The organism is Amnibacterium flavum, from assembly GCF_003097495.1.
Taxonomy (GTDB): Bacteria; Actinomycetota; Actinomycetes; order Actinomycetales; family Microbacteriaceae; genus Naasia; species Naasia flava.
Map to the genome: position 1 here is coordinate 1 of NZ_QEOP01000006.1, position 53858 is coordinate 53858.

A 53858-nucleotide genomic window follows, 5' to 3' on the forward strand; every position below is an offset into this window, starting at 1 on the left:
TGAGGCCATGCGCACCGGGCTGCCCCACGTCTGGTCAGCAGGCGACGGGGTCGTGACCCACCACCGCCTGATGGGTGTCACCTACCTCCCGTTGGGTACCACCGCGCACAAACAGGGTCGCGTCGCGGGCGAGAACGCGCTCGGCGGCAACGTGCGCTTCGCCGGCTCCGTGGGCACTCAGGTCGTCAAGGTCTTCGACCTGGTCGCATCCCGCACCGGGCTCCGCGATCACGAAGCCCTCGCCCACGGGTTCTCTCCCGAGACGGTGGCCGCGGTGGCGGATGATCACAAGAGGTACTACCCGGGCGCGCAGCCGATCTCGATTCGCATCACCGGCGACACCGGTGACGGGCGGCTACTCGGTGCTCAGCTGGTCGGCCGACTTGGCACCGAGACCGCGAAACGGGTCGACACCTATGCCACCGCGCTCTATGCAGGGCTGTCGATGGAGCAGGTCAGCGAACTCGACCTGTCCTACACGCCGCCGCTGGGGTCCCCGTGGGATGCGGTGCAGGTGGCCACTCAGCAGTGGACTCGCACTCTGCAGGCAGGAGTTCACGCATGAGCACCCAGACGGTTCTGTTCATCTGCCAGCACAACGCTGGCCGCTCGCAGCTCGGCGCCGCCCTGCTCGAGCACCTCGCCGGCGACCGATACTCCGTCGACTCGGCCGGGCTGTCACCTGCCGATGAGGTGAACCCGGCTGTTGCCGCCACGGTCGCGGAACTCGGCATGGACATCAGCGATCGCACGCCCCGCGCTGTCACGGTCGAGGATCTCGAAGGTGCCGACGTTGTTGTGCTCATGAAACCGGGCCTTGAGCTGCCGGCGGCTCCGAGGGGCAGGGTCCTCGAGTGGTCGTTCCCGAACCCGGAGGCCTGGGACGTCGAGGCCGTCCGCCCCTTGCGGGAAGCGGTCGCTCAGAAGATCAGCGACGCATTCCTGACCTGACCTCAGTTGGAGAGGCTGACGAGGCCCTCGATCTGGCGGCGCCCGATCGTCACGTTCTGCTGAAGCACCGGGGGTGCGCAGCATGCGCCGGCACTGGCGGAGGGGTTGTCGAACAAGCCTGAGCCGCCGCAGACGCCGGTCTCGGGAAGAACGAGTTCGACGCGGCGGGCGGCTTCGTGGTCGCCGGCGAGTTCTGCCACGACGCTGCGAACCTGCTCGTAACCCGTCATGGCCAGGAAGGTTGGTGCCCGACCGTATGACTTCGCCCCGACGATGTAGAGCCCGGGCTCGGGGTGGGCAAGGTCTGCTGCGCCGGTGGCGCGCACGGACCCGCAACTGTGCAGGTTGGGGTCCACCTCCTGCGCAATCCGCACCGGGGCCTGCAAGGTCGGATCGAGTTCGAGGCGGAGTTCGCTGAGGAACGAGAGGTCTGGGCGGAACCCGGTGAGGGCCACCACTTGGTCGGCCGCTGGCAGTTCGCGGCCGTCTTCGGCGATGAGGACAGCACCGGCGGGGGTGGAGCGCACTTCTTGCACCCGGAATCCGGTGAGCAGGTTGACGGCTCCTGCTTCCACCAGCGCGCGGGCGCGAAGCCCGAGGGCGCCGCGCTCGGGCAGTTCATCGGCGGCGCCGCCGCCGAACGCGTTCGCGGCGTCGCCGCGGCGCAGAACCCACGTGATGCGGGTGTCCGGGTGGTAGCGGGCGATCCGTGACAGTTCGATGATGGCCGTGAGCGCAGAGTGCCCGCTGCCGAGGACGATCGTGTGGGCGCCGGCGAACGGCTCCCGGTTGCCGAAGTCCGGAATCCGGTAGGAGACGAATGGGGACGATGTTTCTCCGAGGGCGGGGAGGCCGTCGGCCCCTGCCGGGTTGGGTCGGTTCCAGGTTCCTGACGCGTCGATCACCGCTCGGGCCTCGATTCGGGACTCTGTTCCTTCGGCGTCGACGATGTGCAGCGTGAACGGGGTCGATCCTCGCTGCTCATCGACCAGACGATCACGGCCACGGCGCCCGATGCCGGTCACCGTGGTGCCGTAACGGATTCGACCCGTCAGTGCTTCGGCGAGGGGCGCGAGGTAGGCAGAAACCCATTGACGGCCCCGCGGATACCCTGTCGGCTGGGTCCAGCCGGTGGGTTGCAGGAGACGTGCCGCTGCGGCGTCGACGAGTTCGGGCCATTCCGAGAACAGCCGGACGTGGCTCCAATCGGTCACTGCGGCTCCCGCGGTGGCGCCCTTCTCGAGCACGAGCGGCTCGATTCCGCGCTCGACGAGGTGCGCGGCGGCGGCGAGTCCTTGCGGACCGGCTCCGATGACGACGACAGGCAGCTCTTCCACGTCAACTCCTCATATCGACTACGATCGATACATTGAGGCTGGTCGATACATCGACGTTTGTCAATGCGAGGAGTGATGATGACTGATTCAGGGACTCCCACTCTGCAACTGAGTGCAGCGTGCTGCGCTCCCGCGTCAGCGGAGGCGCTGCAGGCGCCTGCCGCGGAGGAGCTTGCCAAGGTATTTCGTGCGCTCGGAGATCCCAATCGGGTGCGTCTGCTCTCCCTGATCGCAGCCAGCGACAGTGGCGAGATGTGCATCTGCGACCTCACCGATCCGGTCGGACTCAGTCAGCCAACGGTGTCCCACCACATGAAGCAGCTCGCCGAGGCGGGCCTGGTCTCCCGGGAACAGCGCGGCCGATGGGCGTACTTCCGGGTCATCAACGGCACCCTGATGGCTGCCGCGAAGACCCTTCTGCCGGCATGAGCCGCGTCGCCGTCAGGGCGATGACCGCAGAGGACTGGCCCGCTGTCGAGCGCATCTACTCCGACGGCATCGCAACCGGTCACGCGACCTTCGAACCGTCACCGCCCGCCAGCTGGGAGGCGTTCATCGAGTCGAAGCACCCGGAGCTGCGCCTGGTGGCAGTAGTCGACGGCATGATCGCGGGATGGGCGGCCGCCTCGCCGGTATCTGGCCGAGCTGTGTATCGAGGAGTGGTCGAGCATTCCGTCTACGTCTCGCCCGCCGCTCAGGGCCAACGGGTGGGAACCGCTCTCCTTGCCGAACTCATCGCGGTAGCGGAGGAAGTCGGGATTTGGACGATCCAATCGAGCATTTTTCCCGAGAATAAGGGCAGCCTGCGTCTCCACCAGCGTCTGGGGTTCCGGCAAGTGGGCACCCGGGAGCGCATAGCCCGGATGACCTACGGCCCAGTTGCCGGCGAATGGCGGGACACCATCCTCGTCGAGCGCCGAAGAGTATCGGATTGAGAGACTCCGAGCGGGCTAGCTCGTGCGGCTCTCTCGATCGCCGAAAGGCCGCAGAGCTATCCAGAGACCGCATCGCCGGCAGATGAACGACGAACCATCGGCCACCGAATGGAGTTGCCGACGAGCCCGAGGGCGCCCGCAGCACGAGCAAACGAAGGTTGCTTCAGTGCTCATGAGACGCGATGGCTTCGGAGATTTGCTCGACGGTCGGGAGCCCTGCTGTTCCTTCGGGAGTGAAGTAGATGCGACACGCAAGATCGCGCGTCACGCCTCCGTTGGGGAAGAGATCCCGCCCATCCAGAGTGATGGTGGGTGATCCCGCGAACGGAACTAGTGCCGCCTCTTCTGCAGACTCGATGAGTCGGTAAGTGACTTTCGCGTTCGGTGTGCCGTTCAGCGCGAGGGCTTCTTCTATGCGCTGACCCGCGGCGATCCAGTTCGGGCAGTCATCGATGTGCAGGACCTCGATCATCATCTGATGATCATCCTCCGAACAGGCATCACCTGCTCAACGAGAGTTGCAGCTGGGCGTGATGGACAGACCTAAATCGCCGTCGGTACACGATTCCCTTTATTCAGCCTTCTATGTACTGTGGGGTGATGTCCACGGCTACAGCGACCGTCTCTCATACCGCTGCGTTAGCGCGTCTGGGTCATGCTCTGTCCGACTCGACACGTACGGGGGTTCTCCTCGCGCTCCGCGAGGCTCCCGCGTACCCATCCGATCTGGCCGACGCGCTCGGGGTGAGTCGGCAGGTGATGTCGAATCAGCTGGCGTGCCTGCGTGGCTGCGGCCTGGTGGAGGCGGTGCCAGACGGGCGACGAACTTGGTATCGGCTCGCGGACTCACACCTTGCTCCGGCCTTGGACGAGTTACTGCGAGTTGTTCTCTACGTCGAGCCCGGCTGCTGCGCCGGAGAAAGTTGCACCTGCGCATGACCACCACCGCGCCTCTCGCTGACGAGCGCAAGCACACCCTGCAACGCCGCATTCGATGGATTGTCGGCGCGACGATCACCTACAACCTCATCGAGGCGGTCATCGCGATCGCTGCTGGGACTGCCGCTTCCTCTGCCGCACTGATCGGGTTCGGCCTGGACTCGACCATCGAAGTTCTCTCTGCCGCTGCCGTCGCATGGCAGTTCACCCGCCGGGATCCTGAGCGCTGGGAAAAGGGAACGCTTCGGGTCATTGCGGTCGCGTTCTTCGCCCTCGCCGCATACGTCACCGTCACCTCACTCTTCGCGATCATCGGTCAGGTCGAAGTCCGACACTCGACGCTCGGCATCGTCATCACCGCGATCAGCGTCGTCGTGATGCCGTTCCTCTCGCTCGCAGAGCGGCGAGCCGGCCAAGAGCTCGGCTCCGCCACAGCCATCGCGGACTCGAAGCAGACCCTGATCTGCACCTACCTGTCGGCGGCGGTCCTCGTGGGGCTCCTCGCGAACAGCCTCTTCGGATGGTGGTGGGTCGACGCGATCGCCGGCCTCGTCATCGCCGTCTTCGCAATCCGCGAAGGCATCGAGGCGTGGCGCGGCGACTCCTGCGCCACCTCAGTCGGAATGCTTCTCGATGACGAACAGGACGACGATCACCAGCACTGAGCGGAGCCCCGGGCACATCCACTCACTACAGGGTGGAAGGCGCGCTCACTGCTCTAGCTGCTGGCGCAGTAGCTCCGCCCAGTCGGTGAGGCGGCGTTTGATGGCGGCCAGCTCGTCGCTGTCGACGCCATACTCCTTGAGGTCGTCGAGGACGAGTCGGTTCGCGCGTTCGAGTTGACGGGCGAACATGCTGATGTCGAAGCCGGGGTCGCGCTCGGCCGCGGCGGCAACTAACTCGGCGTCGGTGTAGTGCCCCGAAGCACGGATGGCGTCGACGTCGAAGAAGTCGCGGGCTTCGGCCCTGCCATAGAGGGCGGAGATTTTGTTTCCGATCGCGTCCTGGATACTGAGGACGGGTCCGACCTCGAGGGTGACCGGCTCGACCTCACGCCAGTCCATACCCATATCGACGTCGACTTGTTGGCCAGCATCGGTGCGTACCTGCAGACGGGCGAACTGTTCCGTGCGCCGAGCCAGGTCGACGCTGTATCCGGCCACAATGAGGGCGTCGACGACCCGGTCGACCGCTGCACCAAAACTGGGCTCGTTGGTGTTCGAGGTGAACAGGTCTACGTCCTCGCTGAGACGGCTGATAACGCCGTGTTCACGGATTGCACCGCTTCCCGCGAGTGCGAATCCGCTCGCTCCGGCAGCGTCCAAGGCAATCCGGGTGACGGCGCGCTGCAGCTCGAGCGCGTTCACGCGGAGACCGAGGCGCGTAGCTCTGGGAACTGCTCTTCCCAGAGCGAGCGGACCCGGTCGGGCAACGCAAGTTCGCTCCAGTTATTGAGCAGGACGTCTCGATTGAGGATCTGAGTCTGCTCTTGGGCAGTGCCTTCGCGGAGTGCGGCCTGGTAGGTCTTGCGAACCCCAGCCGGCGTATCAAGGTTGACCGTCCGGTCCGGCCCCCAGTAGACGGAATGGGGCAGTTCCAGCACTCCCCTGGCTGGTCCCCGCAAGTCCTCGAGGGTGGCGGGAGTCTCGTATGGCTTGATGTCGCGGAAGAAGACCCGCCGCTCAGGCGGCGCCGACTCTTCCTCATCGAGCTTGGAGAGAGCGCGGGTGACAGACGACGCTCCGACCCCGAGCACACCAGCGATGTGGGCGATGCTGCGTTTGTCGGCTCGCATCCGTTGGGCTTCTGCGATCCGTTCTGGCGTCATGACGGATGGGCGGCCGCCGGTGCGGCCCTGGGAGCGAGCGAAGTCGAGACCGCGGATGGTGTTTTCGCGGATGGTGTCGACGCGCAGCTGCGCGAAGACGGCAACGATCCCGAACAGCGCACGGCCCATTGGGGTCGTGGTGTCGATCATGGGTTCGGTGAGGCTGCGGATGTTCACGCCACGGCGCTCGAGGTCATTGAGCGTTTCGATGATGATGCGCTCGGATCCGCCAAGGCGATCGAGGCGGCGAACCAGGAGGGTGTCGCCATCCCGGAGATACTCGAGGCAGGCAAGCCATTGTGGGCGATCGGCAATTCGGCTGGATTCACCGTGGTCTACGAAGACTCGGTGGGCGCCGGCCGCGCGCAGCTCAGCCTCTTGGGCTTGCGGGTTCTGCTCGCGCTTGGACACCCGCGCGTATCCGACGACATTCACACTTCAACTTTACCGCCGAAAACGGTCGAATGCGGGTTTCGGTGCGTTTGGGTTTCGGTGGAGAGTTTCGGTTGGTTGTGGGCAGCTTCGCTCCGTGTCGTCGGAATCGCTTCCTTCGGTGTCGGGACGTCGCGGGTGCGCGAGACGGCCCGCGTGACTTGGGGTTCGGGTGCATAATGGTGGTGTCTTCGGACCCGGTAGTGGGGCTTGCCGGACCCAACCTCGACAGTTGTCGACAACAGTCCCTATCTCAGCTGGTCGCGCTTCTGCGCGCCTGAGGTAGGGAGTGTCATGACAGCACCAATCGGTTCCGGACCGGTCGTCGTCGGCGTCCTGCCCGGCCTCGCTCCGGGGGTCATCGAGGTTGCGTCGTCTATCGCGCGGCGCTTCGGTACGACGCTGGTGTGCGTCAGCGTGGATGCATCGCTCTTCGATGCCGGTACGCGCTCGGACGGGTCGGTGATGGTGGAACCGATCGACCCTGACACCGCTGACACGACACCGCAGGGCTTGTCGGACAGTGACAAGGCGGCAGTACGTGCTGCCGCAACGACCTACGGCGTCGACGTCACGTTCGTCCCGGGTGTCGGGGATCCGAGCCGGGCACTGTCGCAGGTGGCCGAAGACCGCGACGCGGCGATGCTGGTCGTCGGGGCCAGGACGGGAGCGGGTCGAATCGCGGAGTTCTTCACGGGGTCGGTCGCGGTACGGCTGACCCATCAGCAGCACCGTTCAGTGCTCGTAGTGCCCGTTGATCCGGTCGGGTTCGATGCCCCACTGCCGTGGGACACCCCGTGACCGGCCAGCTTGTTCTGCTCCGCCACGGACAGAGCACTGCGAACGCTGCCGGTACCTTCACCGGCTTGCGAGACGTCGCGCTGACCGAACAGGGCAGCGCCGAAGCGAATCGGGCTGGGTTGCTACTTCTGCATGCCGGCATCCGACCGGACCTCGTGCTCACGTCGACGCTCGAGCGGGCGCTCCACACGGCGGAGCTCGTCACCGACGTCCTCGGACGTGATGCGCCGATCGAGTCGACGTGGCGGTTGAACGAGCGGAACTACGGCGCCCTCACCGGCATGTCCAAGCAGAATGCGCAAGCGGCGTTGGGGGCGGAGCAGTTCTTCGCTGTTCGTCGGACCCGCACGGGACGGCCACCACGCATGTCGATCCGCGCGTGGCTGGCGCTCCGGCGGACGCCGGCGCTTCGTGGACTGCCGTGGGCGGCACTTCGTCGAACCGAAACACTCTCCGACGTCATCCGCCGGGTCCAACCCGTCCTGTCGCACAGCATCACCCCGGCACTCCGCGACGGGCAGACAGTGCTCGTCGTCGCGCACGGCAACTCACTGCGGGCACTGTGTGCCTGCATGGACGGCCTAACTGACGGTGAGCTCGCGGACCTGAACCTCCCCACGGGCGAACCCCTGATCTACCGGTTCGACGGCGACGGTGGGTTCTGTCCGCGGGGTGGGGAGTACCTGCATCCGGCAGCACGAGCAGCAGCGGCAGCGGTCGCTGCGGAAGGTGGAACATGACCTCCCGAACGGACACGCACCTGCCCGATGGGCAGCTCCCGCCCGACCCAGACATCGACGCCAACGACCCGGAACGTATCGACCGGCCAGTGCATCTGCGGTGGCGGTACCTCGGTGTCGTCGCACTCGGCGGCGCCATCGGTACCGCCGCACGCGACGGACTCAGCACCGCGTTCCCCGCTCAGCAGGAGGTGTCCTGGGCGATCTTCTGGATCAACATCGCCGGCGCGCTCCTACTGGGTGTGCTGCTGGAACACCTCGCGCATCGCGGACCTGACGAGGGTCGCCGCCGGACACTGCGCCTGCTTCTGGGAACCGGTGTCCTCGGCGGGTTCACCACCTACAGCACCCTCGCGACCAGCACCGCGGTGTTGTTCCTCGCTGGCCGCGGGTTGGCCGGCACCGGGTACGCGCTCCTGACGGTCCTCGCCGGCGCGATCGCCACCGGTAGCGGCCTCGCGATCGCGGGTTTGGTCCGACCGAACGGGGCCACATCATGAGCGCCCTGGCCTTCCTCAGCGTCGCGGTCGCTGGCGGTGTCGGCGCGGCCGCACGGTTCTTCGTGGATGGTGCGATCAACCGGGGTCGGCAGTTCCGGCTCCCGGTCGGGACGCTGACGATCAACATCACCGGCTCGTTCCTGCTGGGCTTGATCACCGGCGCCGCCGGTCACCTCGGCGCCACCCCCGTCGCGGTGCTCGGAACAGGGCTCATGGGTGGCTACACCACGTTCAGCACCGCCAGCTTCGAGACCGTCCGCCTCGCACGCACTGGCCGCACCACCGCGGCTGCCGTGAACGGGCTCGGGATGCTCGTCGTCTCCGTCGCCGCAGCCGCCGGGGGCGTCACCCTCGGCACCCTCACTTGACCATCCGACTGGGAGACGAACAGCTCATGCACTTCGACATCACGATCGAGATCCCCCGCGGCAGCGGCAACAAGTACGAGGTCGACCACGCCACCGGACGGATCCGCCTGGACCGGGCGGTGTTCACCAGCATGGTGTTCCCGCAGGACTACGGCTCGATCGACGACACTCTCGGCGATGACGGCGACCCCCTCGACGCGCTCGTGCTGCTGCCCCGGCCCACGTTCCCCGGCGTCGTCATCGACGTCCGCCCGGTCGGGATGCTCCGCATGGTCGACGAGAACGGCGGCGATGACAAGATCCTCACCGTCCCCGCCGGAGACGTCCGCTTCGACCACGTCCAGGACATCTCCGACGTCGCCGAGCCGGTCCTGGCGGAGATCGAGCACTTCTTCGCCCACTACAAGGAGATCGAGCACGGCAAGCACGTCACCACCAACGGGTGGGCGAACCGTGTCGACGCCGAAGCCATCATCCGCGCCGCACAGGAACGGTTCACCCCGCACCCCTGACCGGCACCCGCGCACCCGACACCATCCAGTGCGCGCCCTGAACCGCCGTGGGGAGGCAACTGGCGCCCAGTGATCGCCAGGAGGTCGTCCCTCCGCCTCCCCGCGGCCCACACCCGCACGACCAACCCGAAAGGCGACAACCGCCGTGAACGACTACATCAGCAACGTCCACCACACCACCCACCATCAGGGCGAGTACGTGACCCACACCAGCCGCCCCGTCACCATCAGCAGCCTGCACGGCTCCCGGATCCTCGACTCCCGCGGCTACCCGACGATCCAGGTGCGTCTCGAGCTCGAGGACGGCACCGTCGTCACCGGTGACGCCCCCGCAGGCGCATCCACTGGCGCGCATGAGGCTGTCGAGCTTCGCGACGGCGGCAGCAGCTACGGCGGCCGCGACGTGAGCCAGGCACTGCACCTCATCACGACGGACGTCGCACCGATGATCACCGGCCAGTCGTGGACCTCGATCGGGCAGGCCGACGCCGCCCTCGCTGCCCTCGACGGCACCCCGAACCACCGCCGGCTCGGCGCGAACAGTGTCGTCGCGACCTCGATCGCGATGGCACGCGCTCTCGCCGCCGCAGCGGAGCTGCCGCTCTGGCGTTGGATCGCAGACGTCACCGGCAGCACGCCCCGCCTGCCCGTCCCGCACTTCAACGTGCTCAACGGCGGAGCGCACGCAGCGAACGCGCTCGACTTCCAGGAGTTCATGATCGCCCCGGTGAACGCCGAGACCATGACCGACGCGGTTCGGATCGGATCGGACGTCTACCACGCGCTGGCGGCACTGGTCCGGGAACGGTTCGGCAGTCTCGGTCTCGGGGACGAAGGCGGCTTCGCCCCGTCGATCGCCGCGCCCGAGGAGGCCCTCGACCTCCTCGTCGCCGCGATCAGTGCCGCCGGTTACGAGCCCGGCGTGGACACCGTCGCGATCGCACTCGACCCGGCGGCGAACGAGTTCGCGCTCGGTGACGGTAGCTACCGGGTCGTGGACCGCCGGCTCGACCGCGCAGGCATGGTCGACTACTACCGCGACCTCATCAGCCGGTATCCGATCCGGAGCATCGAAGACGGCTTCTCCGAAGATGACCACGGCGGCTGGAAGGCGATGTCGTTCGCGCTCGGCGACATGCTCCAGATCGTCGGCGATGATCTCTACGTCACCGATCCGCAGCGCATCCGCGACGGTGGGAAGGACGGGCTCTCGAACGCGGCGCTCATCAAGCCGAACCAGATCGGCACCGTCTCCCAGACCCTCGACGCGATCGGCGTCGCACGCTCGCTCGGGATGCGGAGCATGGTGTCGCACCGGTCCGGCGAGACCACCGACACGTTCATCGCGGACCTCGTCGTCGGCACCGGAACCGGACAGATCAAGTCCGGCGCACCCGCCCGCGGAGAACGCGTCGCCAAGTACAACCGGCTCACCGAGATCGCGGAGAACAATCCGGAGCTGCCCTACGGGCTGCGCTGACCCCGACCGGTCACCTCGTGGGCGACGCGCAGGAAAGCAGAACCAGCTGGCTGAGGCTCTCCCGACCAGATCGCCCGCAACGGCCGGGCAAGTGGCGGCCCAGCGAGCGGGACCCGCACCAGCGACCCGTCGTTGATGTCGGCGGCGACCGTGCGAAGGCTCATCACCGCCGGTGCAATTCCAGCCTGCGCGTTCGCCCGGATGATGCTCGTGGTCTCCAGCACCGCGGCCGGAACCGACATGCTCAAACCGGCCTCCCTGAGCCATGCGGCGAGGGTCGCGCGAGTTCCGGAACCTTCTTCCCGCAGGAGCAGAGCCGTCGCCGCCAGGACCTCCGCAGTGATCCCGGTCGACCGAGCCCAGGGATGTTCCGGCGCAACGACGACCGCGAGCTCATCGTCCGCGATCACCTGCGCGGACACACCTGCCGCCGTCACCGGGGTCTCCGTGAACCCGAGGTTCGCGCCACCCGACTGCACGAGGTCCGTCACCGCGGCGGAGTTGCCCGCGATCAGGCGCACCCGCACGTCGGGTTCGCGGCGGCGGAATTCGAGCAGCCAGCCCGGCAGCAGCAGCTCCGCGATCGTCTGTGACGCTGCGACGACGAGCGAACCCGTGGGAGTCCGCAGCGCAGCCACTCCTGCTTCGAGGTGGCGAGACGCGTCGAGGACCGGTCCGGCCAGCCCGACGACGAGCCTGCCGGTCTCGGTCAGCACCGACCCCGTGGTCGAGCGGTGCACCAACAAGTGACCGACCATGCGCTCGGCGACCCGGATCCGAGCAGACACTGCCTGTTGCGTGACGCCGAGCGCTCCAGCGGCAGCGGAGAGGGAGCCGGTCTCGGCGACGCGTGCGAGCACGTCGAGTGTGTCGAGGTCGAGGGTTCGGTCCGTGAGTCGCCGTAGTGCCACAATCATTGATTGTGCCCTGCCAAGAGGTTCCGGGTACCGCCAGAGGCAGGATTCGCGCAGGCTTGGCCCATGACAACGCTCCGCACGGACCCTGCACCCGCGAACGGTAGCCAGCTGCCCCAACGGCCGCAGACGGCGTTGTTCCGTGACCTGGAGCGGCCAGGCCTGATCGTGTCGAATCTCACACCGAACTGGTTCGCGTCGATCATGGGCACGGGGATCGTCGCTGTCGCAGCTGCGTCACTGCCGCTGCAGTTCCCCGGGCTGCGCCTCGCGGCGACGGTCGTGTGGGCGATCGCCGCGGTGCTCCTCGTCGCCCTCACGACCGCGACGGTGCTGCACTGGATCCGCTACCGGAGCACTGCAGCCGGGCACCAGCTCAACCCGGTGATCTCGCACTTCTACGGCGCACCACCGATGGCGTTCCTCACCGTCGGCGCCGGGACACTCCTGCTCGGCAAGGACTGGGTCGGCCTGCCCGCCGCCGTCACCATCGACTGGGTCCTGTGGACCATCGGCACCATCGGAGGACTGCTCACGGCAGTGCTCGTGCCGTACCTGGCGTTCACCCGCCACGAGAACAAGCCCGACTCCGCGTTCGGCGGCTGGCTGATGCCGATCGTCCCGCCGATGGTGTCCGCCTCCACCGGTGCGCTCCTGCTGCCGTACGCCCCCGCCGGGCAGGCGCGGGAGACGCTGCTGTGGTCCTGCTACGGCTTCTTCGGCCTCAGCCTCATCACGTCGCTGGTCGTGATCACGCTGATCTGGAACCGTCTCGCGCAGCACAAGGTCGGGGCCGCCGGCATGGTCCCGACTCTGTGGATCGTCCTCGGGCCGGTCGGACAGTCGATCACCGCGGTGAACCTCCTCGCATCGAACGCCCCCACCGTTGTCGATGCGAGTACCGCGCATGCCCTGCTGGTCGTGGCGCTGGTGTACGGGTTCGCGATGCTCGGCTTCGCGCTGCTGTGGACCGTCATCGCCCTCGCGATCACCATCCGCACTGCCCGCGAACACTTGCCGTTCAGCCTGACTTGGTGGTCCTTCACGTTCCCCGTCGGGACCTGCGTCACCGGCCTGAACGGGCTCGCCCTGCACTCAGGCCTGACCGTCGTTGCCGTCCTCGCCGTCATCTACTACGCCGGCCTCGTCGCCGCATGGATCACCGTTGCCCTTCGCACCTTTCACGGATCCGTCATCCGTGGCACCCTGCTGGCACCGCCACAGCCGGCATGAGTACCCCCGAGGAACTCGCTGACGTTCGATCGCTGAACGGTCTCGCGGAGACGTGGCGGACCGCGCCCGACGGCAGCCGACGGTTCGTCCCGAGCTTCGACCCACGATCCGGCGGCAGATTCAGCCGTGTCCTGGTCCTGATGCAGTCGCCTGGCCCCCAGACCATCGCCGCAGCGCACGCAGCGATCTGCAGCGAGGACAACCCGGGCCCGACCGCGGCCGCGTTCCGAGCAGCCCGTATCGAGTCCGGACTCGCACGCGGCGAGTACGTCCGCTGGAACCTTGTCCCATGGGAACTGCCCGACCGCGTGCGACTCGAGGACATCGACGAGGGGCGGCATGCCCTCGCCACACTGCTCGCGGCCCTCCCCGCTCTCACTGCGATCGTCACGTACGGGGCCGTTGCCCTCGACGGCGTCATGCGACACTTCACCCTGGACGAGCACCCCCGACTCCTTCCGGTCATCGCAGCACCACATCCGTCTCCCGCCAACGGCCGCCACCGATCGGAACAACACCTCCGTTCCGTGCAAGCACTCCGGCTCGCCGCGCGAGCGCGGCAGACGTAACAAATACGAACGATTCCGCTACAACTATCCGTACCGGCGCTCAGTCCGGGTGCGAGGCGCCGTGTCTTGTAGCGGAACCCAGTCCCAGAATCTACGTGCCGCCACTACCCCTCCTGGTCGAGTTTCGCTACGTTCTCTTCATGGGTCACCTTCTCGGGTATGCGCGCGTGTCCACCACAGACCAGGACGCGTCGCTGCAGATCGACGCGCTCAACGCCGCTGGCTGCTACCGCGTGTTCGTCGACACCATGTCCGGGTCGCTCCAACACCGGCCCGAGCTCGACAAGCTCCTCGACCAGCTCCGCCCCGGCGACACTCTCGTCGTCTGGCGACTCGACCGGCTCGGCCGGTCCATCCGGCACCTCATCGATCAGCTGCACGCTCTCGCCGAGCGCGGCATCGGGTTCCGGTCCCTGCAGGAGACCATCGACACCACCTCGCCCGGCGGCCGGCTCGTGTTCCACGTCTTCGCCGCGTTGGCGGAGTTCGAACGGGACCTCATCAAGGAACGCACCAACGCCGGCCTCGCCGCCGCTCGAGCCCGCGGCCGCACCGGCGGCCGACCATCTCGGCTCTCCGCGGACCAGGTGCGCACCGCACGCCGGCTCTACGAACAGCAGGACATGACCGTCGCGCAGATCGGCGACGTGCTCGGCGTTAGCCGCACCACCATCTACCGTGCACTCGCGAAGCACGCCGAGCCCGTCGCGGCGCGACGAACCAAGCCTTCCCCAACGATGTAGCTGGCTATGGACGCGAGCGAGCGGTGGGGCATCCTTCGACTGCACGTCGAGGACGCCATCCCGCTCGCCACCCTGGCCCGCACCACGGGCGTCGCTGAGCGCACCCTGCAACGCTGGTTGGCCCGCTACCGAACCGGCGGATACCCGGCTCTCGCCGACGGCACCCGCACCGATCACGGCGCCCGACGGACGGCACCGGAACTGGTGCGCCTGATTGAGGGGCTCGCACTCACCAAGCCACGACCTTCGATCGCCACGATTCACCGCCAGGTCGACAATTACTGCACCAAACGAGGTCTCTCAGCGCCGTCGTACTCCGTTGTGCGGTCGATCGTGAACGGGCTTGATCCCGGGATGGTGACGCTCGCGCTTGAGGGGCCCGCGTCATATCGGGACAAGCACGAACTGCTGCTCCGACGTCGTGCGGATCGCCCCAACGCGATCTGGCAGGCGGACCACACGATGCTCGATCTGCTCATCGTCGGACCCGACGGCAAGCCCGAACGGCCGTGGTTGACGGTGATCCTCGACGACTACTCCCGCGCGGTCTGCGGGTACATGGTGTTCCTCGGCGCCCCATCCGCCGCGAACACCGCGCTCGCGCTCCGGCAAGCGATCTGGCACAAGCCGGAACCGGACTGGCCTGTCTGCGGGATCCCAGACGTGCTCTACACAGACCACGGGTCCGACTTCACCAGCCACCGAATCGGCGACACCGCCGCCGTGCTGCACCTCCGCATCATCCACTCGCAGGTCGCTCGCCCCCAGGGCCGCGGGAAGATCGAGCGGTTCTTCGGCACCATCAACACCGAGCTGCTCCCAACGCTCCCCGGCCACCTCGCACCCGGATCCTCGGCGCCGGCGCCGACGCCGGCGCTGGATCTCGCCGGTGTCGACAGTGCCATCAACACGTTCATCCGCCGCTACAACGCCCGCATCCACCGCGAGCTCCGGAAGAGCCCACTGGAAGCGTGGATCGCAGACGGGTGGCTGCCACGAATGCCGGACTCCCTCGAGCAGCTCGACGGGTTCCTGCTCACCGTCCCGACCACGCGTGTCGTGCAACGAGACGGCATCCACTTCGAAGGGCTCCGCTACACCGCAACCACTCTCGCACCCTTCGTGGGCAGCACCGTCAGCGTCCGGTACGACCCCCGCGACGTCACCGAGATCCGTGTCTTTCACCGCGACGCGTTCCTGTGCACCGCGATCAGTACCGCGCATCAGACCGAGACCATCAGTCTCAAGCAGATCCAGGCCGCCCGGAACGCGCAACGAAGAGCCCTGCGCGGGCAGATCCGCGAACGCATCGCGATCGTCCGCCCCACACCCGATGATCACACCCCACCAGCACCCGCACCGGCACCGGATCAACCGCGACTGATGACCTACGAGGAGGACCGGTCATGACGACCCAGTTCATCATCACGAAGGAACACCGTCGGTTCGCGGAGTTCGCCGACGCCGTCCGGAAGCAGAACACCATCGGCGTCTGCTTCGGCCCCGCTGGCGTCGGCAAGACCCTCTCCGCACGCCGCTACGCCCACTGGGACAGCATCGGCCCGTTCATCGCCAGATGGGCCGCACGCAGCGAAGACGACACGAAGATCTACGCCGCCGCCCACCGAGCCCGCACCGTCTTCTACACGCCCGAGGTCTCCGCCACGATGCGCGCCCTGCAGGACGACCTCCGGCACGACATGCTCCGCACCGAACGCTGCATCGAGGAACACCTCCTGCTCCAGGGTCGCCACTTCGACCACGCACACGGCCCCAACCCGTCCCTGCTCGAGCTGATCATCATCGACGAGTCCGAACGCCTCACCGGCAACGCGATCGAGTGGCTCCGCGACCAGTACGACCGCACCGGCATAGCGATGATCCTCATCGGCATGCCCGGCATCGAGAAGCAGTTCAGCCACTACCCGCAGCTCTACAGCCGCCTCGGTTTCGCCCACCAGTACCGTCCGCTCGGCCACGACGAGCTGCTCTTCGTCCTCGAACGTCAATGGCGCAAGCTCGGCAAGACGCTCGACCCCGACGACTTCACCGACGCGCAAGCCATCGCCGCCGTCGAACGCATCACCCGCGGCAACTTCCGGCTCCTTGAGCGCCTCCTCCCTCAGATCCAACGCGTCCTGAAGATCAACGAGCTCGACGTCATCACCAACGACGTCGTCGAGGCCGCCCGCAGCACCCTCGTCATCGGCACCACCTGACCCGACACCGATCGCAGCGAAAACGACGACACAGAGCGAGGCTGCTCACAGGTTGGTTGAATCGCCGAAGCCCCGTACCAACATGGCCCCCCGCGGAATCTGCACCGAAAACGATCGTTATCGGTGCAGCGCCGCGCATCGGAAACGAGCGCTCTTGGGAACGCCACCAACCGCTCCTTGTTCACGCTAGCGACTCTCCCGCGGAAGGAGCGGAACGCCAGTTCGCCGATCAGCCGGCTGGGTACATCTCTCGAAAGCGGGCGTATGCGGTGGGATCTGCAGCCAGCTCCATAGCGGCTCGCTGGGTGCGTAGCGCCTCGGCTTGAAGGGCCGCGCCGGTGTCGCCGCTTCCGTCGATCAGGGTCTTCAGACGCTGGGTCAAGGGTGCTCCGATCCCTTGTCTGAAGTTGAATCCGAGCAGCTGCAAGATGTTCACCGTTTCGCCGGATAGCAACGGTTTGAACGTCTGAATCTGTTGCTTGAGCTGCGCACCTTCAGCCTTGTTTCCCATGCCGTCTGCGAGTTGCTCGAGCAGCGGCACAACCGTGTCGGTGATGTAGCGAATGTCCCCAGGCGTGAGCTGTTGCGCGACCAGTTCTTGCTGATATGCCTGAGCGATGCGCGTCAGCTCGTTTTTGTCGGCGATGAGATCCGAGACGATTTGTTCAAGGGCGGCAACCTGATCGGTCGCGGACTTTGAGGCGCGCATCGCGCCGATCTTGTCGGTGATAGCGGACGCGGTGTTCCGGGCAGCGCTGGCGGCGAGTTGAATGCCCAGTTCTGCGAGTTGCGGCGTGAGGTCATCCATGTCCTGAGCATGCCACCGCTGACCGCGACTCGCTCGACTGTCGCGGGCGGGCGTCTTCCGGCGAGGGGATATGGCGAATGTCGTACATATGAGGGATCGTGATGGCAATCACCTGGCCAGCACGAGATCGAGGAGCTCATGCCGGACGTGGACGACGAGGACGAGGACTCCTTCGCCGCGCGCTCCGACAAGTGGGCTCGAAAGCTCGCTTGGCTCGCTGACGCCGATCGCGATAAGGCCGAGGAGCGGGTCGACCGGCTCGCGGGCGACCGCGAGCTCGCTGCGGATCTGCGCAGTTCGGGTTTCGCTGGCCGAAACTATGAGGCCTTCGCCAACGAGATCGCGAGGTACGGGTGGGCGGTCATCCGTGGCTGGATCTACAAGGGACAGATCGCAACCGAAGTGAAGCGCAAAGGGTTCGGAGCGCTCGAGCCCGAACCGCGCCGCGGCGCGATGATCGAGGAAGCGGAGAGCCTCGCCGACGAGACTGTAGTCCTGGCGCTGACCGGCTTCCGCGACAAGGTGCTCCTCCCCGGTAAGTGGGATCCTGCCAAAGGCGCTTCGTTGCGCACCTATTTCGTTGGTCAGTGCCTGCTGCAGTTCAGCAATGTCTACAAGACCTGGCGCCGTCAGGAGCTCCGCTCTTACGTCGAGCCATGGCAGTCAGACATCGATCGCGAACTTGATGACTTCGAGGATGGATCGGCGGAGTCGACGCCTGGCCCGGATGAAGGCGCGGCCCTGCGGGAGGAGTTGCGGCGCGCGTTCGGGAAGATCACCGATCCGCGGGCCCGGGCAGCCTTCTACCTCAGCGCCACTCACGGCTACACCCACGATGAGATCGGGCAGAAGCTTGGTATCACGGGGAAGGCGGTCGAGTCGGTCCTGGCCCGCGCTCGACTGCAGGTGAAGGAAGGACGGGAGACAGCATGAGTGATCAGTTCCGCGGCAAGATCGAGCGCTCGTCGTTCGGCACTGCGGGGGCGAAGGCGGCCCGCCGATCCGTGCCGGCCGACAAGGCTCAGTCGTTGGTGTCCCGCTCGCTTGCGGCGAAAAAGAGCACCGATAATCGTTCTCCTCGCCGCGAGGGGAAGTAGCCGGTTATGTACATATACCGAGATGCCGGGACAACAACGGCAACAACTGAAAATGGCCGCCTCGTTCGAGCGAGACGGCCAGCAAGCCCTGAGATGTCAGGTCTCGACCAGAGCACTGACTGTATCTGAGTTGGCAGCCGCAACCTAGCGGCGCTCTACCCTCGGGCCGTTCCGGCAAACCGAACACAGTAGAGGAAATAACTTATGGCAACTGTCAATCGATCCGCGAAGAGCGGCCGCTTTGTCTCGAGCGCTGCGGCTGCACGCTGGCCCGGAAAGACCACCACGGAGCGGGTGGGGTCTGGGACCCGCAACTCAACGACCGTTCATAGGTCCGCGTCAACAGGTCAGTTCGTGACCGAGTCGGCCGCAGGACGCAACCGGGGCGGCACCATCAGTCAGCGCGTGTAGCGCTGACGAGGGCGGGTTCGTAGCGTCCTGATCGCTGCGGACTCGCCCTTGCTGGGTGCTTGGGCGACCCGAAACGCGCGCGCTGTCTTGGGCCGCGCCGGGCTGGGGAGGCGCGAGGCGTGTCCTTCACTCCCCTCTAACTGTGTCGTTCGAGTGATCAAAGCGCAGGCTGCAGAATGCTCCAGGTGCGACCGTAGTCCTCGGTAACCGCGATACCTCGGTCGTCTGCAATGACCAGGCGAGTGGTGCTCGGTTCTACAGTCATCGCTTGTGGGTTTCCTTCGACGGTCCCTTCTTGCACCCATCCGCCCTCACCTGCGGATTGCCGCCATATGACCCCGTCGGTGTCGACGCCGACGAGTCGCCCGTCCTGCGCACCGTCGTTGCTGATGAGGAAGAGCGCGGGTGCGTCAGGAACGAGCTGGAAGGTAGCTCCTCCGTCGCTGCTTCGGGCGAGGCCAGCGTCAGTGGTGGCGTAGACGTTCCCCGAGGAGTTGGGTGGGGCCGCGAGGTCGCGGGCTGTGAGTTCGGCACCTTTCTGCCAGCTGTTGCCGGCGTCGTCGCTTCTGTAGACCGTCGAATCACTTGAGGAGAGGCCGTAGATCGTTTCTGGTTTGTACCGATCGACGGCCAGGGCGTGAAAGTCGACGGCGCCTGCCAGCGAGACAGTGGTCCAGGTCTCTCCTTGGTCGGTGCTACTGATCAGGCCGAGGTGGGGAGCCCCGAAGCTTTGAGGGGTGTTTGGGCCGGGATGGCCGGATGCGTAGGCGGTTCCATTGACGAGGGTGAACCCCATTGCGTCGATGTCGAGGTCGCCGATAGGCCCAGACACCGTGAGCGTGTCGGCGTCGTCGTCGAGTTTGTAGATGCCTTCGTGGGTGGCGACGGCGAGCTGGTCGTCATGGGGATCAAAAGCTAGTCCATGGATGTGCGCGAACGCCTCCTGTGCGGACGCTTCGGGAGTTTCGTCGGTCGAGCAGCCTGTGAGTATCAGGGCGGCGAGAACGAGTGAACTAGCGGCGGCTAAGTGGAAGCGACGGGTCGAGACGTGTTGTGACAGCACCAGAGGTCCTCTCTGTGGAGTTGGCCCTATTGGTGGGCGCGACAAAGGGGGAAGGTGGTGCCGCAGCGTTGCAGTTGCGGCACCACCCTTCTTGGCTTAGAGCGTGGTCAGCAGATCTTGCATGGTGGCGATCTCGGCGGTCTGGTCGTCGATGATCTTCTGGGCTAGAGCGAGGGCGTCCTCGTTCTGTCCGTTATCAAGTTCGGTCTGCGCCATGTCGATAGCGCCTTCGTGGTGCATGGTCATTTGCTCAAGGAACAAGCGCGCAGCGTCGGTACCGGTCGCGGCCTCGAGCGCGGCCATGTCTTCTTCGGACATCATCATTCCGCCGTGATCCATGCCGGACATGTCGCCCTCGGCGCCCCACTCCTCGAGCCACGAGTTCATGGTCTCGATTTCCGGGGTTTGGGCGGCCTTAATGGTCTGGGCCAGTTCGACGACTCGCACGTCGATGCCTTCCTTGGCCAGCAGAACGTCGGACATCTCAATCGCGCCCTGGTGGTGGGCGACCATTTCCATCGCGAAGCTGGTGTCAGCGTCGTTGAAAGTGGCGCCCGCCTCCGAGGTGGCGGTGGGTGCGGAGCTACTGCTGCCGCCGTGGTCCATTCCAGCCATGCCGGCCCCTCCCCCGTTTGCGCATCCGGAGAGGATGAGGGTTGTGGCCAGGCCAGCGGTGGCGAGCAGGATGGTGCGTTTCTTCATCACGATTGTCTTCTTTCGTTACTTCATCAACAGATCAGGGATCGACCGTGCTCTAGAAGCACGGTTGCGAAGGCGTCAACGGGTCGAACCGTTGACTGCTACTGATCAGGTACGGCTGATGGAGAGGACGAGAAGGGACGGCGGTTTGGGAGGGATGAGAACCGCCAGAGCAGGCAGGCCCGCTAACGGGGCGACGCGCCAGGGCGCCGAGGTGTTGCGGAAGCTTCTGACTGCTGCACCCGCGATTAGGGCGCTCCCGACCAGGAGGGCGAGAACGCAGGCCATGGTGAGCATGGAGTGTTCGGGGGCGCAGTCGTTTCCGCAGTCACCGACGTGCTCGTCGCTGCCGGCGGGCATGGTGAGGTGGGCCTCAGCGTGCGCTGTGCCGCCGGCCGGCATCGCCGCGTGTGCAGTGTCGAGGTTGAGGGAGTGCATGGCTAGTAGCCCGAGCAGGAGCGCGACAACGGCGAGAAGCGGGAGAAGGATGGTTCTCGCCGCCGTGGCCTTCGGCCGGAGCGCGGCTCGCGTACTGATCATGCTCATCTGATGCACCTCCTTCCTCGTTGAAGCGTACGTCGGTTCACTGAACGGGTTAGCGTTCCGGGGTCGCCGAGGCGTTAGCTGCAGCCACGCTGGCCTCCGGGGTGAGGTCGAGCCGGCGGAGCAGTTGCGCATTGAGGGCGACGACGATGGTCGACAGGGACATCAGCAGCGCTCCGATCGACATCGGCAACACGAACCCGATGGGTGCGAGCACTCCGGCCGCCAGTGGAACGGAGATCAGGTTGTATCCGGCGGCCCACCACAGGTTCTGCTTCATCTTCCGGTAGCTGGCTTTGGACAGCTGGATCACTGACAGCACTGATCGGGGGTCATCGCTGGCGAGGATCACACCGGCGGAGGCGATCGCGACGTCGGTGCCGGCACCGATAGCGATGCCGACGTTTGCTTGAGCTAGTGCTGGTGCGTCGTTCACTCCGTCTCCGACCATGGCTACGGAACGGCCTTCGTCCTGCAGCTCTTTGACTTTGGCGGCTTTGTCTTCGGGGCGGACGCCGGCGAAGTACCGGTCGATGCGGAGCTCGTGCGCAACCGCAGCCGCTACGGCTTCGGCGTCGCCGGTAATCATGACGACCTGCACACCCAACCGGTGGAGTGCATCGACTGCTTCGCGGGAGACGGGGCGGACCTCGTCAGCTAGCTTCACCGCTCCTGCAACGGCGCCGTCGACGACGACGTGCAGGATGATCGCTCCCTCGGTGCGCCACGGCTCGACCGCTGGCAACTCCTGCAGGTTCTGCTCCTGCAACAGATTGGGTCCCCCTACTTGCACGAGTCGGTCACCGATGAGGGCGCGGACGCCGACGGCCGGGGAGGATGCGAAGTCGGAGGCGCCTTGCAGGGCGAGGCCGCGCTCTTTGGCTGCGGCGACAATTGCTTTGGCTAGCGGATGTTCCGAGTCGGCCTCTGCTGAGGCGGCGAGGGTGAGGAGTTCACTTTCGGTGAAGTCCCCGACCGGTTCCACCGCGGTGACTGCGGGGGTGCCCTTGGTGAGAGTTCCGGTCTTGTCGAACAGGACGGTGTTGACCGTGCGCATGCTCTCCAACGCCAGGCGGTCCTTGATGAGCACCCCGCCGCGGGCGGCGCGCTCGGTCGCGATGGAGACCACGAGCGGGATGGCCAGGCCAAGTGCATGGGGGCAGGCGATGACGAGAACGGTGATGGTGCGCACTACCGCTTCATCGGGGAGACCGAGGAGGGTCCAGATGATCGCGGTGATGACTCCGGCTCCGAGGGCGAACCAGAACAGCCATGCGGCGGCCGTGTCTGCGATGCGCTGCGCCCTCGAGGAGGACGCCTGCGCATCGGTGACCAGCCGTTGGATACCGGCAAGGGCGGTGTCGTCCCCAACAGCTGTGACCTCCAGGCGTATGCCGGAGTCCGTGGCCACGGTGCCGGCGACTACCTGATCGCCGACAGCGCGGCGGACCGGCTTGGATTCGCCGGTGATCATGGCCTCGTCCATGCTCGCCGAGCCGTCCACGATGCGGCCGTCGGCCGGGACGCGGCCGCCAGGACGAACGACCACCCGGTCGCCGACCTGAAGTTCTGACGGGGCGACGGTGACAGTGCTGTCTCCGTCGATTTTCTCTGCCTCATCGGGCAGCAGGGCAGCTAGGGAATCCAACGCTGAGGTCGTCTGCGCGAGAGAGCGCATCTCTATCCAGTGCCCCAGCAGCATGATGACGATCAGGAGCGCCAGCTCCCACCAGAAGTCCAGCTCATGGTCGAGGAGGCCGAGGGTGGCCCCCCACGAGGCGAGGAAGGCGACCGTAATCGCAAGCCCGATCAGGAGCATCATCCCCGGTTTGCGGGTGCGCAGCTCGCTGATCGCTCCGGTGAGGAAGGGCCACCCTCCCCAGAAGTAGAGGACGCTTCCCAGCAGCGGCGAAATCCATCCTGCCCACCCGGCGTCGGGAAGGGTGTAGCCAAGCAGCATGGCAAACATCGGCGAGAACGCAACGACCGGGATGGCCACGACCAGCATGATCCAGAAGAGTCGACGGAACTGGCCAACGTGGTCGCCGTGCCCACCATGGCCCGCGTGGCCCCCCGTAGCACCGTGACCCTGGTGACTCATCTGGCCACTGTGACCGTCGTGCCCTGAGTGCGCGACGGCCCCCGGGGAGTTCTGTTCAGCGCCTTGTAATGTGCCGGCGGCCTCTTCTCGGGTTTCCTGCGCCGCGGAGTGCTCTGAGTGCTTCTCCGCGTGCGTTGCGGGGTGGTTGTGCTCGTGCTGAGACATTGCGTCTCCTTCCGGATTGAAGGTTTATGCCGCCCGTGAGGGTCAGGCCGCTGCGTACTTGTCGGGCTGTGCGTCCCAGAGCGGCCCGCACGCGGCGCAGCAGAACCAGTACCGCTGGCCCTTGTAGTCGCGGAAAAGCCCCTGCGCTTCAGCGCGTTCGACATTGACCAGATTGGTGGGCATCACCGGGCAGGCCACGAGCTGTGCGTCGTCGCTGATCTCCGGCTCGTGATGGTGACCGTGGTGGTGCTGCTCGCCGCCAGCGGCGGTGTCGTGTTCGTGTTCGTGGTGCGACATAGCTTCGGTCCTTCCGAGGTGCGCTTAGACGGTTTCCAGCGTCCGAAGACGTCTGGTGGCCGTGGGATGGTCGCCGAGGTGACTGGTCGATTGGAAGCGGCGTAGCCGAAGGCTGTTGGTGACAACGAAGACGGAGGAGAACGCCATCGCGGCGCCGGCAAGTAGCGGGTTGAGTAGACCGAGCATGGCGACGGGGATCGCTGCGACGTTGTATGCGAAGGCCCAGAAGAGGTTCCCCTTGATGATGCTGAGGGTTTGCCGGGCTAGTCGGATAGCGTCCGCGACTGCGACGAGGTCGCCGCTGACGATGGTGATATCGCTGGCGGCGATCGCTGCGTCTGTTCCGCCTCCCATGGCAAGGCCGAGGTCTGCTGCGGAGAGAGCTGCCGCGTCGTTGACCCCGTCGCCGACCATCGCCACTACTCGTCCCTGGCTTTGCAGTGCGCGGATGGCGTCGAGTTTGTCCTGCGGTGTGACTTCGGCGATGACCTGGTCGATGCCGACGGTCGCGGCGACGGCGTGGGCGGCTCCTTGGTTGTCGCCGGTGAGCAGTACCGGGGTCAGCCCCATCCTCTTGAACAGTGCGATCGCCTCGGCAGAGGTGGTTTTGATGGTGTCAGCGACGGCGACGAGTCCCAACGGTTTGCCGTTCACGGCGACGGCGGTGACGGTAGCACCCTTGCACTCAAGTTCAAGGGCCTCCGCCTGCAACTCCTCCGGAAATGTGATGGCCCACTGTTCGTCGAGCCAGGCGAGTCGACCGGCCGCTATTAACCGCCCATCGACCACTGCTTGCACCCCTCGCCCAGGGTGGGAGGCGAAGTGCTCCAGTGTCGGCATCGGGCCGTTGTAGGCGGCGGTGATAGCCCGCGCGATGGGATGCTCCGAGCCGTGTTCCACGGCTGCGGCCGCTTCGATCAACCTCTCGGCGGTGTGCCCGGGTGCGGGTCGGGTGACGGTGACGGTCATCGCTCCGGTCGTGACGGTGCCGGTCTTGTCCAGCACGATGGTGTCCACCTGGCGGGTCTGCTCGAGCACCTGCGGCCCGCGGATCAGGATCCCGAGTTGGGATCCGCGCCCAGTTCCCACCAGCAAGGCGGTGGGCGTTGCAAGACCCAGCGCGCACGGGCAGGCGATGATCAGGGTGGCGACCGCGGCGGTGAAGGCGAGCTCGGCCGGTGCCCCGGTGGCCAGCCAGCCGATGAACGCCACTATCGCCAACACGATTACGACGGGTACGAAGATTCCCGACACCCGGTCGGCCAGGCGCTGGACCTGCGCCTTACCGGTTTGGGCATCTTCCATCAGTCGGCCGATGCGGGCCAGTTCGGTGTCCGAGCCGACGCGGGCGATCTCGACCACGAGAAGCCCTCCCACGTTGACAGTCGCGCCGACAACGCGATCGCCGATGCTCACTTCGCGGGGAACCGATTCGCCGGTCAGCAGGCTGGTGTCCACCGCTGAGCTGCCCTCGACTACGAGTCCGTCCGACGGGATCTTCTCTCCGGGCCGAACGAGCACGCGGTCGCCGACGATGAGCGAAGCGACCGGGACACGCTGCTCAGTGCCGCTGGCCAGACGGGTGGCGTCCTTCGCGCCGAGTTCGAGAAGTGCTCGCAGTGCGGCAGAGGAGGACTTCTTCGCCCGTGCCTCCGCGTAGCGCCCCGCGAGGATGAACACTGTGACGGCTGCGGCCACTTCCAGGTATATTTCGCCCGCGCCGGCGCCTGGGGTACCCAGCAGAGAGAACGACATGTGCATCCCGGTCGCGCCCGCCATACCGAAGAAAAGGGCGTACAGCGACCAGCCGAATGCGGCGAGTACTCCAACGCTGATGAGCGTGTCCATGGTCGCGGCGCCGTGACGGGCATTGACCGCGGCGGCCCGGTGGAATGGCCAGGCCCCCCATACCGCGACCGGCGCGGCAAGGGTCAGAGCGAGCCATTGCCAGTTCGGGAACTGCAGCGCCGGGATCATTGAGAGGACCGCCACCGGAACGGCCAGGATGGTACTGATGATCAACCGCTGCCGGAGGGTGGCCAGCTCATCGACGGGAGCGGTTTCGCGCTCCCCTGTTTCCGTCTGCGGCGGGGTTGGTAGCGCCGCGGTATAGCCAGCGGCCTCCACTGCGGCGATTAGCGCCTGGGGATCGAGGTCGGTCTCGGCGCGCACTCGTGCCTTCTCGGTGGCATAGTTCACGCTCGCTTCCACCCCAGGAAGCTTGTTCAGCTTGCGTTCGATGCGATTCGCGCAGGACGCGCAGGTCATCCCACCGATGTCGAGCTCGACATCGGTGACGGTCATGATCTGTTACCGACCACGCTGTAGCCGGCCTCCTCGATCGCGGCCCGTATCGCGGCCGGGTCGATGGGGGTGGTGCTGGCCACAGTCACTTTCGAGGCACCTCCGGCATTGAGGTCGACGGTCACGTTTTCGACACCGTTGAGCGCTGTCACCTCTTCGGTCACGCTCATCACACAGTGCGAGCAGGTCATTCCCTCGACAAGGACGTCGGTGCTGATGGTCGACGCTTCGGTCGGGGCCTGAGACGCGGAGGTGTGGTGGCCGCAGTGGCAGCCTGAGTTGGCGTCGGTGAGTCCCAAGTCGTGGTGGCTCATGGTGTGACCTTTCTTGTGGTGTCGATGATTAAGAACGGACCAGGCGGGCAATTGCTGCGCTTGCTTCGCGCACCTTCTCTTCTGCGACGGCTCCGCCTTGCTGGGTGGCCTCGGCGACGCAGTGGCTGAGGTGGTCATCCAGGAGTGCCAGCGCAACGGTTTCCAGCGCCTTCGTGACGGCCGAGACCTGAGTGAGGATGTCGATGCAGTAGACGTCCTTTTCGACCATCCCTTGGATTCCCCGCACCTGGCCCTCTGCTCGGCGTAGCCGCTTGAGCATCTCGTCTTTGTGGTCGACGTACCCGTTCACATGAACTCCTTATACCCATACCCCGCAGGGGTATAAACGTACGTCTAGCGCGCGTATTCCGCAAGAGGAGCCAGTTGGGCTAGAGAGTGACGCCGCGCCCGGACATGAAGGGTTGCGGGTCGATGCGGGCACCGTCGACGCGGGTTTCGAAGTGGAGGTGGCAGCCGCTGGATGCGCCCGTGCTACCGACCAGGGCGACGGGTTGGCCTGCCTCGACACGGTCGCCTCGGTTGACGAGGAGTTCGCTGTTGTGGGCGTATCCGGTCTGGACTCCGCTGCCGTGGTCGATGAGAACCCAGTTACCGTAGGTGCCGAGCCATCCGGCGTAGTCGACGGTGCCTGCCGAGGCGGCATAGACGGTCACGCCGCAGCCGGCGGCTATGTCGGTTCCGTAGTGGAAGGCGCCAACGCCGGCGGCGGGTCGGACAGGGCGGGGTCCGAAGACATCGCTGATCCATCCGGAGACGGGCAGGGACCAGCCTTGGTCATTGAGCTGTCCCCGATCGCTCGGCGAGGGAGCGGCCACCGCTCGTGCTGCCTCTTCGGCTTGTCGCCCCTTCTCATAGTCGGCCTCGGTGGCCTGGCGGTTTTCGTTCAGAACCGCAAGCTGGGCGTCGAGTTGAGCGCGGTTGTTCTGTTGCTCCTGCCGACTCGCCTCGAGAGCTTCGTTCGCGGCGATCGCCTCATCAAGCGCCGCATTGGTCTTCTCAGCCATTTTCTTCAGCTCGTTTTGCGCCACTACCGCTTGGGCGGTCAGCGCTCCGGCCGCTCTCGCTTTGGTCGAGGCCGTTGTCTGGAGGGCGTCCATTTTGCCCGCCAGATCAGTCAACGATCCGAGCCGAGAGAGGAACATATCGGCGTCCCCGGGGTCGAGGATCAGTCCCAGGCTGGGATCTGTACCGCCGGACCGGGTGAGCGATGCCGCGACTCGGCCAGCTTGCTGTTTCGCTCCGCTGGCCTCAGCGGTTGCCTTGTCGGCTTCTGCCTGCAGCCTGCCGGCGTCAAAGGTGGCTTCGTCGAGTGCGCCCTGTGCCTTCTCGTATGCGGCGGCGCGGCGCTCCTGGAGCCGCTGCCCTTCCTCAACCAGCCGGTCGAGGTCTGCGATGAGAGCGGCGATCTGGGCGATCTGCGCTTGTTTGGCGGCTTCGTCCTGTCGAGCCTGTTCCACCTCGCTCCAGCTCGGATACTCAACCGCGGCTGCTTGACTGGTCGGCTGCACAATCGGCGCCATGAGAACCAGGGCGAGGACCGCTCCCCCCGCGATGAGGGCTCGATGGCGTTGATTTCCGCTGCGGGATGAGCCTCCCATCATCATTGCGCGCCGACTCGTTCGGTGAGCCATGCGTAGGGGTCGACCGCGGTGCCTTCGATATGGATCTCGAGATGCAGGTGGGGTCCGGTGCTCTGACCCGTGCTTCCGACGTTGCCCACCTGCTGGCCCACCTCGACTTGCTGGCCGGGCTCGAGCAGCAGAGACCCTTCCGCCATGTGCGCGTACACGCTAGTGATGGTTTGCCCATCGATCACGTGCTCGATAGAGGCATAGACCCCCAAACCACCATCGTCGTAAGAGGAGACATCCCGCACCACTCCGGCGGCTATTGCCTGGATGGGGGTGTTGCGACCGGGGTTCATGTCGATGCCGTCGTGGAAGCTCGAACAGCCGGAGCAGGGCGGAACACGGGGGCCGAAGTCGGTGCTGATAGGCACTCCCATCAGGAACGGCCATTGGATTGGTGACGAGGAGTCGTTGATGAAGGTCGCCGCTGTTTGGGCGTAGGCACCCGGAACCCGCTCCTGAACTTTCTCGACGGTGTATGAATCGCGGATGATGGCCTGCTCCTCGAAAGAGCCAGCGAGGAGCTGCTGCGCCCCGGCAACTGAGACCGTCTGAGGTCCCTCCGTTGACACGGCCGTGTAGGCCATGGCCGGTAGTGCGTAGGTGAGTATCAGTGCGCCGGTGGCTACTAGCACAGCCGGGCCCTTGAGGCGCTTGAGAACTGAGACTGGACGCTGGTTCTGAGCGCCAGGCCGGGATGCGAGCGGCGGGGTACGACGTTTAGTGGCGGCACGAAGGGATCGGCGACTGACCGTCCCCGCTGAGCTCGATGAAAGAGGTGCTACGGATTTCACAGAAGGGGTGCATTTCTCGTGAAGCGCCCGCGACAGAGCAGGCGCAATGAACTGGGGACAAGCAGTCGTCACCGGGAGGCGACAATCAACGCTTGTTCTCAGATACGAGCGATGCAGAGAGTGAGAAGGGAGGGTCCGGCAGGTAGCGGGATGGGGGGCGCTTTCGACGCCAAGAACAGCACTGCGCGATGGATGCGAGAGATGACTGTGGTTGGGCGACGGAGCGCGGCCCGAACGACGAGAACTAGTGCGAGGGCACACCCCAGAGCCGCTAATGCGCAGGCGGCAAGGCAGTCGGCGCAGTCGGCGCTGAGCACGGTTTCGGCGGCGCTTGTCTCAGCCGCGTGACCATGGGCTTCAACGGCGACGCTCGCTTCGGCGCCGTGGTCGTGGTGGCCGCCTGTGGAGTGAACGGCTAGTGCTGCAGCCAGCAAGCCCATTGCTGCCAACCCGACTAGCAGGGTCGCCCATATGGTTCCGAGATGTTCCCGGAACCTGGGGGTTGAGACCGCTTTCATGGGGCCTCGTTCAACGAGTGAGGTTGCCATGCGCGGCAAAGTCTATGACACGGGTGGGCCGCGTGTTGAGGTGGCTCTCGCGAGGGGTGGTTCTGCTATTGGCTGTAGATCTCGCGGCGGTGGGCGGCTCGGACGACGGAAACGGTGAGTTCCGAGTCGAGTACGTCGTAGATGACTCGGTAGTCACCGATCCGGATACGCCATGCGGTCTGCTCGCCGACGAGCTTCTTCGCCCCGTGCGGGCGAGGATCCTCAGCGAGATCTTCTATCGCATCGAGGATTCGGTCGCGGTGCGGTCGGGGAAGCTTCTTCATCTGGCGCGCGGCCGCGGAGTTGAACTGAACCTGGTGGGTCACGAACCGAGGTCGGCACGCAGCTCTGTGAGCGAAACGCGGGAGCCGTCGTCGGCTGCTGTGGCCTCACGGTAGGCGGCGACATCCTGTGCCATTTCGAATTCCTCGAGGGCTTCGAGATCTGCAACGCTGATCACGACGGCGGCGAGCTTCCCATTGCGGGTGACTCCGATTCGTTCCCCCGCGTACATTGCGCGGCCGAGTACATCGGAGAGCTGATCGCGCAGTTCGCGAGTGCTGATGGCACTACTCATCGAATCCATACGTACACTATATCATCTATGTCAATTGTGTACATAGTTGCTGCGGGTGTTCTGCCGATTGGTACGACAGCAAGGTTGCACCCTCGGGCAAGAGGGAGGGTACGGCGTCGCGCGCCGCTTCACGAACTGGGGTTTCCGCGGCTATGCGATCGGCGCCGTTGGGAGAGTAGGCGGCGGCGACAGTCGCTGGGGCGTCCTCTTCGGCGCACTCGTGGCGCGGACGTAGCGATTGTGGACATCTTCGGCTGCGGCGAACAATCGACGGTAGTAGCCGAGATGCCTTCGATCTTCGAGTCGCTCCGCGTAGCTCACGGCCCGATAGCCGACTTCCTCGCCGCGGCGCAGAATCGTGAGAATCGCGTAGGGGTCACCGTTAGGGGTTTTCAGCCACCACTCCCCCGGTTTTGGCTCGAACGCGGTGAGGATGGGGTGCCAGCCGCGCTGCGCGTCAGGCATCGCGGGAAGGTTTACGTTCGACGGCGCCGGCCCATACCCAGACCCGGTGTGTCAAGCCGTTGCGTTCGGTGAACTCGACGAGGCAGGCGCGGTCGGTGTAGGCGATCACGCGGCCCTCGACCTGCACCGACTCTTCGGTGCGGAACGGTATCCAGGCGATGACGGCATTGGGGTCGGCGTCCCGAATCTCGTTTCCGATCTCGGTTGAGCTGAGGGATATCGGCTTTGGTCGGAGGACCGATTCAGCGATGGCGGCATAGGTGATGTCGCTCCCGTATCGCTTGTTGACTCCCACCTGTTCGAATATATGTTCGAATGTCGGCGGGCGCGAGTTGAGGTTTGAACCGCCGCGCCCGACTGGTGGGGCGCTATCAGTCGGAGCGGCCGCCGGAGGCGTCTTCCGAGCTGGCTCGGTTGTTGACGTCGTGTGCGGCTCGGAGGGCTCCGTCGGCTCCGTGGGCGTGGAGCTGCGCGACGACGAGGTGGTCGTGGGCTCCTTCTGGCACGCTGTCCGCGTCGACATTGTCGGTGTGCCAGGCGACGAGCTGCGAGTAGGTGGCGGCGAGGGATCGTTGCGCGGCGGCGAGTTCTGCGAGCACTTTGCCGGTGTCGGTGGGACGCGGAACATCGCGGATCGAGTGCGCGAGGGTGTGCGCGGCCTCTGCGAGCTGCTCGGCTAGTTGAAGCTGCCGGGCTTCCTGATTCGTCGACATGACCTCACACGGGTCGATCTGCGTCGAGGCGCGCGTTGCGGGTAACGGTGACGGTGGCGCGGGAGAGGTCGGCGGCGATCGTGTCGGCGTCGATGCTGCGACCGGACTTCCGGTTGCCTTCTTCTCCCCAGCTGACGGTGTGCTCACGTCCAACGACGACCACCGCGTCTCCCTTGCGCAGGGATGCGAGCACGTTCTGGCCGAGTTCGAACTTCGCTTCAACGAAGTGGGTGGTGGGGGTGTCGTGGCTGTGCCATTTGCCGCCCCGGTACTCCCCAGTGTTCTCGATGACTCGGAGTTTGACGATCTGGATGTTGCCGGCCTGGACGGCTTCGGGGTCGGCGGCGAGGTTCCCGGTGATGGTGCGAGTGGACATGATGGATCTCCTTTGATGAGTGCTGCTGTGTTGCGGGGCGGGGGTTTCTGCTGTGATGCCCCACGATTCGAGCGCCTGCGCCGGGGTCACCGGTGGCGGTGGCTGGAGTTGCTGCCGGAACCGCTCGACGTCGGCGGCGCTGGCCAGAGCTGCGGTCAGGGGCCGGCGGGTGTCGTTGAACGCGGCCGCGTAGTAGCGGTCCGCTTCGTCTTCGAGCCGCTCGATCTCGGCCTGCCGTGACGCGGCGCCATCGAGGAACCCTGCTTGATAGAGCGGGTGATCCTGGGGCCTGTCGATGCTCATTCGGTCGCCTTCAATGCTCGCGCGAGGCGGGCGATCTGGTCGGGGCGGAATCCGGACCAGTGGTCTTGCTCACTCACCACAACGATGGGTGCCTGCATGTAGCCGAGGTCTTGCACGTACTCAAGCGCTGCATCGTTCACGCTGACGTCGACCACGGTGTACTCGATGCCTTCCTTGTCGAGGGCTCGATAAGTAGCGGTGCACTGCACGCACGAGGGCTTGCTATAGACGACCACGCTCATTGCTCTCTCCCTTCACCAACCGTTTTTCTTTGCCTGCCGGCACAAGAGGGAACTACGACGAGCAGAGGGTGAGGGAGCAACGGTCGTGGAATACCGGACCGCGCGAAGCGTCGGGAGGATATGCCGCGAAAGCCGTTGGCCCGGCCCGCAGCCGTCGTATCCTCGACAGCCGGACAGGACAAAGAAGCGTGCAGCGTGCTGGCTCACGCTAGGGCGCGCCGGACTCTCCCTGCTCCAGGTCATAACCCTCTATAGCGCGCCAGAGCGCCGCAGATCTACTGCACTCCTGCTGCGGCGTTCGCCTCGCGAACATGGGGCCGCCCTGACCGTTTCGAGGCGGCTTGTGGATGAATGGCGCGCGGGATGGGCGGCAGGGTCAGAATGCCGGTATGGGTGAGTTGATTCCGTTACGAGGTCCCGATAACTCGGGTGACTTCGCTGGGGACGAGTACTGGATGTCTTTCACGCTCGACAGTGAGGGAGCGCGCCGCTCCCCTATCGATGTCCCTCTGTCGCATGAGCCCGGAATCTCCTCAGTTGGGGGCGCTCTGTTCTCCGCGACGACGGAATCTGTCTAGACGTATTTATTTCTTGGCGAGGCGGTCTCGGAGCGCTTCGTCAATGAGGTCGACGAGTGTCCCGCCGGTGGTGGCGAGGTAGTCATCGACCTGGTCTCGCAGTTCGATGTCGATCTTGGTGGCTAGAGACTCCATGCGTCGCTTGCTTCGGGGGCGCCCGGGTCCTCGCCTGATGGGGGCGGGGCCTTCGCCGGTGGCGGCGGTCTCGGTCGTCTCTTTCGGGGCGGTGACGCGCTGGCGGCTAGGAGCCGCCTCTTGCACTGCAGCTTCCACCGGGGCAGCTTCTACCGGGGTCGCCGCTGGTGTCGGTGGGGCTATGGGTTCGGCTGGAGTGGCTGATTGTTTGGTGAATGCTTCGACCACGTCCATCGTGGGTGCTTTCTTGAGTGTGCGGCGTTCGATCGTTGCCATCAGCGGCCTCCGTTGATTCGGCGTGCGTGTTCGACAAAGCGCTCGGTGAGGATCATTGCCCCTCGTGTTCCGAGCTTCGCGAGGGGGATGCCGGCGCTCTGGGCGTCTTGCATTGCGGTGCGCAGCGGCAGGTAGGGCTCGTGCACTGCGTCGCCGAACGCTTCTTTGAGTTGTTCGATCTGGAATGCGTGTTCTTGGGTCACGGGGCTGCTCACCTTGTTGACGACGATCCCGCCGAAGCGCAGGTCGGGGTTCAGGTAGGGGGCGGCCTGTATTTTCTGCACGGTCTCGAGGAACTCCGAGACGCCGCGTACGGAGTAGGCGGCGGGTTCTGCGACCACGAGTACCTCGTTTGCGGCCATCAGGCCGTTGAGGGTGAGGCGGCCGAGGGCTGGCGGCAGGTCGATGAGGATGTGGTCGAACTGCTCGAGCTCGGTAGCGCCTTGGATGGCCGCGCGCAGCCGCATCTCAGCGGCGACGAGGTTTTCGGTGTCTATTCGGGCGAGATCTCCGGTCCCGGGGACCACGCTCACTCCTGCCCATTCGGTTCCGACGACGGCTTGGCCGAGGCTGCCTGCTTCGCCGGCGTAGAGGACGTCGAAGATGTTGAACTCCCCCGTTGCTCCGAGGGTGTCGGTGATGTCGGCTTGGGGGTCGAGGTCGATGATCAGCACCTTCTTGCTGAGCAGTGTTAGAGCGTTTGCGAGACCGAGGGTGACGGATGTCTTGCCGACGCCGCCTTTGCGGTTGCCGATCGCGGTAACTGAAGGAGCCATAGACCAACTGTGCATGCCGTCAGGGGCTTCTTGGTGTATTGACAGACGTGTGTCTACCTAGCTAGACGCCTAGCAATACCTCTTTCTGTCTATATTTCTATCTAGCTTTATTTAGTGCCGCCGTTCGGATGATGCGCAAGTCAGTGTCCGTTTCTGTTCCGGCGGGCGAGCGCGAGGGGGCTTGCCCCCTCGCGGCCGGACCCTGCCTGGGCGGGTCCGGCCCTCCGAGTTAGGCGGCGCTGGCTTCGACGTCGGCGGTGATCGCGTCCGCGAGGGTGTGCGCGGTTTTCAGAACGCGGGCGGCGGTGCTGCGGATGGTGTCGGCTTCTCCGTGGCTCCATCCGGCGACGTATCCGATGCTGTAGCTGGTGGTGTCGAGTCCGAGGATTCCGGCCACGACATAGGCGACGCTTTCGGCTTCTGTCTCTCTGATGCCTCGGTGTGCGATGTATTCGGCGTGGTCCTCCGCGGCATGCAGGATGACGTGTGCGGCCTCGTGCAGCCCGGTCTTTGCGGCCTGGGCGGGGGAGAGGGCTGCGTCGATAACGACTCGGCGGGTGCCGTCGGTGGTCGTGTAGCCGTTGGCTGATCCCGAGATGTGTTCTCGGGTCACGGTCCAGCCCTGCCCGGTTAGGTAGTCGGTGACTGCTTCGAGGATGCCCGCGGGGTCTTCGCAGTGGAGCTGCTGCGCGAGCTGGGTCGGGTCTCCGGCCTCGGGGTCGGTGGGGTCGGTTTGGGACTGGTCGAACACCGACAGGATGGGGAAGTAACGCACCACGCGCTCACCCGTTCCGAGCACGTCCACGGCCTCGTTCTGATCGTCCTCGTCAGTAACTTTCCGTTCGCGGTAGCCGAAAATCTTGATGGACTTTTCACCCTTGCGCACCTGCCGCCCCAGCTCCAACCACTTGCGGAATCCGGCGACGCGGGTCGCGGTCGGGTTCTGGCTCAGGATCAATAACACGTTGTTAAGGCTGTAGGCGTGGAATGCCTGCGCGAACTGCAGAAACCTTGTCCACTGTTCTGACTGGCGCAGCTGCTCGACCTGCTCACCGATGGATGCTTGCAACGCTTCGGCCTGGTCACGGCGTTCCTCGATGCTCTTCTGAGTGGCGACCTTGCGGACCATGATGACCCTCTCCTTCTCTCATCCCTCCACGTTTTTTTGCCTGGAAGGCACGTAGTGCCGAGCAGGGTCGGAGGTGGGAGCGCAACCCAGAGGGCGGAGGAGGAGAGGTTGTCGGCGCGATGTGAGGGAGCGCAGCGACCGCGTGCCGAGAAGCTCGGTGGAGCCGGCCGCGCAGCGGCTTGCGTGGACGCCGGAGGCCCGTACGCTGCCGAAGGCTTCCAGGCAAAAATGCGCCCAGCTCAGTACCGCGCCGGCCGAAGGTCGGCATCCGCTCATCGCCCTCCCTCGTGGACCATGACGCTCGGGCGCCTCGCTTGCAGATCCCTGTCCGGGTGGATGAGATCGACTAATGTCGATAACATCGGTGAATGCCGATTGATCAAGTCCACGGCGCTTCTGCCGCCGTCTCCCTCTTCCACTCCTTGGCCGACCCGAAGCGTCTCCAGATCGTGCGGCGCCTTCAGCAGGGCGAGGCTCGGGTTAGCGACCTGGTGGCCGAGCTCGGTGTGGCGCAGTCGACAGCTTCTGAGCACATGAGCTGTCTGCGTGAGTGCGGCCTGGTGGTGGGGCGCGCAGAGGGCCGGCAGGTGTTCTACTCCCTAGCCCGTCCGGAACTAATCGATCTTCTCGAGTCCGCCGAGGCGCTGCTGGAGGCAACAGGGTTCCAGGTCGATCTGTGCGGCACGTTCGGAGCGGCAGCTCGCAGCGCACGTGACGGGGCCACGGACGTCCGCTCCGGCGCGGAGGTGGCGCCGTGATCGGCACGATTGCGGCGGCGATCGGGCTGTTCGCTGCGACCAACATCGATGACATCGTGGTGCTGACGGTGCTGTTTCTCGCGTCCACCCGTGGCTCACTGCCTGGATGGAAGGTCGTGGCGGGGCAGTACCTCGGTTTCGCGACTCTCGTCGCAATCAGCGTCGTGGCCGCTGCCGGGCTGACGATCATCCCTGACGAGTGGGTGGGGCTTCTGGGCCTGATCCCGTTGGCAATCGGTCTGTATGGGCTCATCCGCACCCTGCGCCGCAGGGGCGATGACGACGACGACGACGAGAGTTCGATCAGCGCGGTCGGGCTGCTGGGCGTCGCGGGGATCACAATCGCGAACGGCGCAGACAACATCTCCCTCTACACGCCTGTGTTCCGTACCAGCCCGATCGCGGACACGGTGGTGACGATCATCGTGTTCTTCCTCCTCGTCGCGGTGTGGTGCCTGGTCGCCCGCGTCGTCGGCACGAACAAGACCGTGACGGAGCTGCTTGAGAGGGTCGAGCACTGGCTCGTGCCGGCCGTGTTCATCGGTCTGGGTCTGTTCATCCTGATCGAGTCGGGTGTTGTGCCCCGACTCCTCGAGCTGTTGTGATGCCTGCCACACGCAGGCCCGTACTCCGAGTGGCCTTGGTGGCCGCGCTGGTCGCGGCCGCGTTCGGTCTTGATCAGCTCACGAAGAGCTGGGCACTCACGGAGCTGGACGACGGGCGCACGATCGAGCTCGCTCTCGGGGCGCGACTCGAGTTGATCTTCAACCCCGGCGTCGCCTTCGGTATGGGCTCAGAGCTGGGACCTCCCCTGGCAGTCGGACTGATCGTCGTTCTCACGGCCCTCACGGTGTGGACGTTCGTGCGGGCCGTCCGCGGCGCTCCACTGGGTGGTACGGCTCTTCTCGCTCTCGCCGCCGGCGGCGGTATGGGTAACATCTGGGACCGCATCAGCCGAGCCTCGGACACGCCGCTAAGCGGGAAGGTCGTCGACTTCATCGCGGTCGACTGGTTCGCGATCTTCAACGTCGCCGACGTCTTCACCACCGGCGGCATCGCCGGCTGGGCCCTCCTCCAAGTCTTCCGCAGAGCGGACGCTCCTCTAACGCCGAGCCGCGAGAGCTGATCCGAGCGCAGCTGCACGCCCGTTTATCCCGCTGCGGGAGACCAGGCACGTACGGGAGGCGATGAACGCCGCCTGCTCGATGCTCGACGAACTGGGGGAGAGGACTAGCTGGAGCGCTTGAATCGAACCTGATGTGGGTCCACCTCGGCTACGTCGGCGTCGGAGATCTCGTCCCTGGATTGCTGGGGATTATCGCTGGTTGTGCCGGTGGCGGCGGTGCGTGCTGGGTCGACTGAAGCATTTGGGAATGCCCTGAATGAGGCGATAGCGCCGCCCTGGACGATCCAGAAGGAGCCGTCCGCGGCTTCGCGGACGTCCTGGGGCGGGATGACGTAGGTGTGCTGAGCTCTGGCGGAGCGCAGCTCATCACCGGCGGCAGCACCGGAGGCTTCCATCTGCATGACGGTGCCGGCGTACTTCACGACGTCTTCGGGGTCTTTCGACCTCCCGAAGATCAGCGCGGCACCGCTGGAGAGAGCGCGTCGACGCCGCACTTCGTCGTTCGAGAGGCCCGCGGGGCTCTGCGTGGCCAGCACGAGGCCCATGCCGGCGCTGCGGGCTGTCTCGAAGAGACTGCCGGCAGTGTCGCCGGGGTCGCTGGTTCCGGTGACGAGCTGGGGGAACTCGTCAACGATGACGACCATGGGCGACTTGTCTCGCCGCTCAAGGCGGGTCGAGAGGTAGTTGCGCAGATCCATCAGCAGCAGATCCCCGAGACGCGCTTGCGCGTCGTCAACGGGGGAGAGCGGCACGATCGTCACGTCCGCTTTCGGGTGGGCGTAGCTCCACCCGTCGGCGGCGAGGAACTTCTCGAGCGGCCGCAACGCGACCAGGAGCGACTGCAAGGCGCGCTGCCCTGCCGTAGTGCCGTCACGGTCGACCTGGTGGGTGACCATCTGTTGGTCGTACTGGTCCCGCACGTACTGAGCGGGCCGGGTGAGGCGTTCGCGGAGGTCATCGACCCCGCGGATCGGGGAGCTGTCTTGAACGGCTTGCAGCACACCGCGGATCTCATCGAGGTAGTGCTGATTCGCCCCGTCAGGGGCAGGCATCAGCCGCATCAGCTTGGCGGTGACCTGATCGGCGGTGCCGTTGAAGAAGTCCCACCCGCCGCTGATATCGGCGGTGCGCCCGTGCACTTTCGCCAGGGCCGCCAGGGCTTCGGCGTCGGCCGGGTCGCCCTTGGCGTCGATGAAGACGATGGGCCACTTGTAGACCAGCGCGCAGAGGATCAGACCGTTCAGCAGAACGGTCTTACCGGTGCCGGACTCTGCGATCAGCAGAGCACGCACGCTCGACGACGAGCGGGGGAGTACGGCGAGGCGTCCCGCCTCGTCGACCCAATCCCGAACCTGCCGCACGTCGTAGAAACGCTCTGCGATGTTCTTGACGGTGGCGCGGCTGACGAAGCCGAAGGCTTGGGCGCCGCCGGTGGTGGTCATCGGGGAGGTCACGGGCCGTCCGTTGGTGCCGGTGATCCGTCCGGTGCGGGGGTCGAGGTTGACCCCGATCCGCCGGGCGGAAACCATGTCGGCGGCGCGCTTGCGCGCCTGCTCGATCCTGGTCTGGGTAAGCACGTCGGACACGCGACGGTTGCGCACCATCGTCGCCACCCGGCGACGATGGATCGACAGTGCAAGAGGTATGAGCAGACCTCCGGCTGCGAAGTTGGCCAGCAGCCACCAGCCGAACATCGACAGGAGCTCACCGCCCCATACCGAGACTCCGCCGTCGAAGAAGGCGGCGGCCTCGCCGCGGCCGATCCACCCGGCCAGAAGCCACACCTCAACGGTGACGAGGGCGGCGACCGCAAGGGCTCCGAGAGTGTTGTAGAGCCACCGCCACCGGCCGACAAGCCAGAACGAGGTCCGCACGGTAAGGCGGGTGCCCACGATCGCGACGACAGCCCACGGCAGCAGCAACGGCAACAGCACGAGCCCGACGAGGGCACCGAACACGACTTTCAACGCTAGCTCCACAGCGTCCATCAATGGGTCGCTCTGGGACTCCATCTGTCCCTGGTGCTGACTCATCTCGTATCTCGTTTCTCCCGCCTCTTGCGGTCGTGACGCCTCCGGCGTCACTCGCTAGGGCGGGCTCCATCCAGCTCGGCAGCGGTGGGAAGTGACGCCCACGGGGCGTCCTCATCAGCGATCCACCTGCCTCGAACATCGAACGATTCGACCGACTGCAGCCGGTCGCGTATCGTGCGGAAGAGATGCTCGTCAGCGTGCCCGGTCACGGCCCGCGCAGCGTCCGCGGTGCAGAAGTACGACACCCGAGACACCCCCTCGCGCTCCAGCCGCCACGAGTGGTTGTCCATGATCTGCTTGTACCTCGACCGGGTCTTCGGGGTCAGCTCGACCTCAACCAGCTCGACGTGATCACCGCGCACGGCAACACCGTCGACCTGGTGGTCGGTGCGGATGTTCGCCGGCTTCCGGTCGCGCCGCCAGGTGAAACCGCGGGCGAGGTACCGAGCCGAAACCGCAGCCACCGCGACCTCATGTCGCGTGGTCTGCCGGTAGAGGTTGGGAGCGCTCAAACCGATCGCAGCATGGGTCGCCCACACGATCGAACCGTCCCGAAACGTTGGGCGCGCCCGATCAACCAAACCCACCGCAGCGCAGCGCTGGACCCACTGCTGAGCCTTCCGAAGGCTCACCGGGGCCCCTGCACCGGAGAGGCCACCGAGCGCCCAGCGCAGTGAATCCATGTCAGCCATACGCACGACTCGGAGCCACTCGAACATCGCATGGTCGCGCTCTGTGCGCTGCATCTGACCCTCCAAACAACTAGTCAGACTCACACTTTCAGACGATCACAAACCTACCTAATCCGCCAACCTCTTGACCTTCGGTGAACGAACATCGACCGCCTAGCTTCACCACCTTCCCAACTAGTCTTTTGTCTTCTTCTTTTTGTATCTCTCTTTGTACTTACTCTGTCCCTGCCTCCCCCCACCCCTTCACTTCCCAACCTCTGTCACACAACTTGTTGGGTGCCTGAGGTTGGGAAGCGGGCGCAGCCCGGGGGTGGGGGGAGGCAGGGACAGAACGAACCGAAACGGGTCGTTTACCTATTCGCGCTCGGTGAATAGGCGGGCGTACTACCTGCGTCTGCTCTACGTCGTGTGGTGGGCGATGCCGGCTCCGCTGTGCGGCCGGTTCGCGCGCTCCCTCGCGGGATCTCGCTCCACTCTAAGCACCCGCAGCGGGCGTTCGGCAAGCCCGTCTCGGGCGCTGCCGGCCCGGCTGTCGCGGTCGTCCCGCAGCGGATCCGCGAGAGTGCGACCGGCACACGATATTTCTCGTATCACGACGCACCACCAACGGTCCGACGCCGCACCTTGGGGCGACTCGGGAAGTCGCGACGCATCTGCTCGAGAATGCGTTGCACCTCGGCCTGGTCGACCTTGGCCATGCGCTCACGTTCGGCCTCTCGGAGCCGTGCCCACTCAGCGCGCTCGGCTGCGAGCTCCGCCGCGCGAGCGGCGGCCACCTCGACGGCTGTGGTGTCCTCGGGGACGATCGCGTTGCGAATCCGCCACACGAAGTAGGCCAGGGGGTTCCCCTGCCGCAGCGGGTGGGCAGCGTTCACGCCTGCTTGCTTCTCGTGCTCGGTGACCTTCTCGATCAGGCTCGTCGCCGTCCACCGGGCGGGGTCGATTCCGGCCCGGGTAAGTGCCGTGCAGACCCGGCCGATGTGCGCGCCGCGTGCCAGCCACGGCATCCGGGCGACAACGCCGGCGGCGAGCTTCTGTACCCCGACGTCGTGCGGTGCCCGCTCCACTTTCGACCTCTTTTCACTTCCAGAGCCTCGCCGCGAAGCGGCGGACCGTCGCGCGAACGCGCGCTTAGTAGGTATCTCTGAAAGGGGGGTTGAGAGGTTAACTACACCCCTACGGGGTAGATGGACATTCTCCACAGCTCGACGTTTCGGCACCGTGAGCGCACGCACCGATGCCGCCTTGATCTGGCGTCCACCGTGCAACGCCCGGGCCGCCGCGCGCTCCCTCGCGGTCAGGTAACGGCCCTCCACGATCGTCACTGCGAGGCCCATCGCCTCCAGCAGAGCGCGCGCTCTCTGCACCGTCCGCTTGCACATGCCCAGCTCGACCGCGACGCTCTCGTGAGCGGTCGCGACACCTCGCCCGGTGGTCACGTCGGCGGCCAACTGGTCGGCCCGCGCAACGCGCAGCAGAGTATCCGGGGCGACCTTCGCCGCCCGTCGCAGCCCTTCACCCTCGGCGGTGGAGAGTACGTCGAGCACGATGTCGAACCACGCTGCGGCGGAGGTCCAGGCGGGCACGGAGGAGTAGGCGCCAGGAGGGACGGGGAGCGTCCAGGCGCTGCCGCGGGTCCGCGACGCGCCGTGTGAGCGCGTCAATTCTTCTGTTTTTGAGCGCGCTGAGGTTATGATCGGATCAACTTTCGAGCCTCGGTTCGGAGGGGACGACGAAGGCCCGGCTGATCACCGGAACTTCGGATTCCTGCTTCACACCCCGTAGTCGCCAAACTCTTGGGGGTATGAAGCCAATGCTTCTGGGCCGGTCACACGTGACCGGCCCTTTGCTTTGCTATGCGCTGATGGGCAGCTCCTCGGGAATGGTGAGCTCTTCCTGGCGTCGGTAGTACGCCGGCTTTTCAACCAGCGGCATCTCCCCGCGCTCAGCGACGAGATCGCGAACCAACTGCTCGAGGTAGTAGGCCATAGAGACCCCACTGGCCTCGGCTGCTGCCGTGACTTGATCTCGGATCTCCTGCGGTACCCGCCCCTGCAAGAGGACCGTGGCGGTCGCTTTGGTCTTGGAGCGGGTCGCACGACCCTTGATCTGTGCCATACGCCCGATCATCGCGTTTGCATACATAAAGATCAGGCACCGTTGGGGGTGTGTCGCAGACTGCGATGTCCGAAACTTGTCGCCGCCACCAATACCGCTCTGTGAAGTGTCTACTGCACGCGAAGGCCAGCGTCGCCGGCGTAGGCGACGTCGAGGTGGAGGTGGTTGCAGGAGTCCTCGAACTGGGTGAAGTTGGTGGTGGCGATCGTCGTTCCGCGGTCTGCGCGGCAGTCGATCTGACCGACCCGTGAGCCCTTGGGCATGACGGGCTCGAGCATGGTGATGAGGCGCACGGACTGGGTGTCGGCGCCGGTGAGCGCGGTCCCGTTGAGGCGGTAGAAGTCGACCGCCTTACCGCCTCCGTCGACGTTGTGCGACGAGGTCGCACCGGCCCCAAGTAGCTGCCCGGTGCACTTCCGGTTGATGTCGCTGACGCCGACGTCCTCGAAGTTCTGCACGGCGATCACCATGACTTGCAGTACCCGAACGTCGATGCCGCAGTCAGGTACCTGCTTACCCTGGGCGATCCACCGGATCTCTTTGATGTGGTCAGGGACGAGGCCGCGAAGCTGGCCGTTGTCCGCGGCCGTGACGAGCTGCTGGGCGAGGACCTGGGCGTCGGCGCCAACGCTGCATCCGGCGGCGCTGCTGCCGGAGAGTGCCTGCACGACCTCGGCGGCGGGGGCCGCCCACCGGGTGTAGTGGTCGGGGTCGGCGTTGATCTGCACGGCGTGGGCGGCCGCGGTGGGGGTCATGTTCTCCCACCCCTCGACCTTGACGAGGCGGGCGTAGAAGAGCTGCGCGGATTTGGTGGGGTCCATCCGGTCCGCGAGGCTGCCCCAGCTGGTGCGTTGCTGGAACAGGCCGCGACTGTCGGGTCCGGCGGTGTCGCCGTAGTCGAGCGCGCGCAGCCCGGATTCGCCCATTGCCGTCATCACGCCGATGACCTGGGCCTGGGTGGTGAGGCCCATGCCGGCGGCGGCGTTCATGATCGCGGCGGCGTTGGCGAGCTGGTCGCCGGAGTAGCCGGCGACGGCCGGGTGCAGCCCTGCAGCGGCGACGTCGACGCTTCCGCCGGTAGCGCTGCAGCTGGCCTCGGCGGGCGCAGCGGTCGACAGGAGGACCGCGCTACCGGCGAGCAACGCCACGGCTGCAGCGATCCCGACCGCGCTCTTCCAGCCCATAGGTCAGCCGTCGCGTCGACCGGCGGCCAGGAACGCCTCGTCGGTGTCGGTGATCTGCTTTTCCCACGGCGACCGGACGTGCTGCATCAGCGTCTCCGGGTGCGAGCCGTACTTGAAGAAGTGGAACCCGTCGCCCAGCTTTTCGATCTGCGGGGCCGTCTCGGGCGCGAACCCGAAGGTGCGTTGGCACCACAGTGCGTCCTCGGGGCGCGACTGCCGGTAGACGTGCACCGTCTGGGCTTCCTGCACCATCGCCAGGCCCGGTGAGTTCGGCGGGATATCGCTTCCCTTGTGGAAGACGAACACGTTGGACAGGGCGAGGCCGCGGGAGAGCTTCTGGTTCGATCGGGCGAGCGCGGCGGAGGGGCCGGCGGCGATGTGCCACCCTTCCTCGTAGATGCAGTTGGTGGCCCAGCCGCGGTCGCTGCGGAGCCGTCCGAGCAGCCACATGTGCCCGATGGCCATGACCGCCGGCACGGCGGGGCCGTCCTCGGGGAGCTGCGAGATATCGAACGAGGTGAGCTTGCCGCGGAGGTCGACGTCGGGGCTCGTCTCCCCGTCGAGCAGACCGGCGTAGTCGTGCAGCAGCCCGTTGAGGGCGAACCGGACCGACAGGCCCGCGTGCTCGAGGTCGTCGAGCTGTTTGGCCGACATGGAGCCGTAGTCGGTGAGGTCAGCAACGCGGGAGAGGTTCGGTAGGACGTCTCCGAGCACCGGGGTTCGGCTCTTGTCCTCGTAATCGGCCACGGTCCGAACCAGCGCGGCGCGGAGCGCTTCTTGCTCCCACTCGGACAGTTCCTTGCCGTCGCGCGCGAGGCGCGCGATGACGTTCAGGAGCCGCACCTGACCGGCCACACCGTCGGCGCGCGTGATCGTCGGATCGAGCAGGTTGAGGCGTGTTCCGGTGCCGTCGGTGCTGAAACGGATGGGCTCTGCACCGAACCGGCGGGCGATCCCGGAATACTCGCCCTCGCCGTTCTGATCCTTCTTGTCGAACACGACCGCACGGCGCTTGGCCAGCACAAGGGGGCGGATGACGTAGGTGGTCTTGGTCAGCGATGACTTCCCGCCGCCTACGTCGCCCATCACGACGACGTTGGGGCTCGACACGATGCGCGGGACCGCGTTGTACGCCGTTACCGGGTCGTGGGCGATCATCGTGCGGGAGAGCACGTCGCGGCCGATGACGATGCCGCTGGTGCCGGTGGGGGCACCGATGACGGCACTGTTGAGGACTTCGGCTTGTCGGGTCGTTGTCGGAGCTCCGGGCAGGCGGGGTGCGTAGAACCCCCGGTTCGCCCGTCCCCGGTTAGTGCGCAGCTGCGCCCCGGGGAGCTGCCACGGCACGACCTCGGTGGAGTCGCACGCTTCCTCGGGTGTCTCGATGACCGGCGGTGCGAACGCGCGCAGCACGGGCAGGGTCCAGAGCCGGGACTGCTTGCCGGTGTCGGGCGCCTCGGTGGTCATAACGACTCCTTCTCAGAGGTTCCGGCGAGGGCGCGCGCAAGGCGCGTGCCCAGACTCGGGGTCGGGCTGCCGAGCCCGCGGCCGATCGGCCAGGTAGTCCCCGACGCGGCCGACTGGTAGCTATCTAGCCATTCCAGGCGCTCGATACCGAGCCCGGTCGAGCAGGTCTCCTCAAGCGAGCGGGAGGCTTTCATCAGCTCGGACCGGCTGGTCTCCGAGATAGTGACGTAGCCGACCCACGTTCCGCCGTGGTGCGGTGAGCCGTGCGCGAGATCCGCGTCACGGCGAGCCGCGGCCGACATGTTCGCCCCGGTGACGTCGTTGGCCAGGCGTCCCTTCTCGGCGTCCTCGATCGCGGCCGCGCGGTCGCGCAGCAGGTCGCGTCGGGCGGACTCGCGGGCCTCACCGTTGGGCACCAGGTGGACGTGGAACGCGAGCGATCGCACGAAGTGGATATCGGCGCCGATGAGCAGGTCCAGCAGCCAGAGCTGGCCGCGGGCGCCGACGGCGAGGTTCTCAGCGCGGATCGCGGCGGTCCGGTGCCACCATTCCACCGGCTTACCGGTGGAGGGGTCGATGCCGTCGACCACGTGCGCGGAGAACTCGTCATGCGAGGGGAGCCCGAGCGCGGCCGGGTTCACTCCCGCCACCTGGTCGATCGGGCGGGACGGGTTCTGCTGGTGCAGCATCACCGCTCCCAGCCGCCGGGCGGAGAGGGTTTCGACCTGGCCCACGCGGGCGTCGATGAGCCCGCGGACGGTCGAGGCGATTTCCTGCTGCATAAGGCCGCGCCAGCCGTCCCGGCCGGGGCCGTACTTCTTCGCAGCGTCGATGAATGCGGCAGTGATCGGCCACGAGACGGTGACGAAGTGGCGTTGCACCATGGCGTCGCCGCCGGCGATGCGCAGCACCTGCTCGTAGGACTTCTTTGCCTCAAGAGGCGCGGTGGGGTCTTGGGCGTCTGCGACCCACGCCTCGTGCGGGGTCGAGTCCGCCGGCAGTACGCGGGTAAGCATCTGCACATCGCCAACCAGGCTTGTCGGAGCTGCGCGGGAGGCCAGGAACATGCCCCAGCCCTCGGCCGCGCGGCGCATCACCGACGAGGACTCCACGCCGCTCATCTGACCGGTGACGGTGAAGGTGACGGAGAGGTAGTTGGGCTCGCCCACCGGGGCGTGCCAGGCGATACCCGGTTCGTTCGGGGCGCTGTGCAGCCACCCCATCCCGTCGGCGCCGTCCGGCGTCGCGCGGAGCGCGGACAGCTGCTTCCACGCGGCCCGCTTCGCGGCGGAGTCCCGGGCCTCCTGGTACTCGCGTGTGCGTTCGTCCCACTGAGCTGCCGTGTAGGGCTCGAACCGGTCGGTGCCGTCTTTGAGCCGTTGCGCCCATCGGGTCCGCCGGGTGCGGCGGTCGAGGATCGACCCGCGGTGGGTGCGCTGCGTGAGTAGAAACCCGCCGCCGCCCACTAGGAGTGCGATCAACAGCCCCCAGATTCCGAACAGGGGTGTGAGGATCACCGCGGCGAGGAACGCGGCCACGAACGCGATGACGCGACCGCGGGAGTGCGTGCCGCCGAAGAACGAGCGGTGTCCGGATTCACCGCCGATCACTCGGCTGACGCCGCCCCGGGTGGTGTCGACGCTCACTGCGGTTCTCCCTGGTCGTCCATCGCGTCGGCGGCCTGGTTACCGGCCTCCTGCGCGACTTCCACGGCCTTCTGGCCGACCTCGACGGCTTTCGATCCCGCGTAAACGGCGCCTGCGGCGATGATCGTCGGGATGCCGACAGCAGCTCCCACTCCGGTCGCGGACTCGGCCGCGCCCGCTGCGACACCGGCACCAGCGACCGCCTCGGCAGTACCGCCCGCTGCAGCACCCTCGGCTGCAGGAGCGGCGACCTTGGTTGCGCCCGCTGCGGGTGACGACGCCTTCGACGCGGCGTCGCTGAGCCCGCCGCCGCCGCCGGAACCCGCGGAAGTAGAGTCGTCACCTGACGTGGGGCCGCTTTGCGGCCGGGTTTGCGGCTGCGAGCTGCCCGACTGGGACTCCGGGGAGTAGCGCGAGGTCGCGTCTCCTGAGTCCTTCGGACCCCAGTTGCCGGCGTTCATTGCCACCCCTGAGCTGCCGCCTGAGCCGACCGGGATCACCGGTGCGAACTTCATCAGCAGCAGCGGTGACAGACCGGCCAGGAACATCGCGAAGACGGCCACGAGCAGCTGCACGAGGCTCTGCAGGGAGAAGTTGTTGCCGAACGTGTCGACGCTCGCGCTCATCATGCTGAACGCCAGGCCGAGCATGAAGAACAGCAGCGGGTGGGCAGCGAGGATCCCGAACCAGAGTCCGATGAGTCGGAGCCCGTAGCTGCGGCGGCGGGGGTCGATGATCCACACCAAACCGAGCGGGATCAGGACGCCGGTGAAGTAGAGGGTGATCAGCTGCACCACGAGGATGCAGAGCACCAGGACGAGGCCGATCAGTACGAGTAGCATCGCGGCCGCTGCGATCGGCACTCCGCCGGCCATTCCGACCGGGTCGGCGTCGTCCAGCATCTTCTGGAACGCGGTCGCGGTGCTCTGCACGCTGCCGGTCAATCCCCACGACGTGACGTCGGTGGACAGGGAGTGGAAGAAGCGCACTAGCAGCTGCCCGACGGCAGGGCCGAACATCGCCCCGATGAGAAACAGCGGGAAGAACAGACCGATGGACGACACCAGCTCGCGGCCCGACTGGGCGCCGCGGGCGGTGCGGATGATCTGCGGGAACAGCAACACGATCGACACCAGCACCGCCGCCGCGAACGAGATCCGGTAGGCCGCGATGAACCAGTCAGCGGTCAGGTCCGGGAGGGTCGCGCTCGTCAGGAACGGGAACAGCTCCGTCGATAGCGACTTAGCGGCGTCGCGGAGCGCTGTGAAGGTGTTGCCCCACGGATCCGACCAATAGTTGACCGCCCCGGATATGCCGTTCACGATGTCGGTGACGCCACCGAACGGGTCGCCTGGAGTGGTGCCTGCGATCCCACCGTCATCTGTAGCCATCAGCAGCCCTCGGTGAACTTAGTGCCGGCGGCGAACAGCGTCTCGGTGGTGCGGGTTCCCTTGAAACCGTCGATCCTCCATTGGCCGTTATCCCATGCAAGCGCAACGGTGACTGACGACACGTAGCGCGGACTCAGCGCACCGTCGATGACGTAGGCCGTTCCAATAGAGACGGTCACTGCGTCGGGGTTCGCCGAATCGAGCAGCCACACACCACCGATGGTGCTCATGTAGAAGTCCTGCCCGTCTTCGACCAGTCCACTCGCGAAGTCAGGACCGTGGGCGAGGTAGCTCGCAACGTCGATACGCGAGGTGATCAGTGAGGACTGCACGGTGTTGATTCCGTCAGCCGGTGGGAGGGGAGACCGTTGCATCCACCGCACGAACGAGGCAGCGAGTTCGGTTGCACCGTTAGTGGTGTGAGGCGCGGCCCTTTGGGCTGAGAGCAGCATGTCCGCGTCGCGCGCTTCACCGCCAAGACAGCCCGTGGGCTGCACGTCGGCACCAGCGTTACCGACCTCGCCAGGCGTTGCCGACGTCGACTGCGACTGAGTGGGCACCGTGGCGTCGGTGCTCGAGTTCGAGCCGTACACGACCGCGGCCGCGACGATCGCCGCGACGGCAAGGATCACCGCGAGGATGATCCATCCTCCACGTCCGCGCGGTGGCTTGAGTTCCGCGCTCATCGGCTAGCTGACGAGAGCGAAGATCGCAGTCACGATGACCGCGAGTGCCGCGAGTAGCGCGAGCGCGATTCCGGCACCGATCGCCTTCTGGCGACCGTTCTTGTACTCGTTCGGGTTCTGAGCACCCGAAGCGGTGCTCATACCGGCGATGGAGACGATGAGGTAGATGATCGCGATGACGATTGCGATGCCCCAGGCACCGGCGAGGATCTTCTGCCACAGCTCGGTGAACTGGGCGCCGAAGATTGAGAAGTCGGGGAGGATCCCGTCAAGTGGGTTCTGCATGTTCTTGCTCCTTGCGGGGGTTAGCGGGCGTTGAGTTGGAGTGAGCGGACGATGCCCGCGGCGGCGGTCGTTAGTGCTGACCGTGTAGCCGGCGTGAGCTTCGCGAGGGTGAGTTCCCCGCGCTCGGCTACGTGGGCGTCGTAGGGGATGGCGTAGGTCTCTCGGACGCCAGAGCGTTCGAGCAGGCCAGAAAGCCGCTCCATGATCCGGGGATCCTCGGGGCGTCCGTCGGTGAGGCGAAGAACGATCGCGTGGTTGGCGAGGTCGGCGCTGTGGCCGCCTTCCAGCCGCATCCGCTCGAGCAGGGACATGGCCCCAAGAACGACGTCGGCGGAGTTCAGGACCGGGATCACGAGGACGTCGGCGGCGTCGATCGCGCCCACGAATGCGTCGCTCGAGGGCTGGTTGCCGCTGTCCATGATGCGGACGGCGTAGTAGTCATCGACCACGCTGGAGACGCGGCGAACGTCGTTGCCGCTGAGTGCGGGACGGGCGCCGGTGGAGCCGATGATCGAGGCGAACGAGGTCTGCGGGGCGGTGTAACCGGCGAGCTGACCGGCGCTGCGGATCGCGTCGACGTCGCGGACGAGTTCCCCCATTCCGAGCGCGGGCTTGCCCTCGGCTCGGAAGGTGAGGGTGCCGGGGTCGTCGGATACTTCGATGACGGCCACCGATCCGCCGCGGATCGTCGCGAGCGTGCCGCCCAGCAGCACCGACACGGGGGTCTTACCGACCCCGCCCTTCGGGTTCGCGACCAGCACGCCGACGGCGCGAGTCCACGTCGCCTGCCGGATGACCTGTTCGTCGCGGCGCACTGCGGCGTCGGCTTCGAGCCGCGCCTTCTCGGCGCCGCTCGGAGCGAGCCGGATTCCGACGCGGCCGAGCGCTCCGCGGAACCCACGGGTGGCACGGCCTGGCTGCGCTGCGGGCTCGTCTGCGAGCAGGTCACTCATTGGGGAGTTGACCTCTTCGATAAGTGTGGCGGGGGTGTTGGGCCGTGCAGCGGGCATCGGAGGTAGCGCTGTGGCCTCTGGCGCGGACACCCAACTGGTGGGTCCGACCTCGGCTACGGCTACGTCTTCGACGTAGCTGGCAGCGCGACCGGCGCCCTTGAAGGGCGCGGTGTCTTCGTAGGGGATCCCGTGGGAGCCGTCTGATTCGCTCATGATCCTTCCACCCTTGCCTGTCTAAACATCTAGGGCAACTTGAGGTTGCTCCACTTAAAACGCCATGTTCGCTCAGCGAATACTTTTAGTCTGACTCGCTGTTTGAGCTTAACGCGCGAGGGCCAGATGTGGTATTCGAAGCGGTCAGCCTCGCAGTTCCGGGAAGTGGGCGTCGAAAACTATCCACAGGCCCGGTGTCCCCCTCGGGCACAATGGGTGCGTGCCACACGAACGCCCGGAACTCGTCGCGCCTCCTGAGCGCGCCGCCGCGGCGCATCAGGCCGTGGCCGTGGAGTCCCGGTTGGCGACCCTGCGGTTCCTGCTCGAGAACCCGGGCGCGACAGTGCAGGAGCTTGTTCCTGTGCTTGGGATCTCTGCCCAGTCGACGCGCGCGAACCTCGCAGAGCTCGAAGCCGCCGGCTTTGTCACCACGGACGCCGGGGACGGCCCCCGGAACGGAAAGGTCGTCCGTTACCGGGTCGACCGGGAGCGGTTCACGACGGACCTTTTGGCCTTCGTCGCCTGGGTGCTGCGCTAGCAGCTACTTCCGGCGCATCGCCTCGCAGGTGCCACCGATTCGCTGCGCGAACCGGTGCCGGTGCCGGTGCCGGTGCCGGGCATCTTCCGCGGCCCGTATCGGTGGCCGGGTCGTTGGCTTAGTTGTGAGCGGGACTGCGGAACAGCAGGTCGCTGGCGTGGCCACGAGCTGTCTGAACGCGCTCATGCGCTCCGGCAGCATGCACGGACGCTTGTTGAAGCGCGTCAGCTGCGGTGTTGAGCTTGTCGGCTGAGATCTCGTCGCTGTCGGCAGCGCGGATGAACCATTGCGAGAGCTGGCCGTAGGCCTTGGCGAGAGAGTTCTCTGCCTCGGCTAGGGCGGCGAGTACCGTGTGCGCCTCGTCCAGGTCTTCGATGTTGGGAGCCAGTGTGGCGAGCCCGGTGGCGTTGGCTGAGATTTCCAGGCTGCGGCGGATCGAGTTCGGGTCGGTGTGGGTCACGTCGCCTTCTCCTTCGGGTGGGGGTGGTCGGTCTAAGAGAACGGCACGAGGATCGCGTTGACGGCGAGGCCGATCAGCAGCGGGCCGACGAATAGGACGCCGCCGGCGAGGGCGCCGAAGAGTCCGAGTCGGAAGATGCCGCGGCGGGCGTGCGGGATGAATCCCAGCACGAGTGCGACGGGGCGGAGGTTCGTGGCGAATGCGACGACGACGCCGAGCGCGAAGAGAGCGAGCCCGAAGCTCTGCAGTTCGTACATGGCGGTCATCCTTCCGTTGGGGTGAGCGTCTGCGGAGAGTGGCACGCACCGCCGACATCAGGACGTCGAGCGGGCAGTTTCACCAAGCCGCAATTCCCGGTGGCGGCTGCTAACGTCCGCTCCCGGCAGTTACCCCAGTGAGGGGACATAGGGTTGCACTTACAACCGCAAGTTGCATAGTGTGGGGCGCCAATCGAATCGGAGCAAGCTAATGGCCAGTATCGCCATCGACCAGTTCTCTCTGCCGTCGACCACCGTGGCAGCCGAGCCCGATGTTCGCCGCGAAGCGTCCTCACTGATGGAGACAGCTCACGACCGCGAAGTCGCGACCGTTGTGGCCACGCTCGAGGACGGCACTACGTTGACCCTCGAGCCAAGACTGACGCGCTTTGTCATCGACATCATCGAAGCGATCGCCGCCTCGGGAGTCGTCTCGACCACGACCCTCCCCGAGATACTCACCAGCTCTGTCGCAGCCGAATGCCTTGGCATATCGCGTCCCACTTTGATGAAAATCATTGAGCGGGGCGAGATCCCAGCGTTCAAGGTCGGGACACACACCCGTTTGCGCCGGGACGACGTCTTTGCCCTGCGTCGAGCACGTCAAGAAGCACGCGGTGTCGCAGTGCGCGACCTCCGCGATGCAGGAGCCGACTTCGACTGACAGCGCCGACCCTCGTCGTATCTTCCACCGCTAGTACGGTGGCGAGGTGATCATTCAGCGCGTCTTCGTTGACGCAAACGTCCTTTACAGCCGGACGTTGCGCGACTGGCTCTTTATGCTGCGTAATGAGATCGAGGGCATGTTCCAGCTCCACACCTCACGAGATGTCATCGTTGAAGTCCTTTACCAGCTGAGGCGCAACCATCAGGACATGGATGGGGGCGTGATCGTCAACCTCCATGACAAGATCACCGCGGCGGTGGATGAGATTTTGGATGATTTCGACGCCTCAATCTCCTACACCGGCGAAGACCCCAACGATAGGCACGTTCACGCAGCGGCGGTGGCCTGCGCAGCTCAGATCCTGCTCACCGAGGATGCAGGACTTACATCAGACGATGAAACCACCTACGAAGTCTGGAACTGTGACGACTTCTTCGTCCTGATTGACGACTCTGCGGGTTGGTTTGTGGAACGGGTTGTGAGAGATCAGCATCGGTATTGGTCGGCGCGACCCGGTCGTCCGAAAAGCATCGTGAAGGCGCTGGAAGATGCAAGATGCCCACAGTTCGCAAAGCGTGTAGCCAAGCACCTGCGCACCCTGTCTGGGCCGCCGCCTCGGTAGGCGCTCAAGCTGGCCCTTTAGCAGCGTCTCCTACTGAGGATCTGCGTGGTCCGTCTTGCTGGGCTGGCGGTCGTCGCCTCCGACTTGCGGAACTGGCGAATCGCCTTCGAGCTCCGAGGCACGTTTGATCGCTTCGCGTTCTTGTTTGGCGTACTTGGCGTACGCGGCACGCTCGCGGGAATCGGATTTGATGATCGCTCGGACTATGAACCAGAAGATCAAGCCGACCAACAGTGTTGGCACCAGCGAGTAGATCGCGTTGAACCAGTAGTTGTTCATGTCCATAGGGAGACTCCTCGTTCGGTTGCGCTGGCTCTTCGGGTTGGTGCACCGGGCTGAACGGGTTGAGCGATGACTGCCATCAGTCTGAGCCGGCCTTGACGTCGGGCTCACCCGTGATGGTTCCGTTCGGCCGTCTTCGCACCAGCAACGCCACGACGATTACCGCGCCGACTCCGAGTGCCACGTCGGCGAGGTTTCCGATGAAGAGATCACCGTAGGCGAGGAAGTCGGTGACATGTCCCCGTCCCGGCGCGGGATCGGCGAAGAGTCGATCAATGAGGTTGCCGGCAGCGCCACCCCATACGAATCCGATCGCCACAGCCCACCCGAGCGACTTGGCCCTGGCCGCAGCCACCAGCAGCGCGACAGTGGCTACTGACGAGACGAGGGTAAGAATCCACGTGCTTCCCGACCCGAGGGACATCACGGTGCCGGGGTTGAACGCGAGCTGCAGCCCTAGTAGGTCGCCGAGCAGCGGGATGCGGTCACCATTGGAGAGAGATCCGATTGCCAGAGCCTTCGATGTCTGATCGATCGCTCCGACCGCCAGTGCCACCAGTGCTGCAACGGCAAAGTTGCGCCCTTTGCGCGTCCGCGCAGGTTCCTCGGTGGGCGTTGACTCTGTCATGCGTCTCTCAAGGGGTAGGGCTCCGTCTCACCGAGGTTTGCCCAAGTGAGTCGGACTGTCGAGTGGGCGCTTCATGGTCGGTTACTCGGTTGAGCGGCTGGCACTGCGTGAACGCCGGAGGGCAGGAGACTCTCATGAAGCGTGGCGGTGACCTGTCCAGCATGACACAATCTTTGTATGTTCGCAGATAGCCAGGTAGATGGATACGATCCTCATAATCAGAACGTTGAGGTCGCTGCTGAGCTGTTCGGCATGTTGTCTGACCCGACCCGGATCCGGATCGTCCTTATCTTGGCGGGGAGTGAGCGGTCGGTGAATGAGATCGCGGAGCTCCTGGACCGGGCGCCAACCACGGTCTCTCAACATCTGGCGAAACTACGAATGGCGCGTCTGGTCACCTTCCGACATGAGGCAAACCGCGTCTTCTACCGGTTGGCCAACGAGCACGCTCGCCAGCTCGTCCAGGACGCCTTGCATCAAAGCGAGCACACGACTGGAGAGCCGCTGCGGCACGAGGACGCTCGGGAGGGGGAGTCCTGATGGGGCATGATCATGGCTCCACCGATACCGGCCGGCCGAACCGTACCCGTCTGGCCATCGCCCTATCTCTGACCAGCACTGTCCTGATCGTTGAGGTCATCGGCGCGATCGTTACGGGCAGCCTGGCCCTCCTCGTCGATGCGGCACACATGCTCACCGACGCCGGCGGGCTCGTGATCGCTCTCACCGCGGCCACGCTGATGTTGCGCCCACCAACCTCTAAACGCACTTGGGGATACCGCCGCCTCGAGGTTCTGGCGGCGCTTGCACAGTCGGCGGTCCTTCTCGCGGTCGGGGTCTACGCCTTTGTTGAGGGCTTCAAGAGGCTGTTCGAACCGCCCGACCTCCCGTCAGGGGAGCTGCTTATCTTCGGCATCGTCGGGCTGGTGGCCAATGTGGTGTCGATCCTGGTTCTCAGCGCCGGACGAAATAGCAACCTGAACCTCAA

Annotated in this window: 67 protein-coding genes (1 of these 67 running past the window's edge); 26 read left to right on the top strand and 41 right to left on the bottom strand. The window is 65.8% G+C overall.

The genetic code is table 11. The features are described from left to right. The coding region (locus DDQ50_RS16540) for an NAD(P)/FAD-dependent oxidoreductase (RefSeq protein WP_476692340.1) at window positions 1-565 on the top strand (565 nt) is incomplete at its 5' end. Beyond that, window positions 562-951, top strand: a complete 390-nt coding sequence (locus tag DDQ50_RS16545; RefSeq protein ID WP_116757916.1) for an arsenate-mycothiol transferase ArsC — start codon at window positions 562-564, stop codon at window positions 949-951. The genes DDQ50_RS16540 and DDQ50_RS16545, both read left to right, overlap by 4 nt. A gap of 2 nt (window positions 952-953) precedes the next feature. Here the strand turns inward: DDQ50_RS16545 and DDQ50_RS16550 are convergent, their stop codons facing one another. Then, window positions 954-2288, bottom strand: a complete 1335-nt coding sequence (locus DDQ50_RS16550) for an NAD(P)-binding domain-containing protein (RefSeq protein ID WP_116757917.1) — start codon at window positions 2286-2288, stop codon at window positions 954-956. 78 nt (window positions 2289-2366) lie between these two features. Here DDQ50_RS16550 and DDQ50_RS16555 point away from each other — a divergent pair, with 78 nt between their 5' ends. Together DDQ50_RS16555 and DDQ50_RS16560 are read left to right on the top strand one after the other, a co-directional pair. Next, window positions 2367-2717, top strand: a complete 351-nt coding sequence (locus DDQ50_RS16555; RefSeq protein WP_116757973.1) for an ArsR/SmtB family transcription factor — start codon at window positions 2367-2369, stop codon at window positions 2715-2717. After that, window positions 2714-3223 carry a GNAT family N-acetyltransferase gene (locus DDQ50_RS16560; RefSeq protein ID WP_116757918.1) on the top strand — a complete coding sequence of 170 codons (510 nt, stop codon included), beginning with the start codon at window positions 2714-2716 and terminating at the stop codon, window positions 3221-3223. The genes DDQ50_RS16555 and DDQ50_RS16560 overlap by 4 nt, the downstream gene beginning before the upstream one ends. Before the next feature lie 163 nt (window positions 3224-3386). Here DDQ50_RS16560 and DDQ50_RS16565 read toward each other — a convergent pair whose 3' ends face one another. Further along, window positions 3387-3698, bottom strand: a complete 312-nt coding sequence (locus DDQ50_RS16565; RefSeq protein WP_116757919.1) for a thioredoxin family protein — start codon at window positions 3696-3698, stop codon at window positions 3387-3389. A 125-nt stretch (window positions 3699-3823) separates the two neighbouring features. On the opposite strand from DDQ50_RS16565, the gene DDQ50_RS16570 reads away from it, so the two are divergent. Both DDQ50_RS16570 and DDQ50_RS16575 read left to right on the top strand, forming a co-directional pair. Continuing rightward, a complete protein-coding gene (locus DDQ50_RS16570) occupies window positions 3824-4162 on the top strand; it encodes an ArsR/SmtB family transcription factor (RefSeq protein WP_116757974.1) in 339 nt (112 codons plus the stop codon). Then, window positions 4159-4827, top strand: a complete 669-nt coding sequence (locus DDQ50_RS16575; protein ID WP_116757920.1) for a cation efflux transmembrane domain-containing protein — start codon at window positions 4159-4161, stop codon at window positions 4825-4827. The genes DDQ50_RS16570 and DDQ50_RS16575 overlap by 4 nt, the downstream gene beginning before the upstream one ends. Window positions 4828-4872: 45 nt before the next feature. Here DDQ50_RS16575 and DDQ50_RS16580 read toward each other — a convergent pair whose 3' ends face one another. Further along, on the bottom strand, window positions 4873-5529 hold the full coding sequence (locus DDQ50_RS16580; RefSeq protein ID WP_240614495.1) for a nucleotidyl transferase AbiEii/AbiGii toxin family protein: 657 nt from the start codon (window positions 5527-5529) through the stop codon (window positions 4873-4875). Further along, window positions 5526-6425, bottom strand: coding sequence for a recombinase family protein (locus tag DDQ50_RS17570; RefSeq protein WP_240614497.1), 900 nt, complete (start codon window positions 6423-6425; stop codon window positions 5526-5528). The genes DDQ50_RS16580 and DDQ50_RS17570 overlap by 4 nt, the downstream gene beginning before the upstream one ends. Window positions 6426-6716: 291 nt before the next feature. Between DDQ50_RS17570 and DDQ50_RS16590 the strand changes: the two genes are divergently transcribed. The 6 genes from DDQ50_RS16590 (at window position 6717) to eno (ending at window position 10823) form a co-directional block, all read left to right on the top strand. Next, window positions 6717-7223, top strand: coding sequence for a universal stress protein (locus DDQ50_RS16590; RefSeq protein ID WP_060915497.1), 507 nt, complete (start codon window positions 6717-6719; stop codon window positions 7221-7223). Next, the gene (locus DDQ50_RS16595; protein WP_055960826.1) at window positions 7220-7963 is read left to right on the top strand and encodes a 2,3-bisphosphoglycerate-dependent phosphoglycerate mutase; all 744 of its coding nucleotides are present in this window, start codon (window positions 7220-7222) and stop codon (window positions 7961-7963) included. The genes DDQ50_RS16590 and DDQ50_RS16595 overlap by 4 nt, the downstream gene beginning before the upstream one ends. An 89-nt stretch (window positions 7964-8052) precedes the next feature. After that, entirely contained in the window at window positions 8053-8463 is a 411-nt protein-coding gene (locus tag DDQ50_RS16600) for a CrcB family protein (protein ID WP_055962328.1), read from the top strand. Next, complete coding sequence (locus DDQ50_RS16605) at window positions 8460-8831, top strand: fluoride efflux transporter FluC (RefSeq protein ID WP_055960823.1); 372 nt, start codon at window positions 8460-8462, stop codon at window positions 8829-8831. The genes DDQ50_RS16600 and DDQ50_RS16605 overlap by 4 nt, the downstream gene beginning before the upstream one ends. A 26-nt stretch (window positions 8832-8857) precedes the next feature. Then, window positions 8858-9343, top strand: coding sequence for an inorganic diphosphatase (locus DDQ50_RS16610; protein WP_055960822.1), 486 nt, complete (start codon window positions 8858-8860; stop codon window positions 9341-9343). A 145-nt stretch (window positions 9344-9488) separates the two neighbouring features. After that, window positions 9489-10823 carry a phosphopyruvate hydratase gene (eno, locus tag DDQ50_RS16615; protein ID WP_083393829.1) on the top strand — a complete coding sequence of 445 codons (1335 nt, stop codon included), beginning with the start codon at window positions 9489-9491 and terminating at the stop codon, window positions 10821-10823. Here eno and DDQ50_RS16620 read toward each other — a convergent pair. Continuing rightward, window positions 10808-11734, bottom strand: coding sequence for a LysR family transcriptional regulator (locus DDQ50_RS16620; RefSeq protein WP_055960820.1), 927 nt, complete (start codon window positions 11732-11734; stop codon window positions 10808-10810). The genes eno and DDQ50_RS16620 overlap by 16 nt on opposite strands. 171 nt (window positions 11735-11905) lie before the next feature. Between DDQ50_RS16620 and DDQ50_RS16625 the strand changes: the two genes are divergently transcribed. The 5 genes from DDQ50_RS16625 to DDQ50_RS16645 all read left to right on the top strand — a co-directional run bounded on the left by DDQ50_RS16625 (window position 11906) and on the right by DDQ50_RS16645 (window position 16501). Further along, window positions 11906-12970 carry a TDT family transporter gene (locus tag DDQ50_RS16625; RefSeq protein ID WP_240614499.1) on the top strand — a complete coding sequence of 355 codons (1065 nt, stop codon included), beginning with the start codon at window positions 11906-11908 and terminating at the stop codon, window positions 12968-12970. Continuing rightward, entirely contained in the window at window positions 12967-13539 is a 573-nt protein-coding gene (locus DDQ50_RS16630) for a uracil-DNA glycosylase family protein (protein WP_055960816.1), read from the top strand. Before DDQ50_RS16625 ends, DDQ50_RS16630 begins: the two co-directional genes overlap by 4 nt. Window positions 13540-13679: 140 nt before the next feature. Then, a complete protein-coding gene (locus DDQ50_RS16635; RefSeq protein WP_055960814.1) occupies window positions 13680-14282 on the top strand; it encodes a recombinase family protein in 603 nt (200 codons plus the stop codon). 6 nt (window positions 14283-14288) lie between these two features. Then, window positions 14289-15692 (top strand): Mu transposase C-terminal domain-containing protein, encoded by a 1404-nt coding sequence (locus tag DDQ50_RS16640; protein WP_071301383.1) that lies wholly within the window; start codon window positions 14289-14291, stop codon window positions 15690-15692. Continuing rightward, entirely contained in the window at window positions 15689-16501 is an 813-nt protein-coding gene (locus tag DDQ50_RS16645; RefSeq protein WP_116757921.1) for an AAA family ATPase, read from the top strand. Before DDQ50_RS16640 ends, DDQ50_RS16645 begins: the two co-directional genes overlap by 4 nt. Window positions 16502-16730: 229 nt before the next feature. Here the strand turns inward: DDQ50_RS16645 and DDQ50_RS16650 are convergent, their stop codons facing one another. Beyond that, window positions 16731-17309 (bottom strand): tape measure protein, encoded by a 579-nt coding sequence (locus DDQ50_RS16650; protein WP_116757922.1) that lies wholly within the window; start codon window positions 17307-17309, stop codon window positions 16731-16733. 147 nt (window positions 17310-17456) lie between these two features. Between DDQ50_RS16650 and DDQ50_RS16655 the strand changes: the two genes are divergently transcribed. Then, a complete protein-coding gene (locus DDQ50_RS16655) occupies window positions 17457-18242 on the top strand; it encodes an RNA polymerase sigma factor (protein WP_240614500.1) in 786 nt (261 codons plus the stop codon). Between the two features lie 732 nt (window positions 18243-18974). Here DDQ50_RS16655 and DDQ50_RS16665 read toward each other — a convergent pair. The 20 genes from DDQ50_RS16665 to DDQ50_RS16750 all read right to left on the bottom strand — a co-directional run bounded on the left by DDQ50_RS16665 (window position 18975) and on the right by DDQ50_RS16750 (window position 34864). Further along, window positions 18975-19880, bottom strand: coding sequence for a F510_1955 family glycosylhydrolase (locus DDQ50_RS16665; RefSeq protein WP_116757925.1), 906 nt, complete (start codon window positions 19878-19880; stop codon window positions 18975-18977). A gap of 96 nt (window positions 19881-19976) precedes the next feature. Next, window positions 19977-20582, bottom strand: coding sequence for a DUF305 domain-containing protein (locus DDQ50_RS16670; RefSeq protein WP_116757976.1), 606 nt, complete (start codon window positions 20580-20582; stop codon window positions 19977-19979). A 105-nt stretch (window positions 20583-20687) separates the two neighbouring features. Further along, window positions 20688-21125 (bottom strand): DUF6153 family protein, encoded by a 438-nt coding sequence (locus DDQ50_RS16675; protein ID WP_116757926.1) that lies wholly within the window; start codon window positions 21123-21125, stop codon window positions 20688-20690. Between the two features lie 49 nt (window positions 21126-21174). Next, entirely contained in the window at window positions 21175-23388 is a 2214-nt protein-coding gene (locus DDQ50_RS16680; protein ID WP_116757927.1) for a heavy metal translocating P-type ATPase, read from the bottom strand. A gap of 42 nt (window positions 23389-23430) precedes the next feature. Further along, on the bottom strand, window positions 23431-23685 hold the full coding sequence (locus DDQ50_RS16685; RefSeq protein ID WP_116757928.1) for a YHS domain-containing protein: 255 nt from the start codon (window positions 23683-23685) through the stop codon (window positions 23431-23433). Window positions 23686-23709: 24 nt separating this feature from the next. Next, a complete protein-coding gene (locus DDQ50_RS16690; protein ID WP_116757929.1) occupies window positions 23710-25989 on the bottom strand; it encodes a heavy metal translocating P-type ATPase in 2280 nt (759 codons plus the stop codon). Beyond that, window positions 25986-26303: a cation transporter gene (locus tag DDQ50_RS16695; protein ID WP_116757930.1), complete on the bottom strand. Its 318-nt coding sequence runs from the start codon at window positions 26301-26303 to the stop codon at window positions 25986-25988. Before DDQ50_RS16695 ends, DDQ50_RS16690 begins: the two co-directional genes overlap by 4 nt. A gap of 28 nt (window positions 26304-26331) precedes the next feature. Next, the gene (locus tag DDQ50_RS16700) at window positions 26332-26613 is read right to left on the bottom strand and encodes a metal-sensitive transcriptional regulator (RefSeq protein ID WP_116757931.1); all 282 of its coding nucleotides are present in this window, start codon (window positions 26611-26613) and stop codon (window positions 26332-26334) included. A gap of 79 nt (window positions 26614-26692) precedes the next feature. After that, the gene (locus DDQ50_RS16705) at window positions 26693-27832 is read right to left on the bottom strand and encodes a M23 family metallopeptidase (RefSeq protein ID WP_165829875.1); all 1140 of its coding nucleotides are present in this window, start codon (window positions 27830-27832) and stop codon (window positions 26693-26695) included. Window positions 27833-27924: 92 nt separating this feature from the next. After that, window positions 27925-28539 (bottom strand): M23 family metallopeptidase, encoded by a 615-nt coding sequence (locus tag DDQ50_RS16710; protein ID WP_116757933.1) that lies wholly within the window; start codon window positions 28537-28539, stop codon window positions 27925-27927. A gap of 820 nt (window positions 28540-29359) precedes the next feature. After that, window positions 29360-29620 (bottom strand): type II toxin-antitoxin system RelE family toxin, encoded by a 261-nt coding sequence (locus DDQ50_RS16715; protein WP_116757934.1) that lies wholly within the window; start codon window positions 29618-29620, stop codon window positions 29360-29362. Continuing rightward, window positions 29617-29880, bottom strand: a complete 264-nt coding sequence (locus DDQ50_RS16720; RefSeq protein ID WP_116757935.1) for a type II toxin-antitoxin system prevent-host-death family antitoxin — start codon at window positions 29878-29880, stop codon at window positions 29617-29619. Before DDQ50_RS16720 ends, DDQ50_RS16715 begins: the two co-directional genes overlap by 4 nt. A gap of 141 nt (window positions 29881-30021) precedes the next feature. Then, window positions 30022-30336, bottom strand: a complete 315-nt coding sequence (locus DDQ50_RS17095) for a hypothetical protein (RefSeq protein WP_133246006.1) — start codon at window positions 30334-30336, stop codon at window positions 30022-30024. After that, complete coding sequence (locus DDQ50_RS16725; RefSeq protein ID WP_116757936.1) at window positions 30329-30631, bottom strand: hypothetical protein; 303 nt, start codon at window positions 30629-30631, stop codon at window positions 30329-30331. Before DDQ50_RS16725 ends, DDQ50_RS17095 begins: the two co-directional genes overlap by 8 nt. A 76-nt stretch (window positions 30632-30707) precedes the next feature. Beyond that, window positions 30708-31049, bottom strand: coding sequence for a hypothetical protein (locus tag DDQ50_RS16730; RefSeq protein WP_116757937.1), 342 nt, complete (start codon window positions 31047-31049; stop codon window positions 30708-30710). Window positions 31050-31053: 4 nt separating this feature from the next. Then, window positions 31054-31728, bottom strand: a complete 675-nt coding sequence (locus DDQ50_RS16735; RefSeq protein ID WP_116757938.1) for a single-stranded DNA-binding protein — start codon at window positions 31726-31728, stop codon at window positions 31054-31056. Then, the gene (gene nrdH / locus DDQ50_RS16740) at window positions 31725-31970 is read right to left on the bottom strand and encodes a glutaredoxin-like protein NrdH (RefSeq protein WP_116757939.1); all 246 of its coding nucleotides are present in this window, start codon (window positions 31968-31970) and stop codon (window positions 31725-31727) included. The genes DDQ50_RS16735 and nrdH overlap by 4 nt, the downstream gene beginning before the upstream one ends. A gap of 584 nt (window positions 31971-32554) precedes the next feature. Continuing rightward, complete coding sequence (locus tag DDQ50_RS17100; RefSeq protein ID WP_133246007.1) at window positions 32555-32959, bottom strand: hypothetical protein; 405 nt, start codon at window positions 32957-32959, stop codon at window positions 32555-32557. Continuing rightward, window positions 32959-33735: a ParA family protein gene (locus DDQ50_RS16745; protein WP_116757940.1), complete on the bottom strand. Its 777-nt coding sequence runs from the start codon at window positions 33733-33735 to the stop codon at window positions 32959-32961. Before DDQ50_RS16745 ends, DDQ50_RS17100 begins: the two co-directional genes overlap by 1 nt. 229 nt (window positions 33736-33964) lie before the next feature. Continuing rightward, entirely contained in the window at window positions 33965-34864 is a 900-nt protein-coding gene (locus DDQ50_RS16750) for an ArdC-like ssDNA-binding domain-containing protein (RefSeq protein WP_116757941.1), read from the bottom strand. Window positions 34865-35232: 368 nt separating this feature from the next. Here DDQ50_RS16750 and DDQ50_RS16755 point away from each other — a divergent pair, with 368 nt between their 5' ends. From DDQ50_RS16755 to DDQ50_RS16765, 3 genes are read left to right on the top strand one after another with little or no spacing between them, the layout of a single operon-like run. Continuing rightward, on the top strand, window positions 35233-35622 hold the full coding sequence (locus DDQ50_RS16755; RefSeq protein WP_116757942.1) for an ArsR/SmtB family transcription factor: 390 nt from the start codon (window positions 35233-35235) through the stop codon (window positions 35620-35622). Beyond that, complete coding sequence (locus DDQ50_RS16760; RefSeq protein WP_116757943.1) at window positions 35619-36227, top strand: cadmium resistance transporter; 609 nt, start codon at window positions 35619-35621, stop codon at window positions 36225-36227. The genes DDQ50_RS16755 and DDQ50_RS16760 overlap by 4 nt, the downstream gene beginning before the upstream one ends. Window positions 36228-36265: 38 nt before the next feature. After that, window positions 36266-36748 (top strand): signal peptidase II, encoded by a 483-nt coding sequence (locus DDQ50_RS16765; protein WP_165829876.1) that lies wholly within the window; start codon window positions 36266-36268, stop codon window positions 36746-36748. Between the two features lie 104 nt (window positions 36749-36852). Here the strand turns inward: DDQ50_RS16765 and DDQ50_RS16770 are convergent, their stop codons facing one another. From DDQ50_RS16770 to DDQ50_RS16820, 11 genes are all read right to left on the bottom strand, one after another. Then, the gene (locus tag DDQ50_RS16770) at window positions 36853-38706 is read right to left on the bottom strand and encodes a type IV secretory system conjugative DNA transfer family protein (protein WP_116757945.1); all 1854 of its coding nucleotides are present in this window, start codon (window positions 38704-38706) and stop codon (window positions 36853-36855) included. 122 nt (window positions 38707-38828) lie between these two features. After that, window positions 38829-39320, bottom strand: coding sequence for a hypothetical protein (locus tag DDQ50_RS16775; RefSeq protein ID WP_133246008.1), 492 nt, complete (start codon window positions 39318-39320; stop codon window positions 38829-38831). A 743-nt stretch (window positions 39321-40063) separates the two neighbouring features. Further along, window positions 40064-41020 (bottom strand): hypothetical protein, encoded by a 957-nt coding sequence (locus DDQ50_RS17105; RefSeq protein ID WP_133246009.1) that lies wholly within the window; start codon window positions 41018-41020, stop codon window positions 40064-40066. A 307-nt stretch (window positions 41021-41327) separates the two neighbouring features. Then, window positions 41328-41591: a hypothetical protein gene (locus tag DDQ50_RS16785; protein ID WP_116757948.1), complete on the bottom strand. Its 264-nt coding sequence runs from the start codon at window positions 41589-41591 to the stop codon at window positions 41328-41330. A 110-nt stretch (window positions 41592-41701) separates the two neighbouring features. After that, window positions 41702-42775, bottom strand: coding sequence for a hypothetical protein (locus tag DDQ50_RS16790; RefSeq protein WP_116757949.1), 1074 nt, complete (start codon window positions 42773-42775; stop codon window positions 41702-41704). A 3-nt stretch (window positions 42776-42778) separates the two neighbouring features. Beyond that, window positions 42779-44242: an ATP/GTP-binding protein gene (locus DDQ50_RS16795; protein WP_116757950.1), complete on the bottom strand. Its 1464-nt coding sequence runs from the start codon at window positions 44240-44242 to the stop codon at window positions 42779-42781. Beyond that, entirely contained in the window at window positions 44239-45888 is a 1650-nt protein-coding gene (locus DDQ50_RS16800) for a hypothetical protein (RefSeq protein WP_116757951.1), read from the bottom strand. Before DDQ50_RS16800 ends, DDQ50_RS16795 begins: the two co-directional genes overlap by 4 nt. Beyond that, the gene (locus DDQ50_RS16805) at window positions 45885-47279 is read right to left on the bottom strand and encodes a hypothetical protein (protein WP_116757952.1); all 1395 of its coding nucleotides are present in this window, start codon (window positions 47277-47279) and stop codon (window positions 45885-45887) included. Before DDQ50_RS16805 ends, DDQ50_RS16800 begins: the two co-directional genes overlap by 4 nt. Beyond that, window positions 47279-47965 carry a hypothetical protein gene (locus DDQ50_RS16810; RefSeq protein ID WP_116757953.1) on the bottom strand — a complete coding sequence of 229 codons (687 nt, stop codon included), beginning with the start codon at window positions 47963-47965 and terminating at the stop codon, window positions 47279-47281. The genes DDQ50_RS16805 and DDQ50_RS16810 overlap by 1 nt, the downstream gene beginning before the upstream one ends. 3 nt (window positions 47966-47968) lie before the next feature. Continuing rightward, window positions 47969-48250: a hypothetical protein gene (locus DDQ50_RS16815; protein ID WP_116757954.1), complete on the bottom strand. Its 282-nt coding sequence runs from the start codon at window positions 48248-48250 to the stop codon at window positions 47969-47971. A gap of 20 nt (window positions 48251-48270) precedes the next feature. Continuing rightward, entirely contained in the window at window positions 48271-49416 is a 1146-nt protein-coding gene (locus DDQ50_RS16820; RefSeq protein WP_116757955.1) for a MinD/ParA family ATP-binding protein, read from the bottom strand. A 220-nt stretch (window positions 49417-49636) separates the two neighbouring features. Here DDQ50_RS16820 and DDQ50_RS16825 point away from each other — a divergent pair, with 220 nt between their 5' ends. Next, a complete protein-coding gene (locus tag DDQ50_RS16825; protein ID WP_165829877.1) occupies window positions 49637-49954 on the top strand; it encodes an ArsR/SmtB family transcription factor in 318 nt (105 codons plus the stop codon). A gap of 118 nt (window positions 49955-50072) precedes the next feature. Here the strand turns inward: DDQ50_RS16825 and DDQ50_RS17365 are convergent, their stop codons facing one another. Further along, complete coding sequence (locus DDQ50_RS17365; protein WP_165829873.1) at window positions 50073-50414, bottom strand: hypothetical protein; 342 nt, start codon at window positions 50412-50414, stop codon at window positions 50073-50075. A 32-nt stretch (window positions 50415-50446) separates the two neighbouring features. After that, complete coding sequence (locus DDQ50_RS17370) at window positions 50447-50671, bottom strand: hypothetical protein (RefSeq protein ID WP_165829874.1); 225 nt, start codon at window positions 50669-50671, stop codon at window positions 50447-50449. A gap of 211 nt (window positions 50672-50882) precedes the next feature. Between DDQ50_RS17370 and DDQ50_RS16835 the strand changes: the two genes are divergently transcribed. Continuing rightward, the gene (locus DDQ50_RS16835; protein ID WP_240614501.1) at window positions 50883-51335 is read left to right on the top strand and encodes a helix-turn-helix domain-containing protein; all 453 of its coding nucleotides are present in this window, start codon (window positions 50883-50885) and stop codon (window positions 51333-51335) included. A 46-nt stretch (window positions 51336-51381) separates the two neighbouring features. Further along, on the top strand, window positions 51382-51960 hold the full coding sequence (locus tag DDQ50_RS16840) for a PIN domain-containing protein (RefSeq protein ID WP_116757958.1): 579 nt from the start codon (window positions 51382-51384) through the stop codon (window positions 51958-51960). 30 nt (window positions 51961-51990) lie between these two features. Here the strand turns inward: DDQ50_RS16840 and DDQ50_RS16845 are convergent, their stop codons facing one another. Together DDQ50_RS16845 and DDQ50_RS16850 are read right to left on the bottom strand one after the other, a co-directional pair. Next, entirely contained in the window at window positions 51991-52245 is a 255-nt protein-coding gene (locus DDQ50_RS16845; protein WP_116757959.1) for a hypothetical protein, read from the bottom strand. Between the two features lie 76 nt (window positions 52246-52321). Next, a complete protein-coding gene (locus DDQ50_RS16850) occupies window positions 52322-52798 on the bottom strand; it encodes a signal peptidase II (protein WP_240614503.1) in 477 nt (158 codons plus the stop codon). 249 nt (window positions 52799-53047) lie between these two features. On the opposite strand from DDQ50_RS16850, the gene DDQ50_RS16855 reads away from it, so the two are divergent. Continuing rightward, the gene (locus DDQ50_RS16855) at window positions 53048-53410 is read left to right on the top strand and encodes an ArsR/SmtB family transcription factor (RefSeq protein ID WP_116757961.1); all 363 of its coding nucleotides are present in this window, start codon (window positions 53048-53050) and stop codon (window positions 53408-53410) included. After that, window positions 53410-53858 carry the 5' portion of a cation diffusion facilitator family transporter gene (locus DDQ50_RS16860; RefSeq protein WP_116757962.1) on the top strand. Its footprint extends 469 nt past the window's final position, so the window shows 449 of its 918 coding nt (coding positions 1-449); its start codon is at window positions 53410-53412; the stop codon falls past the right edge of the window. The genes DDQ50_RS16855 and DDQ50_RS16860 overlap by 1 nt, the downstream gene beginning before the upstream one ends.

Excerpts from the sequence above, each read along its gene's own strand:
- DDQ50_RS16555 (WP_116757973.1), top strand. The coding sequence starts at position 2,367 with ATGACTGATTCAGGGACTCCCACTCTGCAACTGAGTGCAGCGTGCTGC.
- DDQ50_RS16570 (WP_116757974.1), top strand. The coding sequence starts at position 3,824 with ATGTCCACGGCTACAGCGACCGTCTCTCATACCGCTGCGTTAGCGCGT.
- DDQ50_RS16730 (WP_116757937.1), bottom strand. The coding sequence starts at position 31,049 with ATGTCGACGAATCAGGAAGCCCGGCAGCTTCAACTAGCCGAGCAGCTC.
- DDQ50_RS16795 (WP_116757950.1), bottom strand. The coding sequence starts at position 44,242 with ATGACCACCGAGGCGCCCGACACCGGCAAGCAGTCCCGGCTCTGGACC.
- DDQ50_RS16545 (WP_116757916.1), top strand. The coding sequence starts at position 562 with ATGAGCACCCAGACGGTTCTGTTCATCTGCCAGCACAACGCTGGCCGC.
- DDQ50_RS16745 (WP_116757940.1), bottom strand. The coding sequence starts at position 33,735 with ATGGCTCCTTCAGTTACCGCGATCGGCAACCGCAAAGGCGGCGTCGGC.
- DDQ50_RS16695 (WP_116757930.1), bottom strand. The coding sequence starts at position 26,303 with ATGAGCCACCACGACTTGGGACTCACCGACGCCAACTCAGGCTGCCAC.
- DDQ50_RS16720 (WP_116757935.1), bottom strand. The coding sequence starts at position 29,880 with ATGGATTCGATGAGTAGTGCCATCAGCACTCGCGAACTGCGCGATCAG.
- DDQ50_RS16680 (WP_116757927.1), bottom strand. The coding sequence starts at position 23,388 with ATGTCTCAGCACGAGCACAACCACCCCGCAACGCACGCGGAGAAGCAC.
- DDQ50_RS17370 (WP_165829874.1), bottom strand. The coding sequence starts at position 50,671 with ATGTACGAACTGCAGAGCTTCGGGCTCGCTCTCTTCGCGCTCGGCGTC.
- DDQ50_RS16755 (WP_116757942.1), top strand. The coding sequence starts at position 35,233 with ATGCCGATTGATCAAGTCCACGGCGCTTCTGCCGCCGTCTCCCTCTTC.
- DDQ50_RS16670 (WP_116757976.1), bottom strand. The coding sequence starts at position 20,582 with ATGAAGAAACGCACCATCCTGCTCGCCACCGCTGGCCTGGCCACAACC.
- DDQ50_RS16645 (WP_116757921.1), top strand. The coding sequence starts at position 15,689 with ATGACGACCCAGTTCATCATCACGAAGGAACACCGTCGGTTCGCGGAG.
- DDQ50_RS16605 (WP_055960823.1), top strand. The coding sequence starts at position 8,460 with ATGAGCGCCCTGGCCTTCCTCAGCGTCGCGGTCGCTGGCGGTGTCGGC.
- DDQ50_RS16685 (WP_116757928.1), bottom strand. The coding sequence starts at position 23,685 with ATGTCGCACCACGAACACGAACACGACACCGCCGCTGGCGGCGAGCAG.
- DDQ50_RS16575 (WP_116757920.1), top strand. The coding sequence starts at position 4,159 with ATGACCACCACCGCGCCTCTCGCTGACGAGCGCAAGCACACCCTGCAA.
- DDQ50_RS16635 (WP_055960814.1), top strand. The coding sequence starts at position 13,680 with ATGGGTCACCTTCTCGGGTATGCGCGCGTGTCCACCACAGACCAGGAC.
- DDQ50_RS16750 (WP_116757941.1), bottom strand. The coding sequence starts at position 34,864 with ATGGTCCGCAAGGTCGCCACTCAGAAGAGCATCGAGGAACGCCGTGAC.
- DDQ50_RS16610 (WP_055960822.1), top strand. The coding sequence starts at position 8,858 with ATGCACTTCGACATCACGATCGAGATCCCCCGCGGCAGCGGCAACAAG.
- DDQ50_RS16855 (WP_116757961.1), top strand. The coding sequence starts at position 53,048 with ATGTTCGCAGATAGCCAGGTAGATGGATACGATCCTCATAATCAGAAC.
- DDQ50_RS16630 (WP_055960816.1), top strand. The coding sequence starts at position 12,967 with ATGAGTACCCCCGAGGAACTCGCTGACGTTCGATCGCTGAACGGTCTC.
- DDQ50_RS16565 (WP_116757919.1), bottom strand. The coding sequence starts at position 3,698 with ATGATGATCGAGGTCCTGCACATCGATGACTGCCCGAACTGGATCGCC.
- DDQ50_RS16805 (WP_116757952.1), bottom strand. The coding sequence starts at position 47,279 with ATGGCTACAGATGACGGTGGGATCGCAGGCACCACTCCAGGCGACCCG.
- DDQ50_RS16815 (WP_116757954.1), bottom strand. The coding sequence starts at position 48,250 with ATGCAGAACCCACTTGACGGGATCCTCCCCGACTTCTCAATCTTCGGC.
- DDQ50_RS16785 (WP_116757948.1), bottom strand. The coding sequence starts at position 41,591 with ATGGCACAGATCAAGGGTCGTGCGACCCGCTCCAAGACCAAAGCGACC.
- DDQ50_RS16820 (WP_116757955.1), bottom strand. The coding sequence starts at position 49,416 with ATGAGCGAATCAGACGGCTCCCACGGGATCCCCTACGAAGACACCGCG.
- DDQ50_RS17100 (WP_133246007.1), bottom strand. The coding sequence starts at position 32,959 with ATGGCAACGATCGAACGCCGCACACTCAAGAAAGCACCCACGATGGAC.
- DDQ50_RS16790 (WP_116757949.1), bottom strand. The coding sequence starts at position 42,775 with ATGGGCTGGAAGAGCGCGGTCGGGATCGCTGCAGCCGTGGCGTTGCTC.
- DDQ50_RS16735 (WP_116757938.1), bottom strand. The coding sequence starts at position 31,728 with ATGAGCATCGACAGGCCCCAGGATCACCCGCTCTATCAAGCAGGGTTC.
- DDQ50_RS16675 (WP_116757926.1), bottom strand. The coding sequence starts at position 21,125 with ATGAGCATGATCAGTACGCGAGCCGCGCTCCGGCCGAAGGCCACGGCG.
- DDQ50_RS16640 (WP_071301383.1), top strand. The coding sequence starts at position 14,289 with ATGGACGCGAGCGAGCGGTGGGGCATCCTTCGACTGCACGTCGAGGAC.
- DDQ50_RS16690 (WP_116757929.1), bottom strand. The coding sequence starts at position 25,989 with ATGACCGTCACCGATGTCGAGCTCGACATCGGTGGGATGACCTGCGCG.
- DDQ50_RS16845 (WP_116757959.1), bottom strand. The coding sequence starts at position 52,245 with ATGGACATGAACAACTACTGGTTCAACGCGATCTACTCGCTGGTGCCA.
- DDQ50_RS16810 (WP_116757953.1), bottom strand. The coding sequence starts at position 47,965 with ATGAGCGCGGAACTCAAGCCACCGCGCGGACGTGGAGGATGGATCATC.
- DDQ50_RS16560 (WP_116757918.1), top strand. The coding sequence starts at position 2,714 with ATGAGCCGCGTCGCCGTCAGGGCGATGACCGCAGAGGACTGGCCCGCT.
- nrdH (WP_116757939.1), bottom strand. The coding sequence starts at position 31,970 with ATGAGCGTGGTCGTCTATAGCAAGCCCTCGTGCGTGCAGTGCACCGCT.
- DDQ50_RS16650 (WP_116757922.1), bottom strand. The coding sequence starts at position 17,309 with ATGGATGACCTCACGCCGCAACTCGCAGAACTGGGCATTCAACTCGCC.
- DDQ50_RS16710 (WP_116757933.1), bottom strand. The coding sequence starts at position 28,539 with ATGGCCTACACGGCCGTGTCAACGGAGGGACCTCAGACGGTCTCAGTT.
- DDQ50_RS16590 (WP_060915497.1), top strand. The coding sequence starts at position 6,717 with ATGACAGCACCAATCGGTTCCGGACCGGTCGTCGTCGGCGTCCTGCCC.
- DDQ50_RS17095 (WP_133246006.1), bottom strand. The coding sequence starts at position 30,336 with ATGCCTGACGCGCAGCGCGGCTGGCACCCCATCCTCACCGCGTTCGAG.
- DDQ50_RS16835 (WP_240614501.1), top strand. The coding sequence starts at position 50,883 with ATGGCCAGTATCGCCATCGACCAGTTCTCTCTGCCGTCGACCACCGTG.